This window comes from Streptomyces sp. NPDC002403, from assembly GCF_053593015.1.
On record NZ_JBSFBQ010000059.1, the window covers coordinates 1 to 40,511 of the forward strand.

Here is a 40,511-nt window from a genome sequence, read left to right on the forward strand (position 1 = left end):
ACTTCGAAGGGCCACAACCTTCATCTTTCGCACAGCACCAATTCCAGAAGCTGTCCTACAACCAACTCCCTTTCATGTTCAGGACACAAGACCTGGGAAAAGCGCTGGAGAACCGTCGCATCGGTGCCGCGCGTCGTGCCCCGGGCCATGGCGTGTGCTTCCCGCTGTACGGGGGCAACTTGGGGGCCCTGGTCGCTCCTGGCGCTCTGCTCGGGCGTCCGCCTCATCACCCGGACCGCGTTGGCCTCGGCCTCGCGCTCATAGCGGTCACCGGGGTCGGAGACACTCAGTCCCGCCCCGTTGTCCGTGCCGGCCACCGGACCCTGGCGCTGCTGAATGACGTGCGTCAGCTCATGGGCGAGGGTGTGCTTGTCGCCACCGCCGTCGCCAATGACGACATGGCTGCCGGAGGTGTAGGCACGGGCACCCACCTCGGCGGCGGAGTCGCGGGCTGCGGAGCCGGTGTGCAGGCGGACGTCGGAGAAGTCGGCGCCGAGGCGGGATTCCATCTCTTGGCGCAGCGGTTCGTCCAGCGGCTTGCCCGGCGCGCGCAGCACGTCGTGCACGGTGGAGCGCTGCACCGGCTCCGCCGTGGGCTGTTGGTGGCCGCAGCCTGCGCCGTGCTGGTGCCGGTCCTGCTGGAGCATACGGACGACGGCCTCATTGCCGACGGTGCGCTGCAGCTCGAGCAGCGCATAGGGCACCCGACTGCTCGGTGCCTCCCCTGGCCGCTCAGCCACGCTCTTGACGGGGCGCTGCGGCTGCTTTTCGTTCTTTGTCGCTTCTTGCGAGTACATGGACTTCCGCTCGTAGGACTGGCAGTTTCGCTGTGCTCTCCCTACTTACCTGGTGCAGTGGACGCGGATAAGGGGTGTACGGGCACGATGCGGTAGCCCGTACGGGCAGCGCGTCCGCCTGGCGGGTATCGACCGGATCGCCGCCGGCACGCCGTACTGTCGAGTCGGCACGGAGCGCGGTGCCGGTGTTGCCATCGGTCGGTTCTCCGTGCCGCTCGCCGGACCCGGCATGCGGCTCTCACCGCACCGGGCTCTCCACGGTCTCTGCCGTCCGGGCATGGTTGAGGGTCCAGGGGTTGGGGATCGTATTGCCTCAGTATCGGTAGCGGGTGACCGTAATCGAGACCGTGGCGAACAGTTCGATCCCGTCCGCCGAGAGCCTGTGCCACCAGCCGTTGCGATCGGTGAAGCATCGGCGGACGTCCTTCCACCTCCAGCGGTGCAGCACCACAACCGGGTCTGTCAAACGAACTGTGCAGCCAGGTCGGCCGGGTTACTGGCGGGCCGCTGAGAGCCGGCCGTCGAATGTGATGTCAAAGGCGTTCAGCACGGTCTTCCAGCGCATAGTCCGGCGGGCTCGGCCCTTGCCGGTGGGGTCGAGCGACATGATGGCCATGTAGACGCACTTCAACGCGGCCTGCTCGTTCGGAAAGTGTCCGCGGGCCTTGACCGCTCGCCGGATGCGGGCGTTGACCGACTCGATCGCGTCGGTGGTGCAAACGATGCGACGGATCTCGGTGTCGAACCGCAGGAACTGGGTGAACTCTTCCCATGCGTTCTCCCACAGCTCGACGATCGCCGGATACTTCCTGCCCCAGGCGTCGCCGAACTCAGCGAACCGCTCCAGGGCAGCCTCCTCAGTGGGAGTGGTGCAGACGGACTTGAGAAGCTCGGCAATCTTGTCCCAGTCCTGGCGGGCGGCATAGCGGAAAGAGTTCTGCAGCAGGTGGACCACACAGGCCTGCACGACGGTGCGGGGCCAGACCGTCTCCACTGCTTCGGGCAGGCCCTTGAGACCGTCGCAGACCAGCATCAGCACGTCGTTCACGCCACGGATCTTGGTCTCGGTGAGGATGTGCATCCAGTGCTTGGCGCCCTCGCCGCCGTCCCCGGCCCACAGGCCCAGGATCTCCCGCCGACCCTCAACGGTGACGGCCAGGGCCACGTAGATGGGGCGGTTGGTGACAGCGCCGTCGTGGATCTTCACGCGGATGGCGTCGATGAAGACCACCGGATAGACGATGTCGAGAGGCCGGTTCTGCCATTCGGCCATGCCGTCCAGGACCTTGTCGGTGATTGTGGAGATGGTCTGCCGGGAGACCTCGGCGCCATGCCGCAGATCTCCAAGGTCGAGCTGTGCGCGGCGATCCGGCATGATCGCCGTGCCGGCATGAAGATGCGCGGTTGCTGGCCCAGCACCTTGGACGCCCGGCGCCACCGAGCGGCAGGACCCTGACCTGCGTGTGAGAATTGGGTACTGGATCGCAGTTCGGTGTCGAGGCCCGCCCGTCGCTGCATGGGGAGCGGGCGCGGCACGTGACGTTCCTTCCCGCTGATCCCATCGACACGCTGGGAGGCTCTCTGTGAGCGAACGTCTCAATGCGTGGCCAACGCTGGATCATGAGGACTTGGCGCCTATGGTTGACTACGTGAACCGGGTGGTACAGGTCGCAGGCAAGTACACCCTCGACGAGCCCTTCGAAGTTGGCTGGGGAAACATCGTCCTCGATGTCACTCCCCGGGGGCTCAGTACGCCAACCTTTCGGCAACGAGGCGTGACCTTCGCTGTGCACTACAGCTTGCTCGACGGTGGCGTGGTCATCGAGTCCGACAATGGCTCGCGGACGGTGCCGTTGTCCAAGGGATCAGTCGCCATGTTCTATGCGTCCTTCTGCGCTGCGGCAGACGAGCTCGGCATACACCGACCGCGCAGCTCGTTGATCTGTGAGATTCCGGATGCCCCGCCGCGCTTCGAGGACGATCACGTCGAACGCAGGTGGGATGGCGACGCGGCCCGGCTGATCTGGACAGCGTTGAACCTTGCCGCTGACGGGCTCGAGGCGTGGCAGGCCCCCTTCCTGGGACACCGCCCCCGGGTCGGTGTGATGTGGGGCGGCTTCGACCTGTCCGCCACGCGTTTCCGGGCGCAGCCCACCGTGCCGCCGCCCCACCAGCCGCCGTTCATGCAGAACGGCCAGCTCGACGCGTACGTGTCGGTGGGGTTCTCCTTCGGGGATGCCAAGGCGCCGAGCGTCGGCATGTATGCGTACATCTGGCCCCAGCCGGACGGTCTCGGGGGCCGGTCCTGGGGTGTCGAGGGCGCCGCCTGGCATCCCGACGCTGGTCTGGTTCGCCTGCCGTGGGCCAGGCTCAGGGAGACAGCGGACCCGCACCAGGCCATTGTGGCGTTCGGTGACGCCGTCTACGATGCCGCCGTCGAGACGGCAGGCTGGCCGTCCGACCTCGTCGGACCCCGCGTCGAGGGTTGGTACATGAGCAGGACGCCGCCCACGCTCGTCCAGCACCGGCGCGGCTGACCCAGGTCCGGATTGGTCCTCGAGGCCGACTCCTGCGGGTTCGATCTCGACGGCCCGCCACCCTCACGGGCGGCGGGCCGTCTCATGCACTGACATCATTTCTCGGTTCTGGCGCAGATCTTGGGGAGCGGTCGCGGAGCGTTTCCTCGGTGTTCCAATGCGCTCGTCGATTGGCTACTCAAGGGCTCGGTAGTCAGGTGACGGATGAACCAGCTCGGGGTGTTCCGCTACGTACCGATCGCTGTGGATCGCCAGCATCGCCCAGTGCCACGCCTCGTCGTGAAAGATCAGCCCGCGGTACGGCGCCTCAGGCGGTTCGTACGGGTATCGCTCCAGGGCGGCCTCCCTGGCCTCCTTCTGCGCCAGCCCGCCATGATGGTGCATTACCCACGCGTAGCCACGCCGCTCGGACTGCAGGCAGTCGAGATACTCAGCTTCGTTCCATGTCACGGCTCAACGGTAGGCCGGGGACGTCGTCGAACGCTGCTTCAACCGGCTCCAGCAGTTCCGCGCCATCACCACACGGATCGACAAACCCGCCGCCCGTTGCGGGCCTTGTAGAGCTCACGGTCGAAGGCCGGCGGTCTGCCGCCGACCCGACCGCGCCGCACAAGCGGGGCTGGCCCGCCAGCGCGGCGCCCACAGACCCCTTGCCCGGCACGACGTCGTCGGGCAGGACCCCTGGTGCGCAAACCATCCTTCACCGGCTCCCCCGCCACCGGCGCCGCAGTGCTCAGAACGGCTGCGGACAATCTCACCCCCACCTGGTGGAACTGGGCGGCACACCCCCTGGTGATTTTCGAGGACGCCAACCTTGACGCCGCTGTCGCTGGGGCCGTGGAGGGCGGCTTCGTCAACCAGGGCGAAGCCTGCACGGCCGCCTCCCGTCTGTTGGCCCACCGCTCGGCGGAACGAAGCACAGCGGCTACGGCCGCGAGCACGCCGCCGAGACCCTGCGGGAGTTCGGCTACAGCAAGACTGTCAGGCTGCCTTCCGGGCTGAGGCCGACCCCACATCGGCCTGCCGTCGACGAGGTCCTCGCCTGACAGAACGGCCCGCACCCGCGGCGCACAGATACCCCAGGCGCATGACCGGGCCGCCGCCCTCAACTCGCCGGGGTCGCCGACCCCACCCGCCACCCACTGCCCGCCGCGATCTTCGCCCGCACTCTCAGCGTCCACATCGGCGTCGCCCGTCAAGTGCCAGCGGGCACCTGCCGGGGACTGGTGCGCCTGCGCGGCCAAGGTCAGCCGTCGATGGTCGAGCTGGTCGGCTCGCCGCCTCACGAGGCAGGATTCCAGCTCCTGGGCGCGCGAGACGTGACCTTCACCGACCGGGCCCTGCGAACCAACCACGGGGTCGCCCCTCGAGCTGGCCTCGTCCGATGCCGGTCCGGAGCACCCACGCGGAGTCCGAGGGAATCCGGAGAGTTTCCCAGCCCGATTCCACCAGTCACATCTCCGGTCCCGGCACACGCGTGCGCCGCACGGGCTCAACCGGCCTCACCGGTCGGGGCGGACCGTCCGTGTCCCGGTGCCCTGGCTGCCGTGCTCGGTCTCATGCTGAAGTGCGGCCACGCACTGGAAAGCGGCCTTGAAGGCGGCGTACTCACGTTTGCCCAGCGCCTTCGCGTGGCGCTCCTCGATCGTGCGCATGATGGAGGTGGCGGCCTCCCTCTGGAGCAGACCGCGTTGGGTGGGGTGGATCAGTTTGGCTCGGCGGTCTGCAGGGTCGGATTTGCGTTCGACGTAGCCCAGGCGTTCGAGGTCGTCGATGAGGGTGCCGATGACCTGCTTGTGCTGTCCGGAGGCGCGGGCGAGCTCGCTCGCACGGATGCCGTCGGTCCGCAGATAGGCGAGGACGGCGCCGGCGCGGGGCTGGATGTCGTCGAAGCCCTGTTCGGCGAGGGCGGCAAACAGCTCGCGCTGGACGGAGAAGAGAACCTGGGCGGCGAGTACGCCGAGGTCCGGGTCCGTGTTCTGGTGCCCGGTCAAGGTCCCTCCCGTCTCCGCGCTTGTCTGCCGCTCTGCCGTGACCGGCAACTTTAGTCCTGCCTGGCGGGCTTGGCTCGCCCGGGATGAGGGGTCTCCCGGCCTGGCCGGTGCTTGCGCTCCGGGCGGCAGGGGCATACCTTCAAAGTAGTCACTAATCTTGACTATCAAGATTAGTGACTAATGAGGCTGTGACCCAACCCTCGAAGGAGCGGAAAGATGAGCGAGCGCAGCAAGTTCCAGGAGTCGATCACCCGGGAGAACGCCGCCGTGGTGCTGGTCGACCACCAGGTGGGACTTCTCTCCGGCGTTCGGGACGTCCCGGTCGGCGAACTGAAGCACAATGTGGTGGCGCTGGCCCAGGCGGCGACCGTGCTGGGCATCCCGCTGGTAGTCACCACCACCGCGGCCGACAGCATGTGGGGGCCGACCACCCCCGAACTGGTCCAGGCACTGCCAGCCGGACAGAAGATCATCGACCGCAGCACCGTCAACGCCTGGCACGACGACCGGGTCCGTGAGGCCATCGAGGCCACCGGCCGACAGAAGCTGATCTTCGCCGGGGTGTCGCTCGAGGTCTGCGCGGCCCTGCCCGCGATCTCCGCCACAGGTGCCGGGTACGACGCCTATGTCACCCTGGACGCCTCCGGCACCTTCAGCCAGGCCAAACGGGAGGCCGGACTGCTCCGCATGCAGCAGGCGGGTGTCATCGTCTCCGACTACGCAACCCTCATGGTCGAGGCGCTGGCGGACAACGCCGCCCACGACTCCGGCGCCCTTTACGCCGCCCTCGACATGCCATTCGCCGTTCTGGTCGGCCAGATCGCTGCGGCCCATCAGGCATAGCATCCATCGACCGCCGGGCCCGGCGGGGTCTGACAGGATCCCGGCGTCGGCCGGTGGTGCATGCCATTCCACTCGTACCGTTCCGCGAGCTCTCCCCGCACGAGGACTATCACTTGTCCGGGCGATCACGTGACTGGTCCGTGCCCGTGCCGTTGATGTGGACATGGGGCGGGGTGATCCGAGTGACGCCGAGTGGGAACGGCTGCGGCCCTTCCTGCCGGTCAGCAACAGACGTTGCGGGCGGTGGGGGGATCACCGGCGCGTGATCGACGGGCAGCTCGTTGCCACCGCCGCCTCAAGCAGTAGCCCAGCTGACACCGGCCATGAATAGCCCGGACAGTTCCTGTTGAGGACCTGTACCTCGCTCACCGCGGCGGTGAGCGCGGTCTGTCGGGTCTCGGTGAGCGTGCCGCCGTCGCCGAGGGCGGAGGCGGGGGCGGTCCACGTGACGGTCCAGGTCGCAGTGGCGGTGCCCTGGTAGCGGTCGTCCGGGCGGCCGGCCGAGGTCTGCGTGTAGCGGTGGCCACAGTCCGGGGAGGAGGACGTGCCGCGGTCGGCGGTGTACGGGGTGCCGGGGCCGTTGCAGGTGGCGGTGGTGCCGTCGCCCGTGTCCCACCGGATCGTCGCCACATGCGCGGTGGCGGTGACCGTGACGCCGCCCGCCGTCGCTGTCGCGGGTCCGTACGCCGGCGTCGAGCGGGGCGCCCGCATCCACGTCCGCGTCGGCATCCCGGCCCCGGCCCCGGCCGCTGCGCGCCCGCGCCGGGTTACCGTGGCAGTTCCCGCCGGTGCGGCCCCTCCACAGGCCGCCGGGGCGCACAGCACAGCGGCCCCCCACTCCCCTGTGCGCTGCGCACAGGCTCCCGTTCCCGGGCCTGTCTACTGTGCCGCCATCCCCACCCGCCGAGGGGTGAGTCGGTCGGTACGAAAGCCTGGAGGACAGCCGGTGAGCGCAACAACTGCACGTTCCGGTGGAACCGGAGAACCCCTGGAGATGGGGCCGGGCGGAGCCGCCGGTCTGCGGCCCGTCGGGTCCTTCTTCGAGGCCATGCCGTTCGGACGCGCCCATGTCCTGGCGGCGCTGGCTCTGTTCATGGCCTTCGTCATCGAGTCGTGGGAGCAGCTCGCCCTCGTCTATGTCTCCGGCGATCTCGGCGACGCGTTCTCCATCGACACCGGCCGGATCGGCTGGGTGCTGTCCGCCGTCGCACTCGGCATGATTCCCGGTGCGCTGGTCTGGGGTCCGGTCTCGGACCGGATCGGCCGGCGCGCGGTGTGTCTGTGGAGCCTGTCCGCCTACGGAGTCGTCGCGCTGGCCTCCGCCTTCTCCCCGAACTTCACGGTCCTGCTGGTCACCCGGGTGTTGTCCGGGCTGGCGCTGGCCGGGATCTACACGGTCACCTTCCCGTACTTCCTGGAGCTGCTGCCGTCCCGGATGCGTGGCCGGGCCGCGGTCTATCTGTCGATCGGCTGGCCGGTCGGGGTGCTGGCCGCGGTCGGCGTGACGCAGTTGCTGGCAAGCCTCGGCTGGCATGTGGTGGTCATCGCCTCCGCCCTGGCCGGGCTCTGGGTCTTCGCGATCCGTGCCTGGGTCCCGGAGTCCCCGTACTGGCTGGCCGCGCAGAACCGTCACGACGACGCCGCTGCCGTGCTGCGCAGGCTGGGTGCCGATGTCCCGGAGGGCACCCGCTTCGCCGTCGTCGCCACCGAGCGGACCGGACGCCCGGTGGAGCTGCTGCGTGGCAGGCTGCTGCGGATCACGGTGCTGATGCTCGTCGTGAACTTCACCTTCAACTGGGGCTACTGGGGCCTGCAGACCTGGCTGCCGACGCTGCTCCAGGACAAGGGCCTGAGTATGTCGGCGAGCCTCGGGTTCGTCGCTCTGAGCGCGCTGTTCATGATCCCCGGCTATGTGTCGGCGTCGCTGCTGACCGGACGCTTCGGCCGCAAGAAGGTCTTCCTGCCGTACGTGGCGCTTGCCGCGATCAGTGGAATCTTCTTCGCCTACTCCAGCTCCATGACCGAGCTGTACCTCGCGAACTTCGCCCTCGCCTTCTTCAGCCTCGGTGCCTGGGGTGTCTGGAACACCTGGAACGGCGAGTTCTTCCCGACCGCACTGCGGGGTACGGGGTACTCCTGGGCCACTGCCGCCCAGTTGGTGGCGACGTCCCTCGCTCCTTCGGTGGTCGGTCTTCTCCTGGCTCAGGCGACCGGGTTCTCCACGACGATCCTGTTCATCACGGCCTTCCTGGTGGTGGCGCTGCTCTTCGCCGCCCCGCTGCCGGAGACCGAGGGCCGTGACCTGGAATAGCGGCCCGGCGCGGGGCGTCCGCATCGGCTCCGTCTGCCCGACCGACTGCCCCGTAGCGGCCCGGCAGGCGCTCTCCACGGCGCGGTCCCCAGGATGTGATGGCAGGATGACGCAGGTGAGACTGGGTGTGGACGTGGGGCGTACGACGACGGTCGCCGTTCTCGTAGGCCCCGGCGGCGCTCCTTCGGTGCATGCCGTGGTCGCGTCGTCGGCCTCCCTCGACCGCTGCCTGCGCGATGTCCTCGACGCGCTGGACAGTGCCGGGGACGCCCCGTACGACCGTGCCGATGTCGTCTGTCTCACGACGGATCTCGACCGTACGCCGAACACGCCTTCCCCTGTCGCCGTACTCCGCATCTCGTCCGCCTGCCATCCCGCGCTCGGCCCGTCGCCGCGTCCGGGCGGGCTGACGCGGGTGGTGGCGGGCGGCTCGTCGCTCACCGGCCGGCAGCTGGCGCCGCTGGACCGGGCCGGTGTCGAGGCGTTCGCCCGGGAGGCCGCGGCGGCGTCGATCACCGCGTTCGCCGTCTGCGCGGCCGGGTCGCCCGCCCGGCCGGAGCCCGAACTGACCGCGGCCTCCGTGATCGCCCGTCTGCTGCCCGGTGCGCACATCACCCTCTCCTACGAGATCGGCTCCCCCGGCCTGCGCGAGCGCGAGAACGCCGCTGCTGCCAACGCCGCGCTCGGCCCCTGGGCCGAGCACCTCACCGACACCGCCGGGCGAACGCTGCGCGCGCGTGGCATCACGGCGCCGCTCTTCCTCGCCCGGGACGATGCCGGTCTGGTCTCCGCCGAGTACGTCCGCCGCTATCCGGTGATCGCCACCGCCTCCGCCACGGCCTGCGCGCTGCGCGGAGCCGCTCTGCTGGCGGGTGCCGAGCGTGCCGTGGTCGTGGACGCGGCCGGCTCCTCGATCCGCTGCTCGGCCGTCGCGGACGGCGAGCTGGAGGCCGGGGACGCGGGCCCGGGGCCCGGCGGGCTCTGGATGGATGTGGGCAGGCCCCGCCTGGACACCCTGCCGTTCGGTGGGGAGGGACCGCCCGCCGACGCACGTCAGCGGGTGGAAGCGCTGGTGGCCGGTGTGCTGGAGCGCTCGCCGGGCAGCACGGTGCTGTACGCGGGCGGCGCGGCGTCGCTCTTCGGGGGCGCGCCGGACGGGATCCGGGCAGCCGCGTACGGCGTGGCACGCGCGGACACCCGGGTGGAACTGGAGCAGGTGGTGGTCGCGCCGGGCCGTGCGGAACTGGACCGGGTCATCGCTCTGGCCCGTGACCAGGCGCTGGCGCGGGTCGTGTCGGCGGGTGCGGCGCCGGGCGGGGCCCGGATCGCACGGACCGTCCACACACCCGTCTCGTATCTCCCGGGCGGGGTGCACCGGATCAGGGTCCGGGCCGTGGGCGCGCCGGCGGGAGCGATGTCGTGACCGGCGTGCCGGTGCGGGTGGACGCTGCTGTGCTGGAGCGGCTGGCGGCCGGGTCGCTGGTGCTGGCGGCGGGTGCGGCGGAGTCGGCGTTCCGGGTGGCGCTGGACTGGGCGCGGGCGTCGGTCGCCGCACACGGGCCGGTGCGGCTGCTGGCCCCCGACGAGCTGAGCGGATTGCGGCTGTGCGTGACCGTGACGCTGGTCGGCTCGTCGGCGGCGCTCGCCGAGCAGTTGCCGACGGGGATGGAGACGGTACGGGCGGTGCGTGCGCTGGAACGGCTGCTGGGTGCCCGCGCCGATGCGGTCGTCGCGCTGAACACGGCCGGTGAGAATGCCCTGCTGTCGGTGGCCGCAGCGGCCGACTGCGGGCTGCCGCTGGTCGACGGTGACGGCTGCGGGCGGGTGCTGCCGCTGCTGGAGCAGTCGACGTTCACGCTGGCCGGGGTGGCCGCGGCGCCCCTTGCGCTGGCGACCCCGTCGGGCGATGTGGTCGTGGTGGAGTCGGCGGGCGGGCGGGTGGAGGATCTGGTGCGGCCACTGGTGCCTGCGGCCGGCGGCTGGGCGGTGGCTGTCTGCTATGCGATGCCGGGCGAGGTGCTGGCCGGTTGCGTGGTGCCGGGCACGGTCGGCCGGGCGATCCGCGCGGGCACGGCCCGGCCCGGCAATCTGTTCGCACCGTGGTCGCCGCGGCGGCTGTGCCGGGGCCGGATCACGGCGGTGGAGCACCCGGTGGGCGCCCAGGACGATCCGTACGGCTACGAGCCGCCGGAAGCGTACGGCCTCACCGGGCCCGGTTCTGCCCCGCCGTGGCCGGCGCTTCCGTCCAGTCCCACGAGTGTGCTGGTCGCCGAGACGGAGGGGATCGGCCGCCGCTTCCGGCTGGAGGCGCACAACGAGGTTCTGCTGGCGCTGGCGGACGGGGCGCCGGTCGCCGCCGCCCCGGACCAGATCCTGATCCTCTCGGCCTCCGCCGACCGGCGGGTGCTGGATGTGGAGCGGGCGGTGCCGGGCGTGGAGGTCGAAGTGGTGGTCATCCCCGCCGCGCCTGCCTGGCACACGCCCGAGGGCCGCCGGCTGGCCCGTACCGGCGTGCTGGATTCCCCGGGCACGCAGGAGGAATCATGGTGAACCGCCCGGCCGCCCGGCCTGTCCGCGAGGGCCCGCTCACCGTCGCGGAACTCGTCCAGCAGGGGCGGCTCGCCGGGGTCCGGCTGTCGGGGGCGAGCGGGCGGGACGCGGAGGTCCGTTCGGTGCGCATCGTGGACCGGACATCGGTGCTCGACACTCTCGAACCCCATACCGCGGTCGTACTGACCGGGCGGGTCGCGGCCGCGGGCTGGACCGTGGAGATGGCGCTGCGCAAGGCGTGGGAGCACGCCGCGGCCTGTGTCGTGGTCACCGAGGCAGCGGGCCGGCCCGGTTCCGTGGGCGTGCTCGCCGACCGGCTCGGAGTGCCGTTGCTGGTCATCGACGAGGACGCGCTGGACGCCGCGGTCCGGATCGCCTCCGCAGTCGCGCGCCCCGACGCGGGGCGCACCGCGCTGGTGGCCCAGGCGGCCCGTGCGCTCGCGGACACCGGTCCGCACGCCGGGCGGGTGCTGTCCGCTCTGCACGCGGTGCTGCCGTCCACGGCGGTCGCGCTGACCGGGCCGACGGGTGAGCTGCTGGCGGGCCGGCGGGCCGCGCTCTCGGCGCAGGGTGGTGCGCTCACCGTCCGGGTGGAGGTCCCGGACGGTGCCGGCGGCTCGCTGGGCGCGCTGGTCGCCCGGTCGGGTTCGCGGGTCGTGGGCTGGGGGGAGACGGTGCGCGACGTGCTCCGCCTCGCGGTCGCTCCGCTGACGGCCTGGTGCGCGGTGCGGCGTCTGGACGACGAACGGACCGGCCACCGCGCGGCGTTGCTCCTGCGCCGGCTGCTGGAGGCGGACGCCGGGGCCGTGGACGGTGGCGGACCCGGCCAGGACGAGGTGGGGGCGGGGCCCGGCGAGAACGGGCAGGCCGAGGCGGCCGCGCTGGGCTGGCCCGCCCAAGGTCCGCTCATCGGCTACGCGCTGCGTCCCGTCGCGGGCTGGGACGGTCCCGATCCCGGCCCCGCGCTGCGCGCGGTCTGGAGTTCGGTGGGGCCGGGCGGACCGCTGGTGGCGTACGGGCGTTGCTGGGTGGCCTGGCAGTCGGTCGCCCTCGCGGACAGGGTGGATCCGCTGGAGGCGGCGGCCCGGCAGTTGGCCGACGCGCTCGCCGCGGCGGCCCCGTATGTGCCGGTCGTCGGCGGGGTGGCGGGCACAGCGGCCTCGTTGTCCGCGCTCGGCACGGTCCTGACCGACGCATGCGCGGCAGCCGGGGTGGCGGCCGCCGGGGAGTCGGGGAGCGTGGTACGTGGGGACCGGATGGGCGCGGCACAGTTGCTGTCCGCTGTACCGGCCGAGATGCTGCGCGGTCCTGCGGAGGTGGTGCTCGCCCCGCTGCTCGCAGCGGACCGGGACGGCACCCTGCTGCGTACGCTGGCGGTCGTCCTCGACGCGGGTGCGGCGCCGACGGCGGCGGCCGAGGTGCTCGGGGTGCACCGCAACACGGTGGCTGCCCGGCTGGAGCGTATCCGCGCGCTGGGCTTCGATCCCGACGATGCGTCACAGCGGCTGGCACTGCATCTGGCGTGCCGGGTCCTGCTGCGCGACAGGGGCGCGGCGTCTTGAGGGTTGTTCCTTCGCGGCTCCGTGCGCTGTCGGCCCGAGCACGGGGTGGCGGAAGAACCCACTGGGGGTTCTTCCGCCACCGTCCTTGCCGGTCCGTCAGGCGCCGTACACGGCTTGCGCGTGTCCGGCCGTCAGCAGGCCCTGGCGGATGTCCTCGGCCACTGCTTCGGCCGCCCGCTCCCCCGCCGGGCCGAAGCCGCCGCCACCACCGCTCTCGCAGCGCAGCACATCGCCCTCGCGCACGCTCAGTGCGTTGGCCTTCAGCAGTGAACGCCGGTCATCGCGGCCCGGGTTGAGGGTCACTCGCGGCGCCGCCCCCGCGGTACCCCCGAAGATGCCCCAGGCGGGAGTGACCGAGCGCTCCCACCACAGGGAGAGCTGCTGGTCGGCGGCGAACCGGTACTGGCGCACCACTCCGTTGCCGCCGCGGGTACGGCCGGCGCCCGCGGAGTCGGGGCGGATCGCGTACTCCTCGACGCGTACCGGGTAGAGGGTCTCCAGCACCTCCACGGGCATGTCGCGCAGCGAGCCGTTGACGTTGTTGATCAGGCAGGACTCGCCGTCGGCTGCGTCCCAGGCGCCCCAGCCGCCGACTGTCGCCTCCTGCGAGACGAAGAGCTTTCCGCTGCGCGGGTCGGTTCCGGTGAACTGGACGATCATCGAGTCGCCGTAGCTTGCCGCGGCGGCGCGGTCCGGGACGGCCGGGGCGAGCGCCTTGACGACCAGGTCGATGACGAGGCCGAGGTGGGAGTAGTAGTACTGGCAGGCGGCAGGTTCGACGGCGGCGAGCATGCTGCCTGGCCGGGTCAGTACGTCAAGTGGCTTGAACGACCCTCCGTTGAGGGGGACTTCACCGCTGACGAGCAGTTTGTAGCCGACGCGGCAGGCCGCGACGGTCTGTGCCGCACCGCAGTTGACGGGTCCGGTGGCCTGGTCGGCGCAGTCGGTGACGTCCATCGTCATGCGGTCGCCGTCGACGGTGACCCGGACGGTGACGTGCAGGGGTGTGCCGAGGTCGATGCCGTCGTCGTCGAGATGCCCCGTGGCTTCGTACACACCGTCGGGGATCGCGGCGATCTCCCGGCGCTCCAGCCGCTCGGTCTGGGCGAAGATCGCGTCGCGGGCGGCGAGCACGGTCTCCAGGCCCCATCGTCCGACGATCTCCGCGAGCCTGCGGGCTCCGGTCCGGGCGCAGGCCACCTGGGCGCGCATGTCGCCGAGGGTGGGGTGTGGGAACCGTACCTGACGCGCAATCAGATCGTGGACGAGTACGCAGGGTTCACCGTTCTCGTAGATTTTCAACGGGCCCATGCGCAGGCCCTCCTGATGGATCGACGTGGAGTCCATGGAGCCGCCCGGGTCCTTGGAACCCATATCGATCCAGTGCGCCCGGGAGGCCGCGAAGCCGACGAGTTCGTCCTCCACGAAGATCGGGCCGTAGACGGTGACGTCGTTGAGGTGCGTGCCGCCGATGTACGAGTCGTTCAGCACCCACACGTCGCCGGGCCGCCAGACGCCGGCGCCGTACATCCGCTCCGTGGCGCGGGTGCACTCCTCCAGGTTGCCGAGGAAGATCGGCAGGCCGGAGGACTGGCCCAGGACGTTGTGGTCGCGGTCCAGGAGCGCGACGGCACAGTCCTTGGCCTCGTAGATGGTCGGGGTGTAGGAGGACCGGATCAGGGTGGTGTTCATGTCCTCGGCGGCCTGGAGCAGCGCGCAGCGGATGATCTCCGTGGTGATCGGGTCGATGGCGGCCGGGGCCGGGCCGTCCGCGGTGCTGGTGCCGGTGCCGGTGGTCATGAGATGCCTCCGAGTTTGATGACGAGGAATCCGTTGTCGTCCACGGTGACGGTGGCGTCCGGTGGGACGACGGTGGTGGAGGTGGCCTCGACGATGACGGCGGGGCCGGGGATGTACTGCCCTGGGGCGAGGTGTTCGCGGCGGAGTACGGCGGTGTCATGCGCGGCACCCCCGAAGACGACCGGTTTGACCAGGGCTTCGGGGGCTTCGCCGGGCGCGGCCGCGTACGGGACGGCGGCGAATTCGGGGAGCCCGCCGAGCGCGGTGGTGCGCAGGGTGACGAACTCGACGGGGGCCTCGGGGGTCGCATGGCCGTAACGGCGTTCGTGGAGCCGGGCGAAGCGTGCGGCGACCGATGCGAGGAAGTCTTCGGCAGCGGGCTCGGCGGGGCCGGTGAGCGGCACGGTCAGGGTGTAGTCCTGGCCCTCGTACCGCATGTCGACGGCGTGCTCGATACGGTGGCGCTCGGCCGGTACGCCCTGCTCGGCCAGGGCTTCGGCGCTCTCGGCGGCCAGTCCGGCGAGGGCCTGGGCCATCGCGGTGCCGTCGAGGCCGGCGCCGGGGGTGAAGAACTGGAGCGTGAGGTCGCGGCGGACTTCGGTGCCGAGCATGCCCCAGGCGGAGAACGCGCCGGGGAAGCGCGGTACGACGACCTCCTCGATACCTAGCTCGCGGGCGATCTCCACAGCATGCATGGGCCCTGCCCCGCCGAAGGCGAGGAGTACGAACTCGCGTGGTTCCAGGCCGTGTTCGACGGTGAGGGTACGGATCGCCTGGGCCATCTTGGCGTTGGCGACGTCGCAGATGCCGCCGGCCAGCTCGACGGGGCCGAGGCCCAGGGCGGAGGCGAGTTCCGCGACGGCCCGGTGGGCCGCCCCGGTGTCCAGGGTCATGTGCCCGCCGGCGAACCAGTCGGGGTCGACACGGCCGAGGACGGCATTGGCGTCGGTGACGGTGGCCCGGGTGCCGCCGCGTCCGTAGCAGGCGGGCCCGGGTACGGCGCCGGCCGATTCGGGGCCGACGCGCAGTCCGCCCCCCTCGGCGTAGGCGAGGGAGCCGCCGCCCGCTCCGATGGTGTGCAGGTCCACGAGCGGCATCAGGACGGGGAAGCCGTCGGCGGCACCCTCGTTGGAGATGTCGGGGCGGCCGCCGAGCACGAGTGACACGTCGAACGAGGTGCCGCCCATGTCGACGCAGATCGCGTTGGGCCGGCCGAGCAGCGCGGTGGCCGCGACTCCGCCCATGGTGCCGCCGACCGGCCCGGACAGCAGGGTCTGAAGGGGGTGGCGACGGGCGAAGGAGGCGTTGACGACTCCGCCGGAGGACTGCATGACCTGGACGGGAACGGTCAGCCCGTGCGCGGCGAAGCGGTCCTCGATCCGGCCGAGGTAGCGGCGTACGACCGGGCCGGTGTACGCCTCCAGGACGGCGGACGAGGTGCGTTCGTACTCGCGCCATTCGCGGGCCACCTGGTGGGAGAGCACGATCATCACGTCCTCGCCGAGCTCCTCGGCGAGGATCTCGCCGGCCCGCAGTTCGTGGGCGGGGTTCACGTAGGAGAACAGCAGCGCGACGGCGACTGCGTCGAACCCCTCGTCGCGGGCGCGGCGGGCCGCGGCCCGTACGGCGGCCTCGTCGAGCGGGGCCAGCTCGGTGCCGCGCGAGTCGAAGCGGCCGCCCGCCTCGGCGGTGGCGTACCGGTCCACGAGCGGCACGGGCTTGCGGTAGTGCAGGTCGAACATGCGGTCCCGGTTGCCGCGGGCGATCTGGTAGACGTCGCGCAGCCCGGCCGAGGCGAGCAGCAGGACACGGGCGCCCTTGCGTTCCAGCAGGGCGTTGAGGCCCTGGGTGGTGCCGTGGACGAAGAAGGAGATGTCGGCGGGGTCGTCGACCGCCCGGCCCAGCGAGGAGAAGACGCCCTCGGCGAGGTCTCCCGGCGTGGTGGGGGTCTTCGCCGCTTCGAAGGTGCCGCGCGTCTCGTCGTACGCGACGACATCGGTGAATGTGCCACCGATGTCCATGGCCACCCGGTAAGTCATGTCGCCTCCCGGCTTTCTCAGGGGAATGGCGTGACGCTATCGGCAAGGCACGGCGCCCGGCTGTGCGCTGCGCACGGTGCGCGGGGTCCGGCCGTGCGCAGCGCCCGGGGTCAGCCGGCGGGGCCCGGCTGCCGCACGTCCTCGTGGAGGTGGACGATCCGCCAGGACGCCCCGGCCCGGTGCAGGATCACGGTGTTGCGGATGAGCTCGGGACGGTGCGGGGCGCCGTCCGGGGCGGGGGTGAAGTCGACCCGGAGCCAGAAGCGCAGGACGGCGATGTCGCCGAAGACGTCGATGGTGCGGTCGTACGCCGTGAGGCCTGTCTCCTGGGGTCCCTCACCGGGCGCCGGGCGGGCGTCGCGGATCCGGTCGAGGTCGGCCTTGCCGAGCAGGAGCGGGTCGGCGGCGGAGTCCCAGACGGTCGCCCCGGGGTCGAGTGCCCGGTCGATCCCGGCGCGGTCGCCCGCGTCGTACGCCTCGTACATCGCGGTGAGGACGGCCCAAACGGCGTCGGCGTCGGCCGCCGACGCACCCGGCCGGGCGGTGGACGGGAGAGGCAGGGGGATCTGGGACATGGCGGTGCTCCTGAGCGGTACTCGGGGGTGCGACGGCGGCCAAACTACACAGCAACCGGCCGGGCCACCGCCCGCACCCCCGCCACCCGCTCCACCAGACGGAGGGCCTGGGCCAGGTTCTTCGCTCCCTGCTCCGCCTCCGGGACGGCCGAGTTCACCCGGCCCGTTTGCCGTCGCCGGCATGGTGTTGACGCGGGCGTTCAAAGTGCACGGGACGAAGATCGCTCCGCTCGTCCGTACCGCCGCCGCGCCGGGTAGGCGAAGTGATGCTTGCGCAGCATCCTCTTCGTCGCCGCGAACCACTCGATCCACTCACGTGAACGGGAGCCGATCACGACACCCTGGAGCGGGCCGCGCTCGCCGGCGCGAGGGAAGCCGTCGCGCTCCAGGAGCAGCCGGCGCCCTGGAGGCGCAGCGCGGCCGACGGGCGGCCGGTCGTCTACTGGCGAACCGGCTGCACGTACTGCATGCACCTGCGCGTCCGGCTGGGGTTGAGCGCCCGCCAGGTACTCTGGGTCGATATCCGGCGCGACCCGGAGGGGGCCGCGGCGGTGCGGGCAATCAATGACGGCAACGAGACGGTGCCGACCGTCGTCGTGGCGGGCCGGCCGCACACCAACCCCGATCCCGCGTGGGTGCACCGACAGCTGTCCCGTTCCGCTTGAGACATCGACCGGGTGACAAGGCCTACGACGCGCTGGGGGTTGGGTAACGTGCGGATTCCGAGGAACACGCGGACGACACCGGGTCGGGACACCACCGAGGAGCGGTCCCGGCGCATCCGACGGGCCGGAGTGTGCGCGGGCGCCGTGACAGCGCTCTTCGCAGCCGTGACCGCCGCCGCGCGCCTGGCCGAGGTCGCGCCGCCGTGGTGGGTCCTGGCACCCGCCGCCGCACTGGTGGCGGCGCTCGGGGGCCGGGCCGGTGCACGGCTGGGCCGGGAGGACGCCACGCGCGCCGAAACCCTGGAGCCCGGGGAAATCGTGATCGGCACGTACACGGTTCGCCCGCCGTACGCTGACCACGGACCGCCGCCGCCCTACGAGAGCCCGCAGTACCAACTCCGCCTCACCACAAAAGGGATGCAGATGTGGGAACGCGCCGTCCTGCTGTGGAACCACCCGTGGCCGGAACTGCGCGTCGTGGCGGACGGCCCCCGCCTCCGCGTCCACCACGAGGGCCGCGAGGCCGGTGTGATGCTGCTCGAACCCGCCGGAGCCGTGCAGGAGGTGCTGACCATGGGCAGGCGCTACGGGGCCGGGTGACGCTCCAGCACGGAATCGTCCCGGGCGGCCTCGCGGACCACGGTGTGCAGATCGCACGGACGGGTCCGGGGTGAGGGTCACATGGGGGGCCGCTTGAGGGTGGTGTTCTCTGTGGCGATCCGCTGGAGACGTCTTCGCCCAGGTCCAGGCCGTCGCCCGGGACTTCCCAGTGGTCGCGGTAGGACGGTTTCACCAGGAGGAACCGTCCGGCGGGGTCGCGGATGGCCGCTCCTGCCCCCACCGATGTTCTTGAGGAGGGTGGCGTAGTACTCGGCGGGAGGCAGATGAGCAATGCTCATGGAGCGGGACGCTATCCGTGCTGTCGGCACGGCCACACGATGTTCAGGACCGTCAAGCGGCGCAGCTGCCGGTTCACCTGGTAGGTGAGGGTGACAACGCGCCCGTCTTTGTGAACGTCGGGCGGACATGCCGTAACAGGAGGTCAGTCTGCGTACACAAAGATGAGACACAGAGCTGCGAAGGGCACGGCAGCCCCTCCGAGCAACGCCAGTACTGCCGGGACCGCCGCTGTCAGCCGCTTCTTGCCCTTGCGCCGGCCCGAGCGGAACACCACGCCGGCCAGGACGAGCGGCAGCGCCACGAGGCCGAGGAAGAGCACCGGCACCCAAAATCGGCTGTACGCGGTGGTCTCGGCGTCGGTCACCAGATGCCAGGCGTTCGTGCCGAAGAACACTGCCGGGCCGGCCAGCAGAAAGAACGAGAGGCCCAACGCCACGGCGACGGTCACTCCTTCCGTCAGCCGCTCGGCCCACACATGCTCGCTGCGAACCTCCGCCGTCCTTCGGTCCTCCATGCCCATTCTCCCAGTTGCCGCAGTTCAGTGTCGCCGCGCCAGCGCTTCGGTTGAACTGCTCAGTCCGTGGCCGATAGAAGACGATAGCGTCAGAGCCCAGGGCTGCGGACACTGCGCTGTCGTTCTACTGAGCTTCCTGTCCGCCTGAGGCCTCGTGGCCGACGGAGTCGGGCTCCTCGCCAGGACGAGAACGGCGGGACGGTGCTTCCAACGGTGCGCTCGGTACCACCAGGGCTCAGGTGCTGGGGGCTGCTATTACTGCGGCGGAGCCGCGTTGGGAGCGGGGGGTTTTGTCGCCGACGCGCTTGGGTTCAATGGTACGGATCGACGGCTTCGCCCGGGGCGCCTTCGTGGTAGGGCCCGTCTGGGTTGGAGTCGCGGTCGTGTAGGAGAGGAAAGAAGACGCGGCGGAGCTGGAGGCCGCTGTCGGTGTCGGCTTCGGCGTGCGCGTCGAGTTCGGTGTAGCCGACCATGCGTCCGTCGCGTTCGTAGCAGGGCCTGCGGCGCCAGCCTCTGGCCAGGGCGGCACCATCTCGTACCTCACCGTCCGTCTCGTCAACGCCGACCGGACATTGATCGCCGCGCGGGGTGCTGGGCCGACGCGGCACACCGAGGGCGCGGGGGTGTGTCAACTCGGCGCCGAGAGTCACCGGGTCCGGCACCGGGCGGGACAATCGGTCGAGGCGAGTCACCCGCAGGGTGTCGCCCTCACGTGGCAACTGCAATGACGGGGTCGAGCTCCGGCCGGGACGTCTTCGCGTCGGCGGCGATGTCGACATGCATGGCTGTTGTCGCGTTCCACTCCGTTGCGGTCGGCCCACGGCGGGATCACCGCTGACCCGGCCGCGGAACTGGACCGACGGATGCGCCGCTACGTGCGCCGACCTCGGGATTCGTTCCGCCGGTCGTCCTCGGGCTGTCGCCGCCTCGCTTGGGAGCCGGCGGCAGCCCGTCGTCGTGCGGAAAACCATTTCAGATACAGACCTGTATCTGGATACAGTCTCGTATCCAACGACGCATCAGGAGACGATCACCATCACCAGGCGACTCACCCGGCAGCAGAGCCGGGAACTCACCCGCGAGCAGCTGCTGCAGGCCGCGGCCGAACTCTTCGCCGAGCACGGCGTCAACGGCACCTCGGTCGAGCAGATCGTCGAGCGCGCCGGCTACACCCGCGGCGCGTTCTACGGCAACTTCGAGGGCAAGCACGAACTCGTCCTGGCCCTGCTGGAGCAGCGCACCCAGCACGAGCTGGAGGAGATGCAGGAGATCAGCCGCGACGCCGGGTCGTTCGACAGCCTGATGGAGCACCTGAGGTCCTGGTACCGCCAGCGCGACGAGACCCTCGGCAGCTGGCTCGCCCTGCGCACCGAGCTCTGGCTCTACGGGCTGCGCGACCCGGAGCTGCTGCCGGTGCTCGCGGACCGCGAGCGTCGTTCGCGCGCCGCGCTCGCCCAGGCGCTGGAACAGGGCTTCGCCGCCCGCTCGGTGGCTCCCCCGGCCCCGGTCGAGTTCCTGGCTCTTGTTCTGTACTCGCTGGGCGACGGCCTGTCCATCCAGCGCGTGCTCTCCCCCGAGGACAGCGACATCGACACCGTCGCGAACGCCATCGAGCTGCTGATGCGCTCGTGGAGCGCGCTGGCCCGGAACCCCGCGCCCGCCGAGGAAACCTCCCGCCTGTCCCCCGGGCGTCCGGCCACCAAGGGCCGGACGCCATCGATCGAGAAGCCGGAGAAGAACCCATGAGCAGCAAGGCAGGGCAGGCGAAACAGCTGAACGCCGGACCGCCTGTCGCCTCCGACGCCCCCGCGCCGCACCCGAAGCGGTGGCTCGCGCTGGCCGTTCTGCTGGTCGCCACCTTCATGGACCTGCTGGACGTCAACATCGTGACCGTGGCGATCCCGGCCATCCAGGGCGACCTCGGTGCGTCGGCCGTCGTCATCCAGGCGGTGACCGCCGGCTACACACTCTCCTTCGCGGCCATCCTGATCACCGGTGGCAGGCTCGGCGACATATTCGGCCGCAAGCGGATGTTCATGACCGGTGTCGCCGGATTCGTCGTGGCCTCCGCACTGTGCGCAGCCGCGCAGAACCCCGAGATGCTGGTCGCCTCCCGCATCCTCCAGGGTGTGGCCGCCGCGATCATGGTCCCGCAGGTCCTGGCGATCATCCACGTCACGTTCGCCCCGCATGAGATCGGCCGCGTCGTCAGTCTGTACGCGGGCATGATCGGCCTGGCCATCGTCGCCGCCCCCATCCTCGGCGGCGCCCTGGTCGACTGGAGCCCGCTCGACCTCGGCTGGCGGAGCATCTTCGTGATCAACCTGCCGGTCGGCGCGGCCGCCCTCATCGGGGCCGCGAAGTGGATGAAGGAGTCGAAGTCCCCGCACGCGATGCGGCTGGACCTGATCGGCATGCTGCTCGCGATCATCGGGCTGCTTCTGCTGATGCTGCCGCTCATGCTCGGCCGTGAACTCGACTGGCCCGCCTGGAGCATCACCTGCCTGTTCGGCGCCGCGCCCGTCGTCGTGGGCTTCGTCCTCTACGAGCGGTACAAGACCCGCAAGGACGGATCCCCGTTGGTGATCCTCTCCCTGTTCCAGGTCCGCGCGTTCGGCGCCGGCGTCGCGGCGCAGATGCTCTTCAGCGCCGTCCCGGCGGGCTTCTTCCTCAGCTGGACGCTCTATCTCCAGGGCGGCCTGGGCTGGTCGGCGCTGCACACCGGTCTGACCGCGATCCCGTTCTCGCTCGGGGTCCCGATCGTCGGCACGATCGCGGTGCGCACGCTCTTCCCCCAGTACGGGCGGTACACCCTGGTGGCGGGCGCCCTGATGATGATGCTCGGCATCGCCTCCTACGCCTGGGTCGCGAACCACGCCGGGAGCGACATAACCTCCTGGCACGCCGTCCCGTCCATGCTCCTGCTCGGCTCCGGCATGGGCCTGCTGATGGCCCCGCTGACCGGCCTGATCCTGCGCGAAGTCAAGCCGCAGGAAGCGGGCGCAGCGTCCGGCATCATCAACGCGACCGGTCAGCTCGGCGCGGCCCTCGGCGTGGCGATCATCGGCGGGGTCTTCTTCTCCGCCCTGGCGAGCAACGCGGGCCCGCAAGCCCACAAGGTAATCCCGACCGTCCAGACGGTGGCACCGGCCCAGGCCCGGGCGATCCGCAGCTGCGCGACCGACTCGCTCGGCCAGGCCGACCCGACCAAGGTGCCGGAGAGCTGCACCACACTGCTCGCGAGCACCCCGGGCACCCGTCAGGACTCCGGCGCCGACGCCAAGACGATCGACACCACCCTCGGCGAGATCCGCTCCAAGACCTTCATCGCCACCTACAGCGAGGCTCTGTACTGGGCGGCCGGCAGCCTGGTGCTCGTCACCGGCCTGCTGTTCCTCCTGCCGCACCGGACGCACCGGCCGGAGCAGAAGTGAGCCTCGGCGGTTGGAGGGGTGTTCGCCACCGGCTGCCAAGCCGGCCCGCTGCCCCGTCATCGACTGACGCGCGGTCAACTCCACGGCGCGCCAGCGGAACGCGGGCCGATGACCGAATCCACACCTGGAGAACACAGTTATGAGCGATACAACCTACCAGGTCATCACACACGGCAAGTTCGCCGAGCTCACGGATGAACAGCGTGTTCCCCTGATCGCCCGGGCGAGCGAACACGACCTGTTCAAGGCCCGGTTCACCGAGGAGGGCACCGTGACCTACGAGCCGGCCCTGCTCACCTTCACCTTCCGCGTCCTCATCCCGGCGACCGAGGAGGACACCGAGGACCTCGTGCTGGGCCAGGCCGAGGAACTGGCCGCGGCCGCCATCCGCAAGCTGGGGGGCGAGTACCGCGACCTCCGGTCGGTCTCCACCGACCTGTCCAAGATCAAGGTCAAGCGGAAGGGCCGCTGAGCCCCCGACAGAACCAGCACCTGCCAGGCGCACGGGCCGGGCAGGCTTCAGAAAGGATGCGTTCCCTCTCATGACACCCGAACAACTCGCCATCGAGCTGGCCGATCCGGTGCTGCGCCGGGTCTTTTCGGCGGCCGCCCTCGGCGCGTCGACCTCCTCGGAGATCCTCTCCGCCTCGGGGCTCGGCGCACCGCAGGCCGCCCCGGCCATCGGCCGGCTCGTCCGCAGCGGACTGCTCGTCCAAGGGCGCGGCTCGCTGACCCTGGACAACGACGCCCTCGCCGCAGCCGCGGAGAGCGCCGCCCGGCGTGTGGCGGAGGAGACGGCGGCCGACCAGCCCAACCCGCAACTGCGCGGCCACATCCGCGGCGGCATCCTGGTCAACGTGCCGGAGCAGGACGCCGACGCTCGTCGCGCGGCCCTCGGGCACGTCGCCGGGAGCTCCTTCGCCGCCGGCGACGACTACGACGAGCGGACGGTGACCGACCGCCTGCAGCCGTGGTGCGAGGACGGCGCACTGGACGCCGTCTCGCTGCGGCGCGCCCTCGTCGACGACGGACTCCTGGCCCGCGAGTCCGGACGCTACCGGCTCGCCGCCCCGGGGGACAGCGCCGGATGAAGACCGGCCGGAGACAGGGCCGCGTCCTACTGCCTGTACCTGGCCTCCGAGCCGCCCTGCGACTTCGAGCCGCTGTCCGAGGACGAAGAAGACGAGGACGAGGAGCCCTTGGAGGACGAGTCCTTGCCGGAATCGTTGCTGCCGCAGGCGGTGAGCGAGAGGGTGGCGGCGACGCCGATGGCGGCGAGAGCGGTGATGCGGGTGTACTTCACGGTGTTCCCCCAGGAATAGCTCGGTGCATGCGGTCGGAAGTATTTGTATCGCGCACCGAGTCACAGGCGGTCCTCAGCACAGTGCCGTGGCATTCTTCAGCGAGACCGAACTGTTCCGCGTGTACTCCACCTCGCTCGCCCCCGGCCTCCTGCAGACCGAGGGGTACGCAACGGCCGTTCTCGGCATGTCAGCCCGCTTTCGTGACCTGCCAGTGGATGACAGCTCGGCAGCGGCGCGGGCCCGAGTTGATCGCTCACAAATCGTCCACGACCGCGGCCACCGGTTCGTACTCCTCATCGAGGAAGCGGTGCTGTACTACCGGATCTGCGACATCGAGGCGATGGCAGCGCAGCTCGGTTACCTGCTGAGCGCTGGCGCCCTGCCCGCGGTGTCACTCGGCATCATTCCGGCCGGCAGTCCGCGCGGGCAGTGGCCGCGAGAAACGTTCCACGTGTATGACGACTCGCTGGTGTCCGTTGAGTTGGTGTCGGCGCAGGTGCGCATTACGCAGCCCACGGAGATCGGGTTGTATGTCCGGGCGTTCGAGGAGCTGCGGCGCACTGCAGTCTATGGAGCCGAGGCGAGGGCTTTGATCACGAAGGCGATTGACGCGCTGGGCTGACCCCGAACGCACGAAACTGCCCCTGCTCCGGCCGAAGTCGGGCAGGGGCGTTGTCATGAGCGGCGGCGGTCCGGCGGCAGCCTTGGGGCCCGCCCCCCTCCCCGAGAAGAGGGCGGGGCACCATCCGGTCTCAGCCCGGCTGGCCGGCCAAGGCGGGGACTGGATGGCGGCAGTAGCCAACCAGACGACAGCACCCCACTCAAACCATCGTCGGCCAGATGGGTGTACAGCCCGAAATAGACAAATCAGCCCCGTAGCCCGGCTCTAACAGCGGCCGGTTGAAGCATGGTTGCACGTTCGGGCGAGTCACTGCACCGGTGTGGTGGGTTGGTGAGGGACCCCCGAGTCGGTGCAGTACGCTGCGTAACGCTCCGCACCCATTCCGGCACGGAGCGTGATTGGTAGAGTAGAGGAGTCCTTCATGCGCATTCGATCTGCGTGTGTCATGGTTGCCGTGGCGCTGAGTACGACCGTACTCGGAGTGGGTACTGCCGACGCGACCGGGCCGCTGAGCGGCACCAAGGTCCGCACCTGGCAGACCGGTTTCGTCCTCGGTGTCGCCGGCAATTCGACGGTCGGCGGTGCACAGGTTCAATACCAGGCCGACACCGGAGACCTGGCCCAGAAATGGGCCATCGATCCGGTCACCAGCGACACCTTCCTGCTGCGCAACCTGAACAGCGACATGTGCGTCACCGCTGTGGGCGGCGGCGACACTGAAGCCCTCGAGCAGCGCCCGTGCGATTACCGGTGGGCGGAGCAGACCTTCACCATGGTGGACTCCGGCAAGCCCAGCCGGTACCTGCTGCGGAACTTGGGCCACAACAAGTGCATGCAGCAGTACCTGGCCACCGCGCCTACCTACGCCCGGCTGGCTGCCTGTGCTCCCACCAACAACTACCAGACCCAGTCGTTCGACGTCCGCTGACCTCTTCAGCGCGCGGCAATACGAAGCGGCGTGACAAAACCGCCCCCTGTTCCGGCCGTGGCCGGAACAGGGGGCGTGGTTGTGAAGCTGTTCTTGCCGACGGGGATACCGCGTGGCCGCGGCCAGTGAGTCGATCTCACCGCAGACATCGAGCTGCCCGGATCGGCCGAGTACACCACGCTGAGCCCCGAACACGAGGACTACCGGCGAGCCCAGATCGCGCACCGATGAGTTTTCCGAGCCGCGCTGGTCTATACACCGGACACCCACGGACGGAAGGCTGGGCCATGCGGAAACTGATCTACGGCATGAACCTGACCCTGGACGGCTACATCGCCGCGGCCGGCGACGACATCGGCTGGAGCGGACCGCCCAGCCATGAGCTGTTCCAATGGTGGCTCGACCACGAGCAGGCAAGTGGCCTGTCGCTGTATGGGCGCAAGCTATGGGAGACGATGAGCTCCTACTGGCCGACCGGCGACCAGCAGCCCAACGCCACCCCGGCGGAGATCGAGTTCGCGCGGAACTGGCGGGACACGCCGAAGGTGGTGTTCTCCTCGACGATCGACAAGGTCGACTGGAACACCCGCCTGGTCACCGGCGACGCGATCGCCGAGATTACCCGACTCAAGGCCGAGGACGGCGGCCCAATGAACATCGGCGGCGCAACGCTGGCCGGGGCGGCCATGCGCGCCGGGCTGATCGACGAGTACGTGATCGCCGCCCATCCGGTCCTGGTGGGCGGCGGCACGCCGTTCTTCGCCGCGCTGGACAGCTGGGTGAACCTCAACATGGTGGAGACGCGGACGTTGCCCAGCGGCGTGGTCCTGACCAGGTACGAGACGAGGCGCTGAACAGCTTCCCGCTGTCTCACGGCTTGGACGGGTGTTTCCTCTCACCGTTACAGCGATCTCCAATCGACCATACGAAGGCTCATGTGAACCCATGCGGGCCGCAGGATTTCCTCGGGCAGCGTTGTGAGGACAGCGTCGAGACGTAGCGCTTTTGCCGTCCTTGTCGATGTGCTGGGCGACTTTGCCGGACAGCAGGCCGTCCGTCATGTCCATGCCCGCGCCGGAGACCGCGGCGAACCACGGACGGTATTCCAGTGCTTCGGCTGCGAATTGCCAGGCCGGCGTGGCCAGCAGCAGGGTGCAGCCACCGTCGGCGAGCGCGGTCAGGGTCTCCTTGACTCCGCCGATCCACGGCGCGTCGCGCAAGTGGTCACGGATCTGTGCGGGAGTGGTGCCGGTGAACAGTGCACACTCGCCCTGTGAAACGAGATGGTCCGCAAAACCGGCGTCTACCCCGGGAACATCTACCTCGCGTCCGAACAGTCGGTGGCACTGCCGCTGAACACCGCCCACGGCACCGAGCCTTCGGCCTCGGACGGCCCCTCGGCCACCGTCCGTCTGGAGGAACTGCCGAAGCAAATGCATGCCCTCGAACTGCTCTACCGCTTTCCCGTCGCCTACAAGTTCCGTGGTACCCACGGTCCGGAACGCCAGTGCCTGGCTTCGTTCATCTCTAGTGCTCCGGGAAGGTTCGCCGGGTTGGCGGGTCACTTCTACTCGGATGCGGCGGCGAGGTGACGGCGGCGCCTCGGTGGCGCGCCGGGTGGGGTACGCGGACGCCTTCGGTTTCAGCACGGCCTTCAAACGGGTCCGGGGGGTGGGCCCGAGCGCCTACCGCGATCGCCCGATGGCCGGGCGCTCCTCCGGCCCAGTTCCCGTAGGACAGGCCTGATCCGGTGCGCAGTCGAGGACGTCAACCCGGCGTACCTCTGCGGTCACAGTGTCAGGTCCTGTCGTGAGAAATGCTGGTCGCAGCCCTGCGGGGACTGCGACCAGCAGGTTGTGCCGTATCGCCACCGATCAGTGGCGATCAGCGGTCATTTCAGCCAGAGGGCTTCCATCGGAAGCCCACGGCCGGTGGTCCCCAGCTCGGTGATCCCGAACCCGCCGCCGTACCCACCGTCGATCCAGCCGATGTTGCTGACGTGGGCGGCGCCGTCCACCATCCCTGTCGTGTGGTCCAGGTAGACCCTGACCGCCTCGATCGGAGCGTCCGTGTTGACGTCGCCGACCTGGATGGTCCGGTTGCTGGGAGAGGTGCAGGAGTAATAGGCATCCCAGCCGTAGTTGGAACGGTGTGCTCTGGCACAGAACTCGATCGTGCTGGCGGGGAAGTGGAACCGGATTGAGTCGATGCTGATGGCCTGCCCGGTGCTACCGGCCCATTCCCCGTCGCATCTCCAGTCCTGCCAGCCGACCCTCTTGAGGTGAGCCTGGTAGCAGACGGTGCCGGTGGGGTTGTCCCTGGCGCTGGCGGAGCCCGCTCCCATGAACACAGCTGTGGCAGTGACCGCCGCCGCGGCGACTACACGGATCGTACGCTTCAACATGTGTGCTTCCCCGATTCCAGGGCCTCGGATGGCCCGGCGGGCAACGTTAGCGATCACGGTCCGCCGTGTCGTGAATCTGACATCGGCAGTTGCCAAATCGGAGAGTTCGGCACGGAATTGTGAATTCCGCCCGGTCCAGGAGCTGGGCCGGGGCCCAGTATTAGCCGTCTGCCGAGGTCGGCGGCTGTGAGATGGGGCTTGTGCAGCGCATCGCTGTAGAGCCGCATCTCACGAGCCGCCCCGTCAAGGTGCTGCCAGAAGGGAAGCGGCAGCTCGAGATCGTCACCAAGATCGACCAGACAGTCGAAGGCGAGCCCCAGCTCGTTGGGTGCGGTTCCAGCCGGCCTTAAGCGCGTCACGATCAGTACCGCACCCGTGCGTGTGGTGGTGGGTCGCGGGATGCCGCTCGGGGTGACCGGCCGGAGCCCAGCACGATCCGGTGGGGGACGGATGCCGAGCGGCCCGAACTCGTCGAACGCGAACACTCGGTCCGGGAAGCGCAGCACGCCTGCCTCGGTGACAGCTTTCGTGCTTCGGCTCAAGTCCCGTTCGTCCAGGTTCCGGCGCAAGGCCGAGGCTGCGGGCGGGCTGAGTGGTGCTTGTTTTGCATGCTGGACCTCCGGCCAGAGCGGTAACCCACGCGCGAGCAAGGAGCCCGCCCTCTGCACGCCGCAGGGGCAGCGGGGTGGGCTCTCTTACGGCCGTGCCTGCGAGGGCAGGGTGAGGATTTCGGCTCCGTCATCGGTGATGGCGATGGTGTGCTCGCTGTGTGCGGTCCGGCAGCCCGTCACGCTGCGCAGCGTCCAGCCGTCGGCGTCGGTGACGAGCGTGGCGGTGTCGGCCATGACCCAGGGCTCCAGGGCGAGCAGCAGGCCGGGGCGCAGCTTGTATCCGCGGCCGGGCCGTCCGGTGTTCGCGACGTGCGGGTCCTGGTGCATGGTCGAGCCGATGCCATGGCCTCCGAACTCTGTGTTGATCGGGTATCCCGCCTCACTGAGGACCGTGCCGATGGCGTGGGAGAGGTCACCGATGCGCGCTCCCGGCTTTGCGGCGGCGATGCCGGCGGCGAGCGCCTGTTCGGTCGTCTCGATCATCGTGACGCTCTCCGCGGGCCTGGCCTTGCCCACCAGGAAGCTGATCGCGGCGTCCGCGGCCACCCCGCCCCTGGCGACGGCCAGGTCGAGGGTCAGCAGGTCCCCGTCGGCCAGCGTGTAGTTGTGGGGCCGCCCGTGGAGCACGCCGTCGTTGACGGCCGTGCAGATGTAGTGACCGAACGGGCCGCGCCCGAAGGAAGGCGCGTAGTCGACGTAACAGGACTGCGCTCCTGCCTCGGTGATCATCTCCTTGGCCCACTGGTCGATGTCCAGCAGGTTCGTCCCGACCGTGCTGCGCTGCTTCAGCGTGTGCAGGATGTCTCCGACCAGGGCACCGGTGCCCCGCGCCCGCTCAAGCTGCGCGGAGTTCAGGATCTCAATCATGGGGGGGGCCTCTCACGTACGTCCAATAACTATACCGGTCTAACTATACCGGTATTAGAATCGGGGCATGGTCAGGATGCCGCTCACCCCCGCCGAGGTAGAACGCGGACAGCGCCTCGGCGCCCTGCTCCGCCGAGCCCGGGGCTGCCGCTCGATGCTCGACGTGGCACTCGCTTCGCACATTTCGACCGAGACTCTTCGGAAGATCGAATCCGGCCGCGTGGCCACCCCCGCCTTCCCGACCATCGCAGCGATCGCCGACACCCTGGGCCTGCCCCTCGACGCGGTCTGGGCCGAGATCAGCCAGCCGGAGCGCACCATCGAGGATAAGTCGGTCCTGCCTGTCGCACGGCATGCATCGCTGGTTTCGTAGGGCCGCGCTCAGAGGGGCAGTGGTTTGCTGACCGCGCTGTGCCGGTACGCCTGCCCGCATGCTGATCACCTCGCCGACCAGCCCGAGCACGCGCCGGTGCAACACTTACCGCCCATCACCTGGTCAAGGCTGCGCCTGACACCCATCGGATATCCCTGAGGCCCGGACGTTCAGAGCTGCATCCCAAACATGTCTGACTATCAATTCGCACCCGAGATACCGACACTTCCAACCTGCTCATCGCTTCCTGTCGCTCGGACCCCGGACGCCGGCTCGATCCGGCCGGACGCCCCGATCCAGTGATCCCGCCACCACAGCGGACATCGCATCCCAGCCGAAGTGCCGGCGATGCGGCCACGGAGTCGCGCAGCGGCGGACGGTGAGGGCTGCCAGGCCCGCTGGCCCGCCGAAGGCGATCGCAGGGTCGGTGGTGTCCGGCATGCCGCCGTCGGGCAGGGCGCAGAGGGAAGTGAGGGGCGTGCCGGTGACCACCCGCATGAGCTCTTCCCCGGTCCACGGGCTCCACAGGCGCACGGTGGTGTCGCTCGATCCCGCGGTGGCAAGGAGCGGCTGCGGCGAGGTGGGGGTGGGCGGGGAGTCTGGCGAGCAGCCAACCGTGGCCACCAGGAGCGCGCCTGCTCCGGAATCGAACCGCGCGGTCACCACTGGCCTTGCCCGTGGGGTGCCCACCACTTGAGCGCTCTGTTTCCTCCTGGGCCGTCCCAGGGACCAGCCCCGGCTTCGACCGGGAGCTGCTGGTCCAGCACGCGGGCCTGCCCGTACGACAGCCGGGCCGGCCCGGCATCCGGGCACACGTCGCGCGGCGAGAGCACCTTGCCGGGCCCCGGCCGACGGCGGGTGGGGCAGCACCGAAGTGCCAGGCCCCGGCGTCTGAAGTGGTCCGCTCAGGCGTTCTCGAGGTGCTGGCGGAATTCCTCGTCGCCCGGGAGTTCTCCTTGCGGGGTCGCCTTGTCCACGACATGCGGAAGCTGTTCCGCGAGTGCGTCGGTGAACTCCTTCACCGACACACCGGCCTCCGCAGCGGTGGCTGCCACCACGTCGGCGTCCAGTACGGAGAGCAGTTGCTCGCCGGTGACGGACCGGTTCCCCACCTGGTCGCTCACCCAGGAACCGACCTCGTCAGCGAGTCCCATGTCCGCGAGGAGGACCAGGAAGTCCCCGAACTCCTCCACACTGGGCTCTTCAGCGGTGTTCGTCATCACTTCGTCCCCTTCTTCGCAGCCTCGGCGGCGAGTTCCTTCAATCGCTTCTGTGCAACTTGCGTCTTGCCCGCTTCGCGTGCCATCTGCTTGATCAAGCTCTTGGCCCATGATGAGAACACAAGGTCTCCTTATCGATCCGCACCAGCAGCTATCACTGCAAGTACGCGATTACCTGCACTGAGTCTCTGACTCGGTGATCGGGTTGGTAAGCCCAGAGAGGCATAAGGGCGGATTTATCCGTTCAGTTTTCAGCCGTGCGAGGGAACCCCAGCCACTTGTTTCAGCAGCCTGGCCGGGACATGAGCCAAGGCCAGGGCGCACAGCTTGTTGCCGAGGATCGCGTAGATGTGGCCGTCGTGGACCTTCGGGCCGAACGTGCCCGGCACGGCGGGGGGCCAGTTGTCGCGCGTCCGTACGGGGACCCGCTCCCGCAGATATGGGGCGCGCACGATCAGAAGGCCCACGTACGCCCTGGCCATGTCCTTCGCCGTGGAGTCGGCGGCGCCACCACGGCGGTAGCCGGCGGGCCCTGCCTCCTCGTTCAGTGCAGGGCCCGCCGGCCTTGTCCGAGGCAGGACGATTCGAGTGATTGCCCTCCACCGGCGTGCGTTGCCCGCCCCTTTGCGTCCTCGTCGGTCCGATCGCGTGGTCGGGGTTCAAGGGGGTGCACTGCGCGGGCCGTGGCGCCTGGCGCCGTCTGCGGGACTGGCCGGGGGCATCGTGCTGTGTGGTGATGAACGATCAGGGCCTACACGGGGTCATTGCCGCGCTGGACAAGCATCGGATCCACCACAGGCTCGCCTGCCAAGTAGGTGACCTCGCCGCCGTCGTACTCGCCTCCGTGGCGGACGACGATCGCTTCGACCTCGCCGTGCCGCTCCACCAGGTGCTCGATTTCGACATCGCGGCCGGCCAGCAGCAGCCACTTCGGTCCGTCTTTTGTCTTCCGGACCTGGGTCACGTAGTCGGCCAGGTCCTGACGGCAGCGCTCCGCGCCAGCCTCGTCTGGGAAGTACGCCCAGTGCGTGTACGGGATCTTGGCGGTTGTCACCCTGCTACTCCTCCGCTCAGATGTGTGTGGGTGGTAGGACGCGGGACCTGCTCACGTCTGCGTCATGTCGACGAACCGCCCGTAGTGCCCCTGGAACGCGGTGGTGATCACGCAGGTGGGACCTTGCCGGTGCTTCGCGATGTAGAAGTCGGCCTCGCCGGCCCGCGGGGTGTCCAGCTCGTATGCGTCTTCGCGATGCAGCAGCAGGATGGTGTCCGCAGCAAACGTGATGGCGCCGGACTCGCGGAGGTCGTCCAGTTTCGGGAGGCGGTCATGCCGTTGTTCGGGGTTCCGGTTCAGGTGACTGGTGGCGACGACCGGAATGTTGAGCTCCCGGGCGAGGGTCTTCAAGTCACGAACGACGTCGCCGACCTCCCGCTCACGGAGGTCGCTTCGCTTCGCCGGCCGGATGTCCTGGATGCCGTCGACAGCGAGAAGCGCGACTCCGTGTTCCTCGACAAGTTCCCGCGCTTCGGCTTCGAGGGTGGCCATGGTCAGCCGGTCGGGAGTCTTCACGTGGAGCGGGGCCGCGGACACATCCGGGACACGGCGAGCCATGCGGGTCCAGTCGTCGTCGGTCATGGTGCCGCAGATGATGTGATGCCGGGCCACACGTGCTTCGGCGGCCAGGACCCGCATGAGGAAGAACTCGCCACTCTCCTCCAAGGAGTACACCGCAGTGGGCACGTTGTTCTTGATCGCGGTGTTCCGGCAGATGTCGGTGAGGAGCGTCGTACGGCCCACCTGCGGTCGGGACGCAATGACGGTGAGAGAGCCGGGTGTAAGCCCGCCGGTCACCAGGTCAAGGTCTCGGAAGCCGGTGGGCAGGCCGCGGAGACTGGAGTAGGCGGTGGGGTCTTCAACGATGTTCACTGCGGCATCGAGGAGGTTTTCCAGGAGGTCTCCGATGACGCCGGTCTTGTCGGATGCGGCCTCGTCGGGGGCCGGGTTCTCGGTGGTGGTGTCGGTCATGGTCCCCCCCTGGAACTTGATGGGTGTCAATTATCCGGGCCGGGCCCGTGAAGGTCGGCCGCGAACAGGGCGTCAGGCTTCCTCACGGCGGCGGGCGACTTCCTCTAGGGCGCACAGGGCGGCCCTGGGCTCAACGGCAGGCGAGGGCGTAGCGCCGAGGAGCGTGGGCCTCTGCGGCTTGCTTTCCACCCGATGTCCGACACAAGGACCCGGCTGGCTCCCCGCACGACGGGCAAGGGTTCATCGCGGCCCGAGTGTGATCGAGGAGTCGGAGCCGGGGCCGTGAGTCTTCCCGGTTGCCACCGCTGTGCCTTGGCTAACACAGGCCGAACCCGGTTCGGCGGAGCAGTAGGGGCACAAGAACTGCTCCGCCTCGCGCTTGCGCTCCTCGGTACGCCGCGCAGCCTCTTCCTCCTTCTCCTCCCACTGCCTGCGGAGCTCCGCTTCTTGTGCCCTCTGCTCCTCGAGGATTCGCTCGTAGGTCTCCGGGTGATTTGAGCACGGCCCGTTCACGACTAGGTTCCACCGGCACGATGTGCTGCTGGTCGTGGATGCCCCGCAGCGGTTCGCCTCGTTGCCGGGGCCGTGGTGAGGGCAGGGCTCGAGGCGCGTATCAACCCTGCACGGCCTGCCGGTGGTCGTGCCGATAACCCGGCAGGTGTCCGGCTGAAGCGCGGCTTCGCCTTCCTTCACCATCTGCGCGGCAATGACTGGCCAGGCATTGGAGTCGATCTGGCTGCGCCACCACTCCACGGTGCCCTGCAGCGATACCCAGCCGGTGTTGTCCGCCTGGAACCTGGGGGCGGACGGCGCCTTGGTTACCTTCTCCGCGCTACGTACGTCATCCACCTGGAACTCCTACTGCTCTGCCATTGGCAGGGACACCGTTCACTGCGGGACCTTGCCAGGCGGCGCCTCATCCTTCCGGTGCCAGTTCTACTCCGTAGGGTGGCCGGCCGAAGTTGTCGCTGCGGCATGCGCTGCGCGGATCAGCGCGTGTTCATCGTCCAGGTCGTGTGGGGAACGTCCGTTCTTTCGGGTCTGGAAGAAGACCGCAGTGCCGTTGACGATGCCGTATCCGCCGCCCAGGAGTTCCACCATTCTTGTGGCCACGGGTTCGGCTTGTGGGTCTCCCGGTCTTCAAGGACAGGGACCAGAGCGTCGAGCGTGGCAGTGCTGTCCAGTGGGAGACCTTCTGTCATGGCACCGACTTCCAGATGCATCTGCCGCGTGGTGTCGGTCCGGATGGACAGGGTGCCCGTGGGCAACACGGAGGCATATGTGACAGCTGGTGTGTGGTCCGGCTCCTTCTTGCCCTCGAGGAGGTCCGTTAGCCATTTGTCCCTGTCGAATGGTTCCTTCTCGGATCCCGGGGTCTCGGCGAGGTCGTGGTCGAGTTCCAGGGCGTCACGGCTGTTGACGCGCTGGTGGAGGGTCTTGAAGAGCGTAAGGGCGGCGCCAACCTCTTCGCGTTCGGCGAGGAAGCGTACTGCGGTGCCGTGCATAGCCGGGCGGGGTACCGAGTTGGGTACGTCGTAGTGCGGTACAGGGCGGTCCTTGGCGAAGCCGATGCGGCGCTCGAGGCTGGTGACGGAGGCTGACGCGACTGCGCCGGGCTTCAGGCCCGGGGTGCGCTGCCTCCCACGCCACAGAACTGGCTGCTGCACTCCACGCCACGGCGATCACCTGCTCGAGGACGTATCCATTCTGAATGGCCTTCAGAGCGAAGTCGTAGGCGTCGGGGAGGCGGTGCTCAGGGATGGGGGTTCCGTCATACCGGCTGGTAAGGAGTCCGTGCAGGTAGTCGATGGCCATGCCGGCCTCGAGCTGCTGGACGATCTGAGCCACCGCGGCTGTGTTCCCGGTGAGGTAGTCGCGCAGCTGCCTGGTGACGGTAGTGATGACCTCGCGGGTGGTGGGCCCGAGCCAGCGGGGGAACGTCCACGAGACAGCGTCGAGGTACATGCTGGTGGCCTCGCCGTCGTCGCTGAAGGCGAACGCGTCGAGGGAGGCGGGCGTCGCGAGGTAGTACTGCTCTGCGGCGTCCCCGGCACAATCCCTGCACAGGGTGCACCCCTTCGGGGCGGGCGTGTCGGCGCCGGCCTGGGTGGTGGGCTGCGGGGCGGTGAGTGTGGCACCGGCCTCGGCGGGTGCCAGATCGAAGCTGTCGGTGCTCACGGACGGGTCCTTTCTCTCGAGGCTCAGACGACGGCGAGTGTTGCTGTGTGTGATGTTCGGGAGGCCACCTGGAGACCAAGGTCAACGCCAACTCTGATCAGAATTTTTCTCGCTGGTTGGCCTTGGGGCCCATGCGCCACGATTAAAGAGCACGGCCGGCCAGGGAGCCCCGGTGTCCCCGCGCCCACTCCCCGGCCAGGCCGTGCCACACCGCATAACCCCCGGAAACCCGGGCACCAGACCATATGACCCGAGCTTGAGCAGGCACCCCCCGACCCGCTCGAGCCACCTCGGCCCCACCAGCACCCCGGCTGGTGGGGCCGACGCGTGCCACGACACGCCCTTCGTGAAAGCGTCAGGAAAATGCGACGGGGTTACTGCCGGGTCATGGGCCCCGGTGCGTCTTGGAGGATCTCGGAAGATCTCGTGATGCCCACTGTCAGAGAAACCGGCCAACACTGTACTAGAATGTCCGAAATTTCCCCCTGGTGTTGTTAAGCCTCTCCACAGGCCCGTCGGCCTAACACACCACCCAACTGCATTTCTCACCAACGCAAAAGGAGCCCCGCTTCCTCGACGCGGTTTCCTAGGCCATGGGTCGAGAGGGCTCCTTGCGCGGCGTCCAAGCATCAGGAAGGACTCCGAATGCAGAGTAACGCGAAACCGCCCCCAGAGCCCAGCTTCGGCGTGGACAGAGAACGCGGACCAGTCGCCCGCCACCTGCGGAAATGGCTGGTCAGCCGTGAACAGAGCGTCCAGACAAGTTTCATGTGCGGCGTGGCGTACCGGCTCGGCGACTTCGCGGCCGGCCTGGTCATCGCCTGGCTCATCGCCCGCTACTGACCCGCTGTAAGCGTCGGGCCCGGCACCACACGGCGCCGGGCCCGACCGCGCACCAGTGCCTACTTCACCGGCTTCCACACAGCGCACCGCTCCGACGTGAACTGCCCATCCGATGCCCGTATCGTCACCGTGATCTACTGCGCCGACGTCGCCAGGCGGTTGTCGATGATGTCCCCGGACTTCGCCGTCCGCTCCCAGTAACAGTCCTTCATGCTGCCCCTGGCCCGGTACATGCCCGGCGGGATCGTTTCCTCGCGCCGGCACCGAACCACCGGTCGTACCACCTATGCCGCTGACCAGGTAAAACAGAAGCGGTTGAAGATCGCTTCCCAGCCGACCGAAGATCGTTTCCCGCTGGCGGGGAGGCGACTCGTGTCCCGTCGCAGGGACCGCCACCTGCACCTCGGCCCGTTCCTGCCGCAGCAGCGCGCCCCCGCAGGACCGCTCCACGCGGACCGCGGACGCGACGGAACCTTGATCCTTAAGCTTCCGTGCCTGTTCAATCAGCAGATGACTGAGACCGATGTCGACCTTGGCACCGTCACCGCGCCCTCCGGGATACTCGTGCTGGGGATGGCGGGCTGGATCGACTACTGGCCGCAGGTGGGTCGGCCACTGTCCGAGCGGTCCCGGATCGTAATAGCCACCGGCGGCGGGCACTTGCACGGACCCGAGGAAAGTGAGCCGTCTGCTTGGATGTGCGAGGCGATCGCGGTAGCAGCCGCCCCAGACCGGCCCCTGCAGGTTCGGGCCCAGACATCGGCCTCGCCCTTCGACGGGGAACCGACGATCGCCGTCCTGGAAGTTGACCTCGGCCGGCCCTGGGTCGGCCCCGAGGACGGCGAACCCCTGCAGCTCGGCGACCTGCCGGTCGACCGATGCGGCATGGTCCTCGGCGACGCTCAGGCGCTGGACGACTTCACCGGCCTGGACGGACCGTCCACCGACGGTCTCGCGGACGTCACCTACTGGGGCAGGTACGAAGACACCGTCCATGCGCAGTTCGGCGGTGACCGCATCCCGCAGCACCCCAGCGGACATGGGCCGCGCGGGTGGCTCGACCTTCCCCTGGTCGAGGCCGAAGCGGTCGCCGAACGGCTCCACGCCTGGACCCGAGAAGGCCCCGGCAACGGGCTGATGGTCTCCGTCGACGCCCATACCGACTTCCACCGATTCAACCGAGCCGGCTGGAGTCACCCACTGCTGGTGGGCGCCATCGACCTCGGCGGATGTCCAGTTCTCGGTCTCGGATGGGATCCCGGGGACCACTCCATACGCCACCACGGAGAGCGGGGCCACGGACAGGTCTACCCCGCCACCCTCGAAGCCCGCGCAGGCGAAACGGTACTGCGCTGGACCATCCCGCCGTACGAACCTGACCTGTGAACCGGTTCATGGGTCGGGGAGATCTTACGGACGAGCAGTGGGCGGTGCTGGAGCCGTTGTTGCCGAAGGGTGCGAAGGCGGGCCGGCCGCCCGTCTGGTCTCGACGGCAGCTGATCGATGGCATACGGTTCCGGGTCCGTACCGGGGTTCCATGGCGGGACGTGCCTGTCGAGTACGGGCCGTGGGGTCGGTTCTATGACCTGTTCCGCCGATGGCAGCGGGCCGGCACCTGGCACCGGATCCTCACCCGGCTCCAGTCCCTGGCCGATGCGAAAGGTGGGATCACGTGGGATCTGAGCGTCGACTCCACGGTGTGCCGTGCTCATCAGCATGCGGCCGGGGCCCGGAAACGGGGTGACCTGCAGAAGGAAACCCACCGGGTGGCGTGTCCGCCGAGCCTCGTGATCACTGGCTGGGACGCTCGCGCGGTGGCTTCACCACCAAGCTCCACCTGGCCATCGAACAGGGGCAGAAGCCCATGTCGATCGTGGTGACGGCAGGGCAGCGTGGAGACTCGCCGCAGTTCGAACCGGTGCTGGAGAGGGTTCGTGTGCCCCGCCTCGGGCCGGGCCGGCCACGCGTCCGCCCCGACCGCGTGCGGGCTGACAAGGCGTACGCCTCCCGCAGGAACCGAGCCTACCTGCGCCGCCGCGGAAGCCGCTGCACCATCCCGGACAAGGTCGACCAGGCCCGCAACCGCCAGAAGCTCGGCTCCCGCGCGGCCGACCACCGTGCTTCGACCCGGCCGACTACCGCCAGCGCCATGCCGTCGAATGCGGGATCAACCGCCTCAAAAGACACCGCGCGGTTGCCACGCGCTACGACAAGCTCGCCATCCGCTTCGAGGCGACCGTCCTCGTTGCTGCTATCAACGAATGGCTGTGACCCTCGACCGTCACGTGGTGGGATCCACGTTCCACGCCGCAGGTAGATCGCTGCAGCAGAAGACGCAGACGAAGTCGTCTTCGCGCACGATGTTGCGCTCCTGGCAGTTGGAGCACCGCCGGAATACAACCTCGTGGGTGAAGGCGGAGGGTCGCCGGAGCCCTACAGCGTCCAGGGCACGGGCGATCTCCGCCCAGGAGGTGACGTCCGGGCAGTACCCGGTGGACTGGTTGCTGACCTCGCTCACAGTCCACCGGGCTGCCTCTCGCATGAAGCTGATCTCGCCGGCACTCAGAACCGCGTCTCCGTCGGCACAGGCCACATGCTCGCTTCGCCGCGGCGCCAGCCGAAGCACACCGTCCGTGCCGACGACGAAGGTGAACGGTTCGGCCAGCTCCGCCGCCGATTGCTCCACGATCCAGCCACTGAAGTCAGCTGCCGAGGCGATCCGACGCCCGCCGTCACCCGGTCGGACCGCAGCCTTCAGCTCGATTGGTCCGACATATCGATAACTCCGCCCCCGCCCACTCACGCCAGCTAACCTAGATCACTTCCGGCACACGCCCTAGCTTGATCTTTAACCTCGCGGAACGAGTCCTCGTACTTGATCACTCAGACTAGTAACTGCCGTACATGCGGGTGGCCTTCGGCTGAGCATGTGATCCGACCAAGGAACACACAAGCTCAGCACGAAGGCCGTGGGAATGAGTCTGTCGCATCATGCTGTCCGGCAGGATCCGTTCGCGGGACTGTCACACTTCCGGGGTGCGTTCTACTCCTGTCCGACCAGGCGTGCGGATGCGCTGTTCGAACTCGCGGACGCGGTGTTGTGCGTGGATGGGCCGGTCCGGTCGCTGGTGGAACTGTCGCTGGTCGGTGAACACCGTCGCGGGCACGGCGGCCTCTACGACGCCCTGTCCGCGGGACGGGTCGATGTCGCCCAGCTGCGACGGACTCTGGCCACGGTGCCGCTGCCACGGGCGGCGGATGACCGGCTGGTGCTGGCCGCCGACCTCACCTGCTGGCTGCGGCCCAGCGCCCACACCTCACCGCAACGGATCCTGTGCCACACCTACGGACGGGGCAAGGGCCAGCACATCCCCGTGCCCGGTTGACCATACTCGGTGATCTGCGCCCTGGAAACCGGTCGCAGTTCCTGGACAGCACCGCTGGACGCACTACGCCTGGCACCGGGCGACGATGCCGCCACCGCCCGGCAGATGCGCGAGCTTGTCGAGCGGCTGATCACGGCCGGGCAGTGGAAGGACGGCGACCCGGACATTCTTGTCGTCGTGGACGCCGGCTACGACGTGCCCCGCCTGGCCTTCCTGCTGAAGGATCTGCCGGTGCAGGTTCTGGGCCGGATGCGCTCGGACCGTGTCCTGCGACGTGCAGTACCAAACCGCGAGCCCGGTGTCCGAGGCCACCCGCCCCGCCACGGCGGCGAGTTCGTCTTCGGCGACCCGGCCACCTGGGACACTCCCGATGCCCAGACCGTGAGCGCGACCCACCTCTACGGCAAAGCGATTACACGGGCATGGGACCGCCTCCACCCGAGACCGACCCACCGCTCGACCTGGACCGCCGAGCTCGGTGCCCTGCCGGTCATCGAGGGGACCGTCATCCGTCTGCAGGTCGAGCACCTGCCCAGCGGCGCGACACCGAAGCCGGTCTGGCTGTGGTGGTCAGGCACCGATGCCACCGAAACCGACGTCGACCTGCTCTGGCAGGCATTCCTGCGACGCTTCGACATCGAGCACACCTTCCGGCTCTTCAAACAGACTCTCGGCTGGACCTGCCCGTAGATCCGCACCCCCGAAGCCGCAGACCGCTGGACCTGGCCAATCCTCGCGGTATTCACCCAGCTCCGGCTCGCTCGTCCACTGGCAGCCGACCTCCACAGACCATGGGAGAAACCTGCCCCGACTGACAGGCTCACCCCGGCGCGAGTCCGTCGCGACATTCGGCACCTCCGGCCGAAGGCCGCCTGCTCAGACGGAGCACCGAAATCCTCCCGACCCGGCCCAGGACGCTACCCGGCCGCAGGAACAACGAGCCCACCACGCGCTACGACGTCCACACAGCCGGCAAACCAGGCCCCTCGAAGCGACGAACGAAGAAGTCAACGACCCCACGTCCACGCCGCACAGGTTGAAGATCAAGCTAAGGGCGTGCAGAGAATCAACGTGTTGCTTCCCGCTCTGCGGCTCGTTGATGTGGTATGCGCATTTCCGAGTCGATCCGTGACCAACTCGCCCTGAAGTTTGCAGTGTTGTTCCCGCACCTCGACGAGCGGCAGCGGCGTCTGCTGATGGCAACCGAGGCCCGTTTGCTGGGCCATGG

39 protein-coding genes and 10 pseudogenes are annotated in these 40,511 nt (G+C 69.2%); 23 read left to right on the plus strand and 26 right to left on the minus strand.

Going from position 1 to position 40,511, the window contains the following annotated elements:
* Window positions 1-92: 92 nt before the first annotated feature.
* The 3 genes and pseudogenes from ACWCPY_RS36515 to ACWCPY_RS36525 form a co-directional block, all read right to left on the minus strand.
* A pseudogene (locus ACWCPY_RS36515) lies at window positions 93-797 on the minus strand (eCIS core domain-containing protein); the annotation flags it as partial.
* Window positions 798-1,110: 313 nt separating this feature from the next.
* The gene (locus ACWCPY_RS36520; RefSeq protein ID WP_451272446.1) at window positions 1,111-1,263 is read right to left on the minus strand and encodes a hypothetical protein; all 153 of its coding nucleotides are present in this window, start codon (window positions 1,261-1,263) and stop codon (window positions 1,111-1,113) included.
* A gap of 27 nt (window positions 1,264-1,290) precedes the next feature.
* Window positions 1,291-2,130: pseudogene (locus tag ACWCPY_RS36525) on the minus strand (IS256 family transposase); the annotation flags it as partial.
* Between the two features lie 250 nt (window positions 2,131-2,380).
* On the opposite strand from ACWCPY_RS36525, the gene ACWCPY_RS36530 reads away from it, so the two are divergent.
* Window positions 2,381-3,334: a DUF5996 family protein gene (locus ACWCPY_RS36530; RefSeq protein ID WP_451272448.1), complete on the plus strand. Its 954-nt coding sequence runs from the start codon at window positions 2,381-2,383 to the stop codon at window positions 3,332-3,334.
* A gap of 174 nt (window positions 3,335-3,508) precedes the next feature.
* Here ACWCPY_RS36530 and ACWCPY_RS36535 read toward each other — a convergent pair whose 3' ends face one another.
* Together ACWCPY_RS36535 and ACWCPY_RS36540 are read right to left on the minus strand one after the other, a co-directional pair.
* Window positions 3,509-3,784 (minus strand): hypothetical protein, encoded by a 276-nt coding sequence (locus tag ACWCPY_RS36535; RefSeq protein ID WP_451272450.1) that lies wholly within the window; start codon window positions 3,782-3,784, stop codon window positions 3,509-3,511.
* Window positions 3,785-3,879: 95 nt separating this feature from the next.
* Window positions 3,880-4,002: pseudogene (locus tag ACWCPY_RS36540) on the minus strand (IS5/IS1182 family transposase); the annotation flags it as partial.
* 16 nt (window positions 4,003-4,018) lie between these two features.
* On the opposite strand from ACWCPY_RS36540, the gene ACWCPY_RS36545 reads away from it, so the two are divergent.
* Complete coding sequence (locus ACWCPY_RS36545; protein WP_451272452.1) at window positions 4,019-4,336, plus strand: aldehyde dehydrogenase family protein; 318 nt, start codon at window positions 4,019-4,021, stop codon at window positions 4,334-4,336.
* Window positions 4,337-4,836: 500 nt separating this feature from the next.
* Here the strand turns inward: ACWCPY_RS36545 and ACWCPY_RS36550 are convergent, their stop codons facing one another.
* A complete protein-coding gene (locus ACWCPY_RS36550) occupies window positions 4,837-5,328 on the minus strand; it encodes a MarR family winged helix-turn-helix transcriptional regulator (protein WP_451272454.1) in 492 nt (163 codons plus the stop codon).
* 216 nt (window positions 5,329-5,544) lie between these two features.
* Between ACWCPY_RS36550 and ACWCPY_RS36555 the strand changes: the two genes are divergently transcribed.
* A complete protein-coding gene (locus ACWCPY_RS36555) occupies window positions 5,545-6,171 on the plus strand; it encodes an isochorismatase family protein (protein WP_451272456.1) in 627 nt (208 codons plus the stop codon).
* A 252-nt stretch (window positions 6,172-6,423) separates the two neighbouring features.
* On the opposite strand, the gene ACWCPY_RS36560 is transcribed toward ACWCPY_RS36555, so the two are convergent.
* Window positions 6,424-6,900, minus strand: coding sequence for an ATP/GTP-binding protein (locus ACWCPY_RS36560; RefSeq protein ID WP_451272458.1), 477 nt, complete (start codon window positions 6,898-6,900; stop codon window positions 6,424-6,426).
* Window positions 6,901-7,117: 217 nt separating this feature from the next.
* On the opposite strand from ACWCPY_RS36560, the gene ACWCPY_RS36565 reads away from it, so the two are divergent.
* The 4 genes from ACWCPY_RS36565 (at window position 7,118) to ACWCPY_RS36580 (ending at window position 12,594) form a co-directional block, all read left to right on the plus strand.
* Entirely contained in the window at window positions 7,118-8,482 is a 1,365-nt protein-coding gene (locus ACWCPY_RS36565) for an MFS transporter (RefSeq protein ID WP_451272460.1), read from the plus strand.
* A 106-nt stretch (window positions 8,483-8,588) separates the two neighbouring features.
* A complete protein-coding gene (locus ACWCPY_RS36570; RefSeq protein WP_451272462.1) occupies window positions 8,589-9,905 on the plus strand; it encodes a hydantoinase/oxoprolinase family protein in 1,317 nt (438 codons plus the stop codon).
* Window positions 9,902-11,032, plus strand: a complete 1,131-nt coding sequence (locus tag ACWCPY_RS36575) for a DUF917 domain-containing protein (RefSeq protein WP_451272464.1) — start codon at window positions 9,902-9,904, stop codon at window positions 11,030-11,032. The genes ACWCPY_RS36570 and ACWCPY_RS36575 overlap by 4 nt, the downstream gene beginning before the upstream one ends.
* Window positions 11,026-12,594 (plus strand): helix-turn-helix domain-containing protein, encoded by a 1,569-nt coding sequence (locus ACWCPY_RS36580; RefSeq protein ID WP_451272466.1) that lies wholly within the window; start codon window positions 11,026-11,028, stop codon window positions 12,592-12,594. The genes ACWCPY_RS36575 and ACWCPY_RS36580 overlap by 7 nt, the downstream gene beginning before the upstream one ends.
* Before the next feature lie 96 nt (window positions 12,595-12,690).
* Here ACWCPY_RS36580 and ACWCPY_RS36585 read toward each other — a convergent pair whose 3' ends face one another.
* From ACWCPY_RS36585 to ACWCPY_RS36595, 3 genes are all read right to left on the minus strand, one after another.
* The gene (locus ACWCPY_RS36585) at window positions 12,691-14,394 is read right to left on the minus strand and encodes a hydantoinase B/oxoprolinase family protein (RefSeq protein ID WP_451272468.1); all 1,704 of its coding nucleotides are present in this window, start codon (window positions 14,392-14,394) and stop codon (window positions 12,691-12,693) included.
* Window positions 14,391-16,433 carry a hydantoinase/oxoprolinase family protein gene (locus ACWCPY_RS36590; protein ID WP_451272470.1) on the minus strand — a complete coding sequence of 681 codons (2,043 nt, stop codon included), beginning with the start codon at window positions 16,431-16,433 and terminating at the stop codon, window positions 14,391-14,393. The genes ACWCPY_RS36585 and ACWCPY_RS36590 overlap by 4 nt, the downstream gene beginning before the upstream one ends.
* Window positions 16,434-16,543: 110 nt before the next feature.
* The gene (locus tag ACWCPY_RS36595) at window positions 16,544-17,008 is read right to left on the minus strand and encodes a nuclear transport factor 2 family protein (RefSeq protein WP_451272472.1); all 465 of its coding nucleotides are present in this window, start codon (window positions 17,006-17,008) and stop codon (window positions 16,544-16,546) included.
* A gap of 407 nt (window positions 17,009-17,415) precedes the next feature.
* Between ACWCPY_RS36595 and ACWCPY_RS36600 the strand changes: the two are divergent.
* Window positions 17,416-17,673: pseudogene (locus ACWCPY_RS36600) on the plus strand (glutaredoxin domain-containing protein); the annotation flags it as partial.
* A gap of 144 nt (window positions 17,674-17,817) precedes the next feature.
* Window positions 17,818-18,273, plus strand: a complete 456-nt coding sequence (locus tag ACWCPY_RS36605; protein ID WP_451272474.1) for a hypothetical protein — start codon at window positions 17,818-17,820, stop codon at window positions 18,271-18,273.
* A 442-nt stretch (window positions 18,274-18,715) separates the two neighbouring features.
* On the opposite strand, the gene ACWCPY_RS36610 is transcribed toward ACWCPY_RS36605, so the two are convergent.
* Both ACWCPY_RS36610 and ACWCPY_RS36615 read right to left on the minus strand, forming a co-directional pair.
* The gene (locus ACWCPY_RS36610; RefSeq protein WP_451272476.1) at window positions 18,716-19,087 is read right to left on the minus strand and encodes a hypothetical protein; all 372 of its coding nucleotides are present in this window, start codon (window positions 19,085-19,087) and stop codon (window positions 18,716-18,718) included.
* Window positions 19,088-19,322: 235 nt separating this feature from the next.
* Window positions 19,323-19,611 (minus strand): annotated as a pseudogene (locus ACWCPY_RS36615) (DUF6009 family protein); the annotation flags it as partial.
* 433 nt (window positions 19,612-20,044) lie between these two features.
* Between ACWCPY_RS36615 and ACWCPY_RS36620 the strand changes: the two are divergent.
* From ACWCPY_RS36620 to ACWCPY_RS36635, 4 genes are all read left to right on the plus strand, one after another.
* Entirely contained in the window at window positions 20,045-20,833 is a 789-nt protein-coding gene (locus tag ACWCPY_RS36620; protein ID WP_451272478.1) for a TetR/AcrR family transcriptional regulator, read from the plus strand.
* Complete coding sequence (locus ACWCPY_RS36625) at window positions 20,830-22,521, plus strand: MFS transporter (RefSeq protein WP_451272480.1); 1,692 nt, start codon at window positions 20,830-20,832, stop codon at window positions 22,519-22,521. Before ACWCPY_RS36620 ends, ACWCPY_RS36625 begins: the two co-directional genes overlap by 4 nt.
* A gap of 139 nt (window positions 22,522-22,660) precedes the next feature.
* Window positions 22,661-22,993 (plus strand): DUF6204 family protein, encoded by a 333-nt coding sequence (locus ACWCPY_RS36630; RefSeq protein ID WP_451272482.1) that lies wholly within the window; start codon window positions 22,661-22,663, stop codon window positions 22,991-22,993.
* Window positions 22,994-23,063: 70 nt separating this feature from the next.
* Window positions 23,064-23,612, plus strand: a complete 549-nt coding sequence (locus ACWCPY_RS36635) for a DUF2087 domain-containing protein (RefSeq protein WP_451272484.1) — start codon at window positions 23,064-23,066, stop codon at window positions 23,610-23,612.
* Window positions 23,613-23,638: 26 nt separating this feature from the next.
* On the opposite strand, the gene ACWCPY_RS36640 is transcribed toward ACWCPY_RS36635, so the two are convergent.
* Entirely contained in the window at window positions 23,639-23,824 is a 186-nt protein-coding gene (locus ACWCPY_RS36640; RefSeq protein ID WP_451272486.1) for a hypothetical protein, read from the minus strand.
* 74 nt (window positions 23,825-23,898) lie between these two features.
* On the opposite strand from ACWCPY_RS36640, the pseudogene ACWCPY_RS36645 reads away from it, so the two are divergent.
* The 5 genes and pseudogenes from ACWCPY_RS36645 to ACWCPY_RS36665 all read left to right on the plus strand — a co-directional run.
* Window positions 23,899-24,447: pseudogene (locus ACWCPY_RS36645) on the plus strand (DUF5753 domain-containing protein); the annotation flags it as partial.
* A gap of 421 nt (window positions 24,448-24,868) precedes the next feature.
* Window positions 24,869-25,375: an RICIN domain-containing protein gene (locus ACWCPY_RS36650; protein WP_451272488.1), complete on the plus strand. Its 507-nt coding sequence runs from the start codon at window positions 24,869-24,871 to the stop codon at window positions 25,373-25,375.
* A 287-nt stretch (window positions 25,376-25,662) separates the two neighbouring features.
* Window positions 25,663-26,229, plus strand: a complete 567-nt coding sequence (locus tag ACWCPY_RS36655; RefSeq protein ID WP_451272490.1) for a dihydrofolate reductase family protein — start codon at window positions 25,663-25,665, stop codon at window positions 26,227-26,229.
* 429 nt (window positions 26,230-26,658) lie between these two features.
* Complete coding sequence (locus ACWCPY_RS36660) at window positions 26,659-26,967, plus strand: hypothetical protein (RefSeq protein WP_451272492.1); 309 nt, start codon at window positions 26,659-26,661, stop codon at window positions 26,965-26,967.
* Between the two features lie 7 nt (window positions 26,968-26,974).
* Window positions 26,975-27,121 (plus strand): annotated as a pseudogene (locus ACWCPY_RS36665) (AraC family transcriptional regulator); the annotation flags it as partial.
* Window positions 27,122-27,266: 145 nt separating this feature from the next.
* Here the strand turns inward: ACWCPY_RS36665 and ACWCPY_RS36670 are convergent.
* The 3 genes from ACWCPY_RS36670 to map form a co-directional block, all read right to left on the minus strand.
* Window positions 27,267-27,779 carry a hypothetical protein gene (locus ACWCPY_RS36670; RefSeq protein ID WP_327278467.1) on the minus strand — a complete coding sequence of 171 codons (513 nt, stop codon included), beginning with the start codon at window positions 27,777-27,779 and terminating at the stop codon, window positions 27,267-27,269.
* Between the two features lie 53 nt (window positions 27,780-27,832).
* On the minus strand, window positions 27,833-28,321 hold the full coding sequence (locus ACWCPY_RS36675) for a hypothetical protein (protein ID WP_451272494.1): 489 nt from the start codon (window positions 28,319-28,321) through the stop codon (window positions 27,833-27,835).
* Between the two features lie 153 nt (window positions 28,322-28,474).
* Complete coding sequence (map, locus tag ACWCPY_RS36680) at window positions 28,475-29,257, minus strand: type I methionyl aminopeptidase (RefSeq protein ID WP_451272496.1); 783 nt, start codon at window positions 29,255-29,257, stop codon at window positions 28,475-28,477.
* A gap of 67 nt (window positions 29,258-29,324) precedes the next feature.
* Between map and ACWCPY_RS36685 the strand changes: the two genes are divergently transcribed.
* Window positions 29,325-29,630, plus strand: coding sequence for a helix-turn-helix domain-containing protein (locus ACWCPY_RS36685; RefSeq protein ID WP_451272498.1), 306 nt, complete (start codon window positions 29,325-29,327; stop codon window positions 29,628-29,630).
* A gap of 719 nt (window positions 29,631-30,349) precedes the next feature.
* Here the strand turns inward: ACWCPY_RS36685 and ACWCPY_RS36690 are convergent.
* The 9 genes and pseudogenes from ACWCPY_RS36690 to ACWCPY_RS36730 all read right to left on the minus strand — a co-directional run.
* Window positions 30,350-30,490 (minus strand): annotated as a pseudogene (locus ACWCPY_RS36690) (site-specific integrase); the annotation flags it as partial.
* Window positions 30,491-30,535: 45 nt separating this feature from the next.
* A complete protein-coding gene (locus tag ACWCPY_RS36695; RefSeq protein WP_451272500.1) occupies window positions 30,536-30,850 on the minus strand; it encodes a YidB family protein in 315 nt (104 codons plus the stop codon).
* Entirely contained in the window at window positions 30,850-30,972 is a 123-nt protein-coding gene (locus ACWCPY_RS36700; RefSeq protein ID WP_451272502.1) for a hypothetical protein, read from the minus strand. Before ACWCPY_RS36700 ends, ACWCPY_RS36695 begins: the two co-directional genes overlap by 1 nt.
* A gap of 129 nt (window positions 30,973-31,101) precedes the next feature.
* A complete protein-coding gene (locus ACWCPY_RS36705; protein ID WP_451272504.1) occupies window positions 31,102-31,332 on the minus strand; it encodes a hypothetical protein in 231 nt (76 codons plus the stop codon).
* A gap of 269 nt (window positions 31,333-31,601) precedes the next feature.
* On the minus strand, window positions 31,602-31,904 hold the full coding sequence (locus ACWCPY_RS36710; protein WP_451272506.1) for a ribonuclease E inhibitor RraB: 303 nt from the start codon (window positions 31,902-31,904) through the stop codon (window positions 31,602-31,604).
* Between the two features lie 51 nt (window positions 31,905-31,955).
* Complete coding sequence (locus tag ACWCPY_RS36715) at window positions 31,956-32,876, minus strand: replicative DNA helicase (RefSeq protein WP_451272508.1); 921 nt, start codon at window positions 32,874-32,876, stop codon at window positions 31,956-31,958.
* A 130-nt stretch (window positions 32,877-33,006) separates the two neighbouring features.
* The gene (locus tag ACWCPY_RS36720) at window positions 33,007-33,120 is read right to left on the minus strand and encodes a zinc finger domain-containing protein (RefSeq protein ID WP_451272510.1); all 114 of its coding nucleotides are present in this window, start codon (window positions 33,118-33,120) and stop codon (window positions 33,007-33,009) included.
* Window positions 33,117-33,725 (minus strand): hypothetical protein, encoded by a 609-nt coding sequence (locus ACWCPY_RS36725; protein ID WP_451272512.1) that lies wholly within the window; start codon window positions 33,723-33,725, stop codon window positions 33,117-33,119. The genes ACWCPY_RS36720 and ACWCPY_RS36725 overlap by 4 nt, the downstream gene beginning before the upstream one ends.
* Window positions 33,726-33,865: 140 nt before the next feature.
* On the minus strand, window positions 33,866-34,381 hold the full coding sequence (locus tag ACWCPY_RS36730) for a hypothetical protein (protein WP_451272514.1): 516 nt from the start codon (window positions 34,379-34,381) through the stop codon (window positions 33,866-33,868).
* A 1,360-nt stretch (window positions 34,382-35,741) separates the two neighbouring features.
* Between ACWCPY_RS36730 and ACWCPY_RS36735 the strand changes: the two genes are divergently transcribed.
* The 3 genes and pseudogenes from ACWCPY_RS36735 (at window position 35,742) to ACWCPY_RS36745 (ending at window position 38,168) form a co-directional block, all read left to right on the plus strand.
* Window positions 35,742-35,897 carry a hypothetical protein gene (locus ACWCPY_RS36735; RefSeq protein WP_451272516.1) on the plus strand — a complete coding sequence of 52 codons (156 nt, stop codon included), beginning with the start codon at window positions 35,742-35,744 and terminating at the stop codon, window positions 35,895-35,897.
* Between the two features lie 510 nt (window positions 35,898-36,407).
* Window positions 36,408-37,283, plus strand: a complete 876-nt coding sequence (locus ACWCPY_RS36740; protein ID WP_451272518.1) for a hypothetical protein — start codon at window positions 36,408-36,410, stop codon at window positions 37,281-37,283.
* 8 nt (window positions 37,284-37,291) lie between these two features.
* Window positions 37,292-38,168: pseudogene (locus tag ACWCPY_RS36745) on the plus strand (IS5 family transposase).
* Window positions 38,169-38,178: 10 nt separating this feature from the next.
* Here ACWCPY_RS36745 and ACWCPY_RS36750 read toward each other — a convergent pair.
* On the minus strand, window positions 38,179-38,700 hold the full coding sequence (locus ACWCPY_RS36750; protein ID WP_451272520.1) for a hypothetical protein: 522 nt from the start codon (window positions 38,698-38,700) through the stop codon (window positions 38,179-38,181).
* Between the two features lie 172 nt (window positions 38,701-38,872).
* Here ACWCPY_RS36750 and ACWCPY_RS36755 point away from each other — a divergent pair.
* Window positions 38,873-40,323, plus strand: a pseudogene (locus ACWCPY_RS36755) (NF041680 family putative transposase).
* The last annotated feature ends 188 nt before the right edge of the window (window positions 40,324-40,511 follow it).

Excerpts from the sequence above, each read along its gene's own strand:
- ACWCPY_RS36630 (WP_451272482.1), top strand. The coding sequence starts at position 22,661 with ATGAGCGATACAACCTACCAGGTCATCACACACGGCAAGTTCGCCGAG.
- ACWCPY_RS36715 (WP_451272508.1), bottom strand. The coding sequence starts at position 32,876 with ATGACCGACACCACCACCGAGAACCCGGCCCCCGACGAGGCCGCATCC.
- ACWCPY_RS36650 (WP_451272488.1), top strand. The coding sequence starts at position 24,869 with ATGCGCATTCGATCTGCGTGTGTCATGGTTGCCGTGGCGCTGAGTACG.
- ACWCPY_RS36685 (WP_451272498.1), top strand. The coding sequence starts at position 29,325 with ATGGTCAGGATGCCGCTCACCCCCGCCGAGGTAGAACGCGGACAGCGC.
- ACWCPY_RS36625 (WP_451272480.1), top strand. The coding sequence starts at position 20,830 with ATGAGCAGCAAGGCAGGGCAGGCGAAACAGCTGAACGCCGGACCGCCT.
- ACWCPY_RS36635 (WP_451272484.1), top strand. The coding sequence starts at position 23,064 with ATGACACCCGAACAACTCGCCATCGAGCTGGCCGATCCGGTGCTGCGC.
- ACWCPY_RS36570 (WP_451272462.1), top strand. The coding sequence starts at position 8,589 with ATGACGCAGGTGAGACTGGGTGTGGACGTGGGGCGTACGACGACGGTC.
- ACWCPY_RS36610 (WP_451272476.1), bottom strand. The coding sequence starts at position 19,087 with ATGGAGGACCGAAGGACGGCGGAGGTTCGCAGCGAGCATGTGTGGGCC.
- ACWCPY_RS36705 (WP_451272504.1), bottom strand. The coding sequence starts at position 31,332 with ATGGCCAGGGCGTACGTGGGCCTTCTGATCGTGCGCGCCCCATATCTG.
- ACWCPY_RS36560 (WP_451272458.1), bottom strand. The coding sequence starts at position 6,900 with ATGCCGACGCGGACGTGGATGCGGGCGCCCCGCTCGACGCCGGCGTAC.
- ACWCPY_RS36595 (WP_451272472.1), bottom strand. The coding sequence starts at position 17,008 with ATGTCCCAGATCCCCCTGCCTCTCCCGTCCACCGCCCGGCCGGGTGCG.
- ACWCPY_RS36590 (WP_451272470.1), bottom strand. The coding sequence starts at position 16,433 with ATGACTTACCGGGTGGCCATGGACATCGGTGGCACATTCACCGATGTC.
- ACWCPY_RS36740 (WP_451272518.1), top strand. The coding sequence starts at position 36,408 with ATGACTGAGACCGATGTCGACCTTGGCACCGTCACCGCGCCCTCCGGG.
- ACWCPY_RS36580 (WP_451272466.1), top strand. The coding sequence starts at position 11,026 with ATGGTGAACCGCCCGGCCGCCCGGCCTGTCCGCGAGGGCCCGCTCACC.
- ACWCPY_RS36730 (WP_451272514.1), bottom strand. The coding sequence starts at position 34,381 with ATGCACGGCACCGCAGTACGCTTCCTCGCCGAACGCGAAGAGGTTGGC.
- ACWCPY_RS36660 (WP_451272492.1), top strand. The coding sequence starts at position 26,659 with ATGGTCCGCAAAACCGGCGTCTACCCCGGGAACATCTACCTCGCGTCC.
- ACWCPY_RS36720 (WP_451272510.1), bottom strand. The coding sequence starts at position 33,120 with ATGAACCCTTGCCCGTCGTGCGGGGAGCCAGCCGGGTCCTTGTGTCGG.
- map (WP_451272496.1), bottom strand. The coding sequence starts at position 29,257 with ATGATTGAGATCCTGAACTCCGCGCAGCTTGAGCGGGCGCGGGGCACC.
- ACWCPY_RS36695 (WP_451272500.1), bottom strand. The coding sequence starts at position 30,850 with ATGACGAACACCGCTGAAGAGCCCAGTGTGGAGGAGTTCGGGGACTTC.
- ACWCPY_RS36670 (WP_327278467.1), bottom strand. The coding sequence starts at position 27,779 with ATGTTGAAGCGTACGATCCGTGTAGTCGCCGCGGCGGCGGTCACTGCC.
- ACWCPY_RS36555 (WP_451272456.1), top strand. The coding sequence starts at position 5,545 with ATGAGCGAGCGCAGCAAGTTCCAGGAGTCGATCACCCGGGAGAACGCC.
- ACWCPY_RS36655 (WP_451272490.1), top strand. The coding sequence starts at position 25,663 with ATGCGGAAACTGATCTACGGCATGAACCTGACCCTGGACGGCTACATC.
- ACWCPY_RS36585 (WP_451272468.1), bottom strand. The coding sequence starts at position 14,394 with ATGACCACCGGCACCGGCACCAGCACCGCGGACGGCCCGGCCCCGGCC.